We start from the raw sequence: 56,558 nt of genomic DNA on the forward strand, positions 1-56,558 counted from the left end.
GGTACCGGCCGTCCTGACCCGACGCGCCCGGCGGGTACTGGAGGTCGCGGCGGCGCACGGGCATCGGACGGTGGTGTTGGGCGCGTGGGGGTGCGGAGTGTTCCGCAACGACCCCGCGACGGTGGCCGACGCGTTCGCCGACGCGCTGCGGGTCGTCGACCGGTTCGACCACGTGCTGTTCGCCATCCGCGACGGCCTCCCGGACACCCCGGTGCACCGCGCGTTTGTGCAACGCTTCCCGGGAGCGGCCGGGGCGGCGACGAACGACCGGGTCTGAGGGGCGCCGTCACCGCCGTCGGTATCTGCCGGGGGAGGTGCCGTACCGGCGTTTGAAAGCGGCGGCGAACGCGAACTCCGACGTGTAGCCGACTCGCTCCGAGATGCCGCGCAGCGGCGTGTCGGACTGGTGGAGAAGCCGGGCGGCGGTGGTCATCCGCCACCAGGTCAGGTAGGTCATCGGCGGCTGGCCGAGCAGCGCGGTGAAACGGCGCGCGAACGGTGCTCGGGACAGCCCCGCCTCGGCGGCGAGTGCCGCGACGGTCCACGGCCGGGCGGGGGCGCTGTGGATGGCCCGTAGTGCGGCGGCGGTGGCCGGATCGTTGAGTGCGGCCGCCCAGCCCGTTGCCACGGTCGGCGAGGACGGGTTGCGGTCGAGCCAGGCACGCAGGATGTGCAGCAGCAGGGTGTCGAGCAGTGCCGGGATGATGGCGTCGGTGCCGAGGCGGGGCCGTTCCAGTTCGCTGGCGAGCAGGTCCACGGTGGCGCGTAGCTCCGGGTGTCGCCCGAGGTGCGCGGGCAGGTGAATGAGCGCGGGCAGGTCGTCGAACAGCGGATGCGTATGGACCGGATCGAGTTCGTACGCGCCGCACAGGGTAACTGTGGCAGCGGCGTCGCCGACGTCCGAGACGTAGCGCGACAGGCCAGGGTCGTTCGGGTCGCAGGCGGGCGCGGTGGGTGAGGTCGTCGGGCTGTCGGCCAGCGTGTGGCCCGGACCGTGCGGCCGGAACACGATGTCTCCGGCGGCAAGCGGCACCGGGTCGGTGTCCGGTGCGATGAGCCAGCACGGCCCCTGGAGGACGATCTGGAAACCGGCGGAGCCGGGTACGGGTGCGAACCGCTGCGCCCACGGGGCGTACCACGCGATCCGCGCGGAGCGCGGCCGGCCGGCTCGCATGACCGTGATCACGTCGCTGAGTACGTCCATCGGGGCCAGGATATCGCGGCGAGGACGATCGAGTATGAATGGGGGACTACAGAGCATGGATCGCCTTCGGGTGCCGCCATAGGTTCGAGTGGTGAGAGCCATGCGAATCCACCAGTACGGCGAGGCCTCGGTCATCCGGGAGGAGGACGTGCCGCGCCCGACGCCGGGCCGGAACGAGGTGCTGATCACGGTCGCCGCGACCTCGTTCAATCCGTCCGACATCGGGCTGCGCCGGGGACTGCTGCGTGCCGTCTTCCCGCTGGATCTGCCGTACACCCTCGGCGGGGATGTCGCCGGCACGATCGTCGAGCTCGGCGACGGTGTGGACACCCTCGCCGTGGGCGACCGGGTCGTCGGACGGCTCGACACGGGCGGTGCCGCGGCCGAGTTCGTCACCGCCGCCGCCGACACCGTCGTGGCGGCGCCCACCACCGTTCCCCTCCCGCACGCCGCCGCCATCCCCATTGCCGGTGTCACGGCCTGGCAGGCGGTGTTCGCGCACGCGGGCATCACTCCAGGGCAACGGGTACTGGTCAACGGAGCGGGCGGTGGCGTCGGCGGGTTCGTGGTCCAGCTCGCCAAGCACGTCGGTGCCCACGTCATCGCCACGGCCAGCCCGCGCAGTACCGCAGTGGTCCGTCACCTCGGAGCCGACGAGATCGTCGACTACACGAACACGCCCCTCGGCGACGCGCTCGATGCCCCGGTCGACGTGATCGTCAACGTCGTCGTGGTCGGTGCCGGGCACGCCGCGGCACTGATGTCGCTGGTGCGCCCAGGAGGCGTCGTCGGGTCCGCCGCCGGCGCGCTGACGGCACCCGCCGGGTCGGCGGTGAGGGCAGTACGCTTCGTGGCCCGCAACGACACCCGTCACCTCGCCGCCCTCGTCGCCCTGGTCGACGCCGGGGCCGTCCGTCTCGACATCGCTGCGTCGCGTCCTCTCGCCGACCTGGCCTCGGTGCACCGCGACGCCGAGGCCGGACGCATCCGGGGCAAGACGATCCTTGTTCCGTGAGGTGGGCCGGGTAGCTCAGCTGGCGCCCAGCATCTCGGTGACCCGCGTGTAGAACGGGGCCGGGTCGTCGGCGAGGGACGCCTTCACCATCGCGGTCCAGTCGTCGACGATCACCTCGATCGACCCGGCGGCCAGCCCGTCGAGCGATCGACGCGGGACGTCACGGGGGTCGATCTTGGGTCCGTCGTAGTCGGCGGTGATGTCCGTGTCGGCGGCACCGAGGAGTACCCCTTGGACCAGGGTGCCCTGGGCGGCCAGTTCGAGGCGCACACCGTTCGTCATGTTCCACTCGGCGGCCTTGGCGGCGGAGTACGCGCCGGTGCCCGGGCCGGCGAACCACGACAGCGCCGAGAGCACGTTCACGATCGCGCCACCGCCGTTCGCGGCGAGTACGGGGGTGAACTCGCGGATCACGTCGAGGGTGCCCCAGAAGTGCGTGTCCATCTCGCGGCGGACCTCGGCGATCTCACCGGTGACGAGCGGGGCGCCGGTGGCGATGCCGGCGTTGTTGACGAGAAGCGTGACGTCACGCGCGGCCGCTGCGGCGGCGACGACGGACTCGTGGTCGAGCAGGTCGAGTCGCAGCGGCACCACGCGGCTGTCGGCGAAGCCGAGGCTCTCGGGGCGACGGGCCGTCGCGTACACCCTGCGCGCTCCGCGTTCGAGCAGCTCCAGTACGAACTGGCGGCCGATGCCGCGGTTGGCACCGGTGACGAGGGCGATCTGGTCGGTGATGTTCATGGGGTGGTGCTCCCTGCCTGGGTCGTCTCGGAATGGGGTGGGACCGGATCCGGCCCGACGTCGACTACGGTAAAAGCTGACGTTGACGTCAAGGGCAAGTCGGATTGCGAAACCGATGGAGGACGTGGATGCGGATCGGTGACGTCGCCCGACGGGCGGGTGTGAGCACGAGAGCGCTGCGGTACTACGAGGAGCAGGGTCTACTCACGTCGGAGCGGAGCCCCAGGGGCCAGCGCACCTATCCCGAATCAGCCGTCGAACGGGTCCGGTTGATCCAACAGTTCTTCGCCGCCGGTGTGCCCAGCCGGACCATCCTGCAACTGATGCCCTACGTCGACGCCGGACACGGTTCCCGCGAGGCGTTCGCGCTCCTGACCGCCGAACGCGACCGGATCACCGCCGCCATGGCCGACCTCGCCGCCGCCCGTGACGCCCTCGACCGCATGATCGACATCGCGAACCATCCGACCGCCGAACACTGTCCCGCCCTGCGTGAGCCGCCCTGGACGCCGTACCGCCCTGCCGACCCCGCCGCATCGGCCACTTCTGACCGTGATGCGTCAGGCCGTTCCATGGTCGCCGGTCAGATGACCGCCTCCGCAGGCTGAGCGGTGGGCCCGTCACCGTCACGTCTTTTCGTTACGGCTGGCGCAACCCGGCAACAGAAGCCTAAAGCAACCGCAACCATCGATGGCTCATCCTTTCCTAGTCTGGGGTCGCACCGAACCCGGTGCACCACAAGGGTTCCCGCGCCACACCGTCCACCATGGACGCAGGCGCGGCACGCGCCGGCCGCTGCCACGGCCGGCCCAGGAAGGAGCAGCCACGTGAGGCTCACCCACCTCGTCACCCGCCGCCGGCTCGGCACTCTGGGCGCCGCCACGCTCGCGGGCGCACTACTCGCCACGGCCGGGTTCAACCCGGCGGCGGCCACGCCGGTCACCGGCACCGTCCTCGGTGCCGACCTGCCGACCGCCGTCCCGGGCAGCTACATCGTCGTACTCAAGGACGGGCAGCAGCTCACCCGTGCCGGCGCCGAGCGTGTCACCACCCGGCACGGCGGTGGCCGGGTCGACCGGCTCTACGGACGGACGGTCAACGGCTACTCCGCGACCCTCACCGAGCGGGCCGCCCGCCGCCTGGCCGCCGACCCGGCCGTCGCCTACGTCGAGCAGGACCAGCGGGTACAGGCGCTGGCCACCCAGCCGAACCCGCCGTCCTGGGGTCTCGACCGCATCGACCAGCGGAACCTGCCGCTGAACCAGTCGTTCACCTACGGTCCGAGCAACGGGGTGCGGATCTACGTGGTCGACACCGGAGTCCGGATCACCCATCAGGACTTCGGCGGCCGGGCGGTGCACGGCTACGACGCAGTCGACAACGACTACAACACCGACGACGGTAACGGGCACGGCACCTTCGTCGCCTCGGTCGCCGCCGGGACCGCCTACGGGGTGGCCAAGAACGCCACCGTCGTCGGGGTGCGGGTACTCAACAACAGCGGCTCCGGCACCACGGCCGGTGTCATCGCCGGTGTCGACTGGGTCACCGCGAATGCCACCCGACCGGCGGTGGCCAACCTGAGCCTCGGCGGCGGGGCCAGCACCACCCTCGACGCCGCGGTCCGGCGATCCATCAACGCGGGCATCACCTACGCCATCGCCGCAGGCAACTCCGGCGTACCGGCCACCGGCACCTCACCGGCCCGGGTCACCGAGGCGCTGACCGTCGGCGCCACCGACGCCACCGACACCCGTCCCACCTGGTCCAACTACGGCACCGCGCTGGACCTGTTCGCCCCGGGTGTGTCGATCACCGCCGCCTGGCGGACCAGCAACACCGCCACGTACACCGGCAGTGGCACCTCGTTCGCCGCCCCGCACGTGGCCGGCGCCGCCGCGATCTACCTGCGGAACAACCCGTCGGCGTCGCCCGCGACGGTGAACGCGGCGATCGTCGCCGCCGCTACCCCGAACGTCGTCGTCAACCCCGGAGCCGGCTCACCCAACCGCCTGCTCTACATCGGCACCTTCGGGAGCTGATCGCGAGGCGACCGTCCGCACCGTGACCCGGTGCGGACGGTCGTCCTGTCGCCAGAACCGCCCGCCGTCGACCGACGCGTGTGGGCCAGGAACCTGCACCTGCTGTGCCAACGGGGTGCGGTGGGCTCGGACGGGCGGGACATCCCGTCACCGCCTGGTGTCGGACGGCAGGGAGGCGCGGTCAGCGGCCTGCCGACCGGACTCCCAACCGTCGCGGCTGTCCACCCGGATGGCCCGGGACCGGACCGTGTCCGGGAAGACCCGTCGCATGGTCTCGCGGATCTGCTCGTCCCGCGCGGCGAGCACCGGAAGCAGGTCGCTCGCGTCGCTCGCACCGTTCCCGTCCCGCCGATCGGTGGCCTGCGCCAACGCGACCTGCGCCGCGGCGGTCAGCCGTTCGTCGATCCGGTCGGCGAAGGCCACCAGGAACGACTGACGGTACGCCTTCAGCCGGCTCCGACCGGCCTTACCACCCGGCGGCTCGGTCCGGGCCATCGCCTGGTGCGCCTGCACCAGCAGCGAGGTGTAGAGCAGGTCCACCGCGTCGATGTCGGTGTCGAACCCGAAGACGGTGCTGAACGCCAGCTCCGGTGACCAGACCGTGTGGCAGCGGTTCGCCTTGGCGACGGCGGCCAGCAGGGACGCCTTCTCCCCGTCGTGGGGGTGGTCCACGCCGATCCGGCGCGCGTACGGCACCACCGGTGACGCGTCACCGCTCCGCGCTGCCAGCAGCGCCTCGTCCAGGCTGTGTCGGGTGACCAGTTCCTGCGCCTTGGCGGTGTACGCCTGCGCCTCGGCCGGAAAGGTCGTCGACTCCGCCTTGGCGAGCAGGGCGCGTACCCGATCCAACAGCCGGGCGTCGGTCCGCGACGACCCCGACCCGCCGACCTTCGCGGCGGCGGACCCGGGCGGCGGGACGAGCACCTCGATCGGCGGGAGCGCGACGACGATGGCGAGCAGGCCCAACACCAGATCGAGTACGGCCACCCGGTCGAGTCGCCAACGGGCCGCGAGAGCGTCGACGTACCTGGCGTCGTCCGCCCACCAGACCTGCGCCCCGAGGGCGTCCGCCTGCGCCAGCCACCGCCGGTCGACCGTGGTCCGGGGAAACCCTCGCAGGTACGCGGCGACCGCGTCGGTCACCAGGTCGGCCTGGCGCGGCAGGCCCCGCCGCGCGACCACCCGGTGCAGCTCGGTCGGCTGCCACCCGCCCCGCCACAGCCGCGCGAACGCCTCGTCCCTCGCCGCCACCAGCGCCGGGTCGACGTCGACCGACGGTGTGACGGTGAGCGCGTCCAGCCCCGCCTCGTAGTCGACCGCCCCGGCGAGAACCGCCCTGATCCGTTCCCGCACAGATGTCACCAGCCCAAGCCTACGGAGCCCGGGGTCGGGGCTGTGCAGCGGCGGGCGGGCCCGACATGACGTCGAGCCCGCCCGCTTCATCTGGCGCTCAGCGGTGTGGGACCTGGCTGCGCAGCTTGGAGAGCTGCGTACCGGCCAGGTCGGTCACGATCATCTGGCCGCGAGGCGGAACTGCTGGTTGGTCTGTCCGTGGCAGTCGTAGAGCTGGATCTGGGCACCGTTGGTGGTGTTCCAGGCGTCGAGGCAGCGGCCGGATTGGACGCCGCTGATGGTGCCGTTGGTGTTGATGTTCCATTGCTGGTTGGTCTGGTTGTGGCAGGAGTAGATCTGGACGGCGGCGCTGTTGCCGGTGCCGGCGGCGTCGAGGCACATGTCGCCGTAGACGCGGAGTTGTCTGGTGGAGCTGTTGTACGTCCAGGTTTGGTTGGTCTGCCTGTTGCAGTCGTAGAGCTGGACACGGGTGCCGTTGGTGCGGGACGAGTTGGGGACGTCGACGCACCGGCCGGACTGCGCGCCGACGATCTCGCTGGCGGAGCCGGGCGGCGGCGTGGTGGGCGGTGGCGTCGTCGGCCCGGGCGTGGTGGGGGTCGGGGTCGGCGTACCGGTCGGTGGCGGCAGCAACGGGCACGTGTTGCGGTAGGTGACCACCCCGCTGTTGTCCACCAGCGGGCAGAGGAACTGGGTGTACCGGGCGTCGTTGTCGACGAACGTCTTCAGGAACGGCAGCATGGTCCGGATCAGCACCGGGTTCGACCGGCCGACCATGAATCCGTGGTCGCCACCGGCGACCTCCAGGTAGACGCTCTCCGTCGTGGCCGGAATGCTGTTGTACAGACCGAGCGCGTACGACGGGGTGACCACCGTGTCCGCCTGTCCGGAGATGATCATCGTGGGCACCCGGTCGTTGGCCAGGTTCGACGACGGCGAGTACGGCGTGATGCCGGCCACCGCCTTCAACGACGGGCGTCGCATCGCGGCGCTCAGCGCCCCGCCGCCGCCCATCGAGTGACCCGCGACGGCCAACCGGTTCGGGTCGATCCGGTTGCGCACCGTGCTCTGCTGCGTCAGGTAGTCCAGAGCGGCGAGCAACTGGGTGCCGCGAGCGGTGTCGAAGTCGTTGCGGCTGTTGGTCTCGATGCCGATCACCACGAAACCATGCGAGGCCAGCCACGGTCCCATCCAGGCCAGTTCGGCCGAGAACAGGGCGGTGTAGCCGGGTGAGATCGCGATGGCCCCGAAGGTGCCCTGGCTGGTGTCGGTCGGGTAGTAGATCCGGCCGCCGTTGAAGCCGTTCCCGCTGGGGACGCTGACCGACGTGTTGGCGAACGGGCCGTTCTCCGCCGCGACGCTGTTCCGGGTCGGGTCCGGGCCCCGCTGGTACGGGTTGTCGGCGGCCGACGCCGACCCTGTCGCCAACGTCACGGTGAGCAACCCGACGGCGGTGGCGAGTCCGGCGGCGGCGAGCTTGAGCAGCCGTCCCCGAAAGCCGGGCGACGCGCGGTGCGCGTCAGTGATCCCCGAGGGCAGGGGAGGGGGCGCATGTCCTCGCACTGTCGATACCTCCTGGTGGTGGGGGTGGGTGTGGGATGGGCGGGTCCGGCATGCGCCGAACCCGCCCGCGCCGGCTGTGCCCGAGCCGGACCTGCACGCGGTCAGCGTTGCAGGGTGAGTAGTGCGGGGCGGTAGGGCAGGAGGCCGTAGTCGCCGCCGGAGTTGGGGGAGCGTCCTTGGTAGAGGAGTTGGAGGTTGCAGGCGTTGACGGTCATGGTCTGGTCGGGGTTGGTGCGGATGAGTTCGCCGTGGCTGATGTCGTTGGTCCAGGTGGCGCTGCTGTTGGCTTTGCCGGCGAAGGGGTTGTTCTCGGTGGCGGCCTGGGGGGTCCAGGTGCCGTTGAGGCTGGTGGCGGTGAAGGAGCGGAAGTAGCGTCCTTGGGAGCCGATGGCTTCGACGAGCATGAGGTAGCGGTTTTCGCCTTCGAGTTTGTAGACCTGGACGCCTTCGAAGAGGTTGTTGGTGGTGTCGGTCATGATCGTGGTGTAGTTGGCGCCGAAGTTGCCGGGGAAGTTGCCGATGGGCATGCTGGCGCGGTAGATGCGGCCGTTGTCGCCGGCGAAGAAGAGGTACATGTTCTGGCTGTCGCCGATGAGGGCCTGGTCGATGGGGCCGGTGCCGGAGTTGGTGATGGATCCGGTGAACAGGGTTTGTGCCGGTCCCCAGCTGTTGACGTCTGCTGGGTTGGTGGAGGTGCGGTAGGAGAAGGCGGGGCCGCCCCACTGGTAGGCGAGGACCCAGATGTTGCGGGGGGCGAAGTAGAACAGGGAGGGGGCGACGGCGGAGAAGGGCATCGGGTTCTGGCTGGCGGAGCCCATCTGGTTCCAGTTGGAGAAGAGGCCGAAGTTCATCGAGCCCCAGCTGGTGCCGGTGTCGTGGGTGGTGGCGTAGACGAGTTGCTGGCCGTTGTAGGGGGCGTGGGTGAAGTCCTTCAACGACACCCAGCCCGAGCGGGGCTGCGCCAACGCGCCGGTCGAGGACCACCGGTACGACGACGGCAGCGAGCAGGTACCCGACGGCGGCGGCGTGGTCGGCGGCGGAGTGGTCGGCGGCGGCGAGGTGGGACCGCCGAGGGACACCAGCCGGAACTGCTGGTTGGTTTGTCCGTGGCAGTCGTAGAGCTGGATCTGGGCGCCGTTGGTGGTGTTCCAGGCGTCGAGGCAGCGGCCGGACTGGACGCCGCTGATGGTGCCGTTGGTGTTGATGGTCCACTGTTGGTTGGTCTGGTTGTGGCAGGAGTAGATCTGGACGGCGGCGCTGTTGCCGGTGCCGGCGGCGTCGAGGCACATGTCGCCGTAGACGCGGAGTTGTCTGGTGGTGGCGTCGTAGGTCCAGGCCTGGTTGGTCTGCTTGTTGCAGTCGTAGAGCTGGACACGGGTGCCGTTGTCCCGTGAGGAGTTCGGCACGTCCACGCACCGGCCGGACTGCGAACCCACGATCTCACTGGCGGAGCCGGACGGAGGGTTGGTGGGCCCCGGCGTGGTGGGCGTGGGGGTGGTCCCGGGACCGGCGCTGTTCAGCGCGTCCAGGGTGGCCGTGTAGGCGGCCTTCTTGTTGCCGCTGCCGTCGAAGAGCAGCGGGGTGCCGCTGGAACGCCACGAGTCGGTGTCCCGGATGCCCCACACCGTGATGCCGGTGCAGCGCGGAACGGCGAGACAGTCGTTGACCACGTTGCGGTACGTGTTGGCCTGCGAGGTGCCCGAGCCCTCGATGTCCAGCTCAGTGATCTGCACGTCGACGCCGAGCGCCGCGAAGCTGGACAGCGTGGTCCGGTAGTTGCTGTTGTACGCCGACTGGGCGTTGAAGTGCGACTGGAACCCGACGCAGTCGATCGGTACGCCCCGCTGCTTGAAGTCCTGGACCATCCGGTAGACGGCCTGGGTCTTGGCCCAGTTCCAGTTGTCGGTGTTGTAGTCGTTGTAGCAGAGCTTCGCACCCGGGTCCGCCGTCCGGGCCGCCCGGAACGCCGCCTCGATCCAGTCGTTGCCGGTGCGCTGGAGGTTCGAGTCGCGCCGGGCGCCGCTGTCACCGTCGGCGAACGCCTCGTTCACCACGTCCCAAGAATGGATCTTGCCCCGGTAGTAGGTGGCGACCCGCGTGACGTGGTTCAGCATCGCGTTACGCAACTGGGTGCCGGACATGTTCTGCATCCAGCCGGGCTGCTGCGAGTGCCAGGCCAACGTGTGGCCACGCACCTGCCAACCCCGACTGAGAGCGTGGTTGACGATCCGATCCGCGTTGGTGAACGTGAAGTTGCCCTGCTGCGGCTCGGTCGCGTCGATCTTCATCTCGTTCTCGGGCGTGACGCTGTTGAACTCGCGGTTCAGGATCGTCGTGTACGCGCCGTCGCCGAGCTTGTTCGCCGCCACCGCCGCACCGAAGTACCGGCCGGACTGGTTCGCCGCCGCCGCGAGAGTTGTCTCGGCGGCGTGGGCGAGCGTGGGCAGCAACGATGCGACGAAGACGGCGACCAGCGCGGCGGCTCCGGGAACATAGAGCGCGCGGAGTCGACGTCTGGGGGGACGGGTTCGGGAGATCATGTCGATCCTCCACTGATGGGACGGATGGGATATGTCTGTCGCTGATCGGGTGCGCGCAGACGGCGACCCGCAATGCCGATTCCGCCGACCTGGTCAGGGCTCATGTCCGGCACGCATGCGGAGGTGAGTCGCCGCTGGCCGTCTGGTCGGCGGGTGAAGGGTGGCGGTGGTCGAGTCCGTCGCCCGCCGGGACGTGGTCGCGGGCGGTGGACTCCGGTGTGGACGTGTCACCCGGATGCTCGGGCCTGGTGACGGTGCGGACACCTCCAGGGTCGGGAAGATCAATGTTAGCGATCTCATCGATCGGTGCCTATCAGGCTGGCAGAATGTTCCAGGGTTTTCAACCGGTAGTTTCGGAAACATGCCGGAAGTGTTTCGGCGGCTGCTCGGGCTGCGTCGCTTAGGACGTCACGACACCTCGCCACGCACCACCGTCGTCGCACACCACGTGCGAGACCCGCCCCCGTACCTAGATGCCAGAAGACCGGGGGCCAGTGCCCGCGCGAGCGGTGTCATCCCGTCACCCCTGGCCACCGACCGTCTACAGGCGTCGGAGACTGCCGTCCGGCGGGCGCGGGTCACCGGTGCCGGAAGGAACGGTCACCGGGGTCGACTACCCTCGCCGCCGTGGACACTGCGGAGATCGATGCCCCCGTCGTCGGCGTCACCGTCTACCCCGACCGGGCCCGGGTCACCCGCCGCGGCGGCACCCGGCTGGCAGCCGGTCAGCACCGCGTACGCGTCGCGCCGCTGCCACTGGGCCTTCGGCGGGACTCGGTCCGGGTCGGCGGCCGGGGCGCGGCCACCGTGCTCGGTGTGGACGTGACGACCTGGCGGCAGGCCCGCAGCACCGACGCGCAGGTCGTCGCCCTGGAGCAGCGTCGGCGCGAGCTGACCGACGAGTTGGCCGAGGTCGACGACGCGGACGGCATCGAGGAGCAGCGCGGGCAGTTCCTCACCAGGCTGGCCGAGCGGGCCGGTGGCACGTATGCCCGCGCGCTGGCCACCGGCGACGCCGCGCCCGCCGACGTGGCCGCCTTCACCGACTCGGTGGCCGCCCAGCTCGCCGACTCGCGTGCCCGACGGCGCGGACTGACCCGTCGGCGTACCGAGCTGGGGGAGGAACTGGCCGCCGTCGGGCGCGATCTCGACGCCGCACGCGGCAAGCAACAGCCGGACCGGCTGGCCGCCGAGGTGATCGTGGCGGTCGAGGCCGACGACACCGACGTCGAGCTGGAGCTGACCTACCTGGTGGAGGGTGCCCGGTGGCAACCCTCCTACGATCTGCGGCTGGTCGACGAGACCATGACCGTCACCTGGTTCGCGATGGTCAGCCAGAGCACCGGGGAGGACTGGCCCGAGTGCGACCTCCGCCTCTCCACCGCCCGACCTGCGGCGACGACCGGCGTACCCGAACTGTCGCCCTGGTATCTCGACCGGCTCCGGCCACCGCCCACCCGTGCGGCGCCGGACATGGTGGCCGGGATGCCGGCGTTCGGCGCGGCGCCGGCCGCCGGTGCGGCCCGTGCCGCGCCGCCGGCCCCGCAGATGCTGCGGGAGAGCGTTGCCGAGGTCGAGCAGGGGACCACGGCGGCCACCTACCGGCCGGCCCGGCCGGTGGCGGTGCCCGCCGACGGCAGCGCCCACCGCGCCACCATCGCCGTGCTGGACCTACCGGCCCGGCTGGACCACGTCGCCGCCCCGGTCCGCGCCGCCGAGGCTCACCTGCGTGCCACGGTCCGCAACACCTCGGAGCACGCACTGCTGCCCGGCCCGGCCGCGGTGTTCCACGACGCGGACTTCGTCGCCTCCACCCGGCTGCCGATGTGGGCGCCGGGAGAGGAGACCGAGCTGGCGCTCGGGGTGGACGACCGGATCCGGGTGGAGCGCAAGCTGCACCGACGCGCCGAGTCCAAGGCCACGCTCGGGTCGACCCGGCGGCGCGAGGTGGAGTACCGGATCACCGTCGACAACCACACGCCCCGCCCGGCCACCGTCGAGGTCCGCGACCAGCTCCCGGTCTCGCGGGACGAGGCGGTGGCGGTACGCGAGACGACCGTCGTGCCGCCACCGGTCGAGCGGACGGAACTGGGTGAGATGACCTGGCGGCTGTCACTCGCCCCGGGCGAGAGCGGCGAGATCGCGCTGGGCTTCCGGGTGGACCTGGCCAAGGGGGTCGAGCTGACCGGCTGGCGGGAGTAGGAGCCGCTCCGATCGCTCCGCTACGGCCGGCGGCGTACGACGACCTCGCCGGAATGCACCGCAGGACACCGTCGGCTCGCCGAGGACGGCTCAGGCGAGGAGTGCGACCGTGAGCTGGCTGCTGAGGGCGAGCGCGGCCAGCCCGGCCAGGACGCTACCGACGGCGTTGGCGATCGCGCGCAGCGGTGCGCCGGCCTCCGTCAGGCGGATCGTCTCGACGGAGAAGGTCGAGTAGGTGCTCAACGTCGCACAGAACCCGGGACCGATCAGGTGCTGCAGGGCCGGAGTCACGGCGGTCACGGTGCCGACGCCGGCCAGGACGCCGAGGCCGACGCAGGCGACGAGGTTGACGGTGAGGGTCCCCCACGGGAAGGCGGTGCCGAGCCGGGCCTGGACGGCGCGGTCGATCAGGAAACGCAGCGGCGCGCCGACGAGGGCACCGAGGATGACCATGAGCCAGTTCATCCGGCGGCTCCGTCGCCGGTGGCAACGAGCAGCCGGGTGAGCGTCGCCGCGCCCCACCCGGCGGCCAGCGCCGCGACCAGGGTGCCGCCGAGGTAGAGCAGCGCCGTGCCCGCCCGGCCGCCGCCGATCAGGTGCTGGCCGTCGAGGGCGTAGGTGGAGAACGTGGTGTAGCCGCCGAGTACGCCCGTGCCGAGGAAGGGCCGGACCAGCGGATGAGCGGCGCGCCGTTCGGTGATCAGGACCAGGAGCGCACCCATCACGGCGCAGCCGGTGATGTTGATCCAGAACGTCGTCCACGGGAACGTCCCGGGCGCGGTCGGAAACAGGACGCCTGCGCCGTAGCGGGCGCAGGCGCCGAGTACGCCGCCGGCCGCGATCGCGGCGAGGACCTCGATCTGTCGCGGCACCCGACCGGGCGGCCCCGGTGGGACGACGATGTCGGGATCGACCGGTTCGCGCAGCGGGCTGCGGGCTGGGTCGCGGTGTTCGTCATGCGGCACGGGCACGGGCTCCTACCTGGGCGGTCTCCACGCCCGGGTGTGGGCGTGCGCGAGGATCATCAGGTAGGGACCGTCGGTGACCGGGTGCGGCACGGTTCGGGTACGGCGGGCCCCACCGCCGTGCCGCCACCTCGAAGGGTGGCTGCCCGTCCAGGCTACCGCTCGGCACTGCCGGAACGGCTACCCGTCCGCGCCGCTCAGGCGCGCGGACGTCGCCTCGTGGTCATCCGTGCAGGTCCAGCGTGCCCCGGTCGAGGACCGGACGGCCTCGGCCGTCGACGGCCTGGAAGAGTGCGCCCACCGGGCGGCGCCACACCAGCACGGTGAGGGTGTCGCCGGGGAACAGCGGTGCGGTGAACCGGGCGCTGATCCGGCGTACCCGGTCGGGGTCGTTGTCGGCGGCGGTGCGCAGCAGGGTCCGGGCGGCGAAACCGAAGGTGCACAGCCCGTGCAGGACGGGGCCGCGAAGGCCGGCGGCGACGGCTACCGCCGGGTCGGAGTGCAGTGGGTTGCGGTCGCCGTTGAGGCGGTAGAGCAGCGCCTGGTCGGGGCGGGTGTGGTGGTCGGTGGTGTGGTCGGGGCGTTCCGCCGGTCGCTGCCAGGGGGTGCGCGGCGCGCGTGGGCCGTCGAAACCGCCGGCCCCGATGACGAACATGGTGCGCTCGACGGTGGCCAGGTGGACGCCGTCGGTGTCGTGGATCTCGGATCGGTGGTGGAACAGAGCGCCGCTGGTCTGGTCGTGGACGCCGGTGACGGTGGCGGTGACGCGGGCCCGGCCGGCGGGTGGCAAAGGCCGGTGCAGGGTCAGGGTCTCCCCGGCGTGCCGGACGACGGCCGGCTCGCCGAGGTACGGCGGATCGGCGGCGAGCAGGGTGGCGAAGCTCGGGAGTACGGCGTGTGGCTGCCCGGCGGTGTTCTCCGTGGTGTACCGGAGTTCGTCGGTGGGATCGGGCGTACCGGCGCCGACGCTGAGGGCGTAGTGGAGCGTGTCGGTCACGCTCCAGGTCCGCTCGGTCGTCGTCGGCGCGTGCCCGTGGGGGGAGACGAGTCCGTCCACGGCCGAATGTTCGCCACGTTGCGTGACGTTCTTTCCCTGGAGTGCTCTCGCCTGAGATTTCGGATTCGCCGCATCAAGTGGGTTGTTCAGGTACTTCATGGTCGCTATCTCCTCGGTACGCCGGCGAGCACGACGGGGCGTACGACGGCCTCTGGCTACTGTCTGTGGTTAGAGGCTCTCGCTTACGCCTCTTGACGTTGTAAAGCGCCTCACAGTAGCGTCCCATATTAAGAAACCAAGACCACAATATGAGCCGCTTAAGTCTGGGGAAGCCATGAGAATGCGCGTAACGGCTGCGGCCGCCGCCCTGCTGATGACCGTCGCCATGGCGGCGTGTTCCGAGAACCAGTCCTCTGGCGACTCCGGCGGCGACAGCGGCCCCACCCCCGCCGTCAACTTCGGCGTCGGCGTCGACCCGGCGTACTCCCCGATCTACCTCGCCGACCAGGAGAACCTCTTCGACCAGGCCGGGCTCGACGTGACCGTCACCCAGTACCAGGAGGGGACCGGCGGGCTCGACGCGATCCTGGCCAAGCAGGGCCAGGTCACCGCCAGCACCGAATCCAGCCTGCTCAACCGGGCGACCCGGGGCGACATCAAGGGGCTCGCGGTCTTCTCGCAGTCGCCCAGCTTCATCAAGCTCGTCGCCCGCTCCGGCATCACCGACGTCGCCGGCATCAAGAAGTACGGCGTCGTCCCCGGCACCGTGAACGAGTACGCCACCAACAAGGTCCTCGACAGCCGCAACATCGCCCGCGACACGGTCGAGTTCGTCAACGCCTCACCCGCCGAGATGCCGGCACTGCTGCAACGCGGCGACGTCGACGGCTACATCATGTGGGAGCCGTGGCCCTCGCGGGGCGTCGCCAACGGCGGCACCGTACTGCTGACCAGCGGCGAGATCGGGTACGTCTACAACCTCGTGATCGGCGTCGACGGCGCCTGGTACGAGGGCAACAAGGAGACGGCCAAGAAGGTCGTCGACACCATCGCCCAGGCCTGCGAGCAGCTCACCGCCGACCCCGCCAAGGCCGGCACCGTCACCGAGACCGCGATCAAGGTGCCCGCCGCCGAGGCACAGACCCTCCTCGAAGGCGTGCAGTGCCAGGTCCGTGACTTCACCGACGAGGACATCCAGCGCTACCACGAGATCGCCCAGTTCCAGCAGGACAGCAACATCGTCGGCCAGAAGGCCGACCCGGCGACCGTCATGATCAGGGGAGTGGCGTGAACCGTACCGGCTCCCCGGTGTCCGTGAGCGACGTCGACATCCGGTTCGGCGACTTCGTAGCGGTCCGCCAGGCGAACCTGGACATCGCCGCAGGGGAGTTCGTCTGCCTGCTCGGCCCCAGCGGCTGCGGCAAGTCGACACTGCTCAACGCGATCGCCGGATTCGTCACACCCGTCGGTGGGGAGGTGACCTGCGCGGGCGCGCGGGTCACCGGCCCCGACGTCTCCCGCGGCGTGGTGTTCCAGAGCGCCGAAGCGCTCTTCCCGTGGCTGACGGTCCAACAGAACGTGGACTTCGGCCCGCGCATGCGCGGCGTCGCCAAGGCCCAGCGGGCCACCGACGTCGACCGCTACCTGGCCATGGTCGGCCTCAGCCACAGCGCCGACCGGTTTCCCGGCCAACTCTCCGGCGGCATGCGCCAGCGCGCACAACTGGCCCGGGTGCTGGCCAACGAACCGTCGGTCGTGCTGATGGACGAACCCTTCGGCGCCCTGGACGCCCAGACCCGACTGGTCATGCAGGTCGAACTCGACCGGATCTGGCGGGAGACCGGCGCGACCATCGTGTTCGTCACGCACGATATCGGCGAGGCGATCCTGCTCGGCGACCGGATCGTCACCATGACCGCCGGCCCCTCGGCGGCCATCAAGAACGTGTACCCGTGCGACCTGCCCCGACCCCGCGACCTGACCGACCCGGCCAGCGCCGCACTCTTCCGCGAACTCCGCGAGGACATCGGCGCCGAGGTGGCCCGCACCCTGCGCGCCCAGGGCCTCGACGACGGACACGACGGTCGGCAGCGCCCGACACCCGACGGCGCCGACAGGAAGGCACGACGATGAGCGTGGACCTGCGCACGGTGCCGGAGAAGACCAGCCGCGACACGACCGGCCCGGCCCGCCGCCGCGCCAGCCGACCCCGGCTGACCCGGATCGGCTTGTCGGCCCTGTCGGTGCTGCTCGGCGTCGTCATCTGGGACCTGGTCAGCCGCAACTACACCGCCTTCTTCCTGCCCTCACCGCTGCTCACCTGGCGCGGCGCGGTCGAACTCATCCAGGACGGCACGCTGGCCAGTTCGATCAGCGCCTCGTCGACCCGGATCCTCACCGGCTGGGCGCTCGGCGTCGTCATCGGCGTACCGGTCGGGCTGCTGATGGGCTGCGTACCGTGGCTGCGGCTGATGCTGGACCCGTACATCCAGTTCTTCCGGTTCGTCCCGCCGATCGCCTTCGTCACCCTGGCGATCATCTGGCTCGGACCAGGCGAGGCGTCGAAGATCGCGCTGATCTTCTACACCACCGTCTTCATCGTCGCGCTCAACACCCTGGCCGGCGTCCTGTCCGTCGACGAACTCCGCCTGCGCGCCGCCCGCGCGCTCGGCGCCAACGCGGTACGCACCCTGGCCTCGGTGGTCCTGCCGTCGACCGTGCCACACGTGGTGACCGGCGCCCGGCTGGCCATGGGCAACTCCTTCCTGACGATCGTCTCCGCCGAGATCGTCGCGGCACAGAGCGGCCTCGGATCGCTCATCTGGACCGCCCGCAACTACGCCAAGACCGAGTGGGTCTTCGTCGGCATCATCACCCTCGGCCTGCTCGGCTACGTCTTCGACTGGATCCTTCGGTCCGTCACCAGCAGGACCCTGCGCCGGTACGGCGTCACGTTCTGACCCGCCCGCCCCTGACGGCGCGCCGCTGCCGGCCGCCGGAGCCCGCGCGCCCACCACTATCGAAAGGCTCGCCATGCTGTGCATCGGCGTCGACATCGGTGGCACCTTCACCGACGTCATCGTGTACGAGCCGGCCACCGCCCGGCTCGCCGAGGCCAAGACCCTGTCCACGCCCGACGACCCGGCCGCGGCCATCTTCGAGGGACTGGCCAAGCTCGGCGTACGCCTCGACGAGGTCGACCGCTTCGTCCACGGCACCACCCGGGTCACCAACGCGCTGCTGGAAGGCTCCGGCGAGCCGGTCAGCGTGGTCGCCACCGAGGGCTTCCGCGACGTCCTGGAGATGGGTCTCGGCCACCGGCCGCAGCTCTACAGCGTCAAGGAGGCGGGACGCCCCCCGCTGACCCCCCGTCGCCTGCGGCACGTCCTGCCCGAGCGCATCGGCGCCGACGGCAGCGTCGTGCGGCCACTGGACACCGCCGCCCTCGACAGCGTGCTGGACCGGGTGGCCGCTGCCGGACCGAAGGCCGTGGCCGTCTGTCTGCTGCACTCCTACCGCAACCCGGCCCACGAGCGGGCCGCCGCCGCCCGCCTCGCCGAACGCTATCCCGACCTGGTCTGCACCATCTCCTCCGACGTGGTGCCGGAACAGGGCGAGTACGAGCGCTTCGCCACCACCGTGCTCAACGCCAGCGTCCGCTCCACCGTCTCCGACTACCTGCGCGGGCTCGGCGACACCCTCGCCACCGGCGGCTACGCCCACCCGCTGTCGATCATGACCAGCAGCGGCGGCGTCGTGTCCACCGAGGAGGCCGGCCGGCTGCCGATCAACCTGGCCCTGTCCGGCCCGGCCGGCGGCGTCGCCGCCAGCGTCCACGTCGCCGGCCTGGCCGGCTACCCGAACGTGATCACCTGCGACATCGGCGGCACCAGCACCGACGTCTGCCTGATCAAGAACGGCACCCCGTTGATGACCAACGACGGGACGATCGCCGGCTACCCGAACCGCACCTTCCAGGTGGAGATCAACACGATCGGTGCCGGTGGCGGCTCGATCGCCTGGCGCGACCTCGGCGGCGAACTCCGCATCGGCCCCCGCAGCGCCGGCTCCACCCCCGGCCCCGCCGCCTACGGCCGGGGCGGCACCGAGCCGACGACCACCGACGCCCACCTGCTCGTCGGCCACCTCGACCCCGAGGAGAGCCTCGGTGGCGAGGTACGCCTCGACGTCGCCGCCGCCCGCACGGCCATGCACCGCCTGGCCACCGAGTTCGGCCTCGACGACCTGGAACTGGCACACGGCATCCTCACCATCGCCACCGCCAAGATGACCAGCGCGATCAAGGAGATCTCGGTCGCCTGCGGCCACGACCCCCGCGACTTCGTGCTGATGCCCTTCGGCGGCGCCGGCCCCATGCACGCCACCGTGCTCGCCGACGACCTGGGCATCCGCCGGGTCCTCGTGCCACCGGTACCGGGCAACTTCTCCGCCCTCGGCTTCGTCACCGCCCAGGCCCGGCACGACTACGTCCGCACCGTGCTGGTGCCGGCCGACGAGAGCGGACTCGGCGCGGTCCGCGCCGTGGTGGCCGAACTGCGCGACACCGCGCGGGCCCAACTCAAGGCCGAGGACGGCGTCGAACCCGACCAGGTCACCTTCGGCCTGTCGGTGGGCATGCGGTTCCGGGGTCAGTCCTTCGACCTCGCCGTCCCCGTCGAGGAGCTACCGGCCACGGCCGAGGACCTGGTCGCGGCCTTCCACGCCGCCTACGCCGACCGGTACGCCTACGCCCGCTCCGGACACCCGGCCGAGATCGTCAACTGCCGGCTGACCGCCTACGGCCCCCGACCCGCCGTACGGTTCGCACCCCCGGCCGGCACCACCCCGCAGCCCGCACCGACCCGCGTCTACGGCGCGCACGGCTGGGTCGACGCCACCGTCCACCGCCGCACCGACCTGGCTCCCGGCCGCACGGTGCCCGGTCCGGCCGTCATCCGGGAGAGCGGCAGCACGACCGTGGTCGGCGCCGGGTGGACCGCGACCGTCGACGACCACGGAAACCTGCTGCTCGTCAAGGAGTGATCCGGTGATCAACGCCCTCGACGCCACCGTCCTGGACCACGCCGCCCAGCACCCGGACCGCCCCCTGTACGCCTTCGACCAGGACCGGCCGGTGTCGGCGGGGGAGTTCGCCGACCTCGCCGGGCGGCGGGCGGCCACGCTGGCCGCGCTCGACGTCGGCCGGGGCGACCGGATCGCGGTGTGGGCCGAGAACAGCCTCGACTGGCTGGTCCTGCTGGCCGCCGCGGCATGGCGGGGCGCCGCCCTGGTGGCCCTGCATCCGGGGCTGAGCACCCCGGAGCTGACCACGGCTCTGGCCCGCAGCCGTCCCCGCCGACTCTTCGTCGCCCGTCGCCTCCGCGACCGCGACGGCGCCGCCACCGCCGCGCAGGCGCTCGCCGCGCTGCCCGGCTCGGCCCGCCCCTACGGCTGGCACGTCCTCGGCGACAACCTGGCCGGGATCGGCGACGGCGCCGTGCCCGCCCCCGCCGGACACCCGGACGCCACCCTGAACATCCAGTTCACCTCCGGCTCGACCGGCCCGCCGAAGATGGTCGCGCTCAGCGCCCGCAACCTGATCGCCAACGCGCGGTGGACGGCCGACGCCGCCGGACTCGGCGCCACCGACCGGATCGCCTCACCGTTGCCCCTGGCCCACGCGGCCGGGCTCAGCAGCGGTGCCGTGCTGGCCCTGGTCACCGGGGCGCTGTGGGTGTCGGTGAGCCGCTTCCGCACCGAACCGGTGCTCACCCAGATCGCCCGGCACCGGTGCACCGTGCTCCAGGCCGTCCCGACGATGGCCACGATGCTCGCCGACACCGTGGAGGCCGCGCCGGACCGCTTCGACCTGTCGTCGCTGCGGGTCGGCTTCCTCGGCGGCGCGCCGTGCGCGCCGGCGCTGCTCGCCCGCACCCGGCGGGTACTCGGCCTGGACCGCATCGCCGTGATCTACGGGCAGACCGAGGCTGGCCCGACGATCAGCGTCGACCCCGGCGACGGGAGCTGCGGCAGTCCCGGCGACACCGTCGGACGGATCGTCGCGGACCTGGACGCCGTCGTCGTCACCCCCGGCACCCGCACCGAACTGCCCGCCGGCCGCCCCGGTGAGCTGCTGGTCCGGGGCGAGTCGGTGACCGTCGGGTACGTCGACGACCCGGCCGCCACCGAGGCCGCGATCACCACCGACGGCTGGCTGCGCACCGGCGACCTGGGCGCGCTGGACAGCGACCGGGTCCTCACCCTCACCGGCCGGGTCAAGGAGCTGATCATCCGGGGCGGCGAGAACATCAGCCCGGCTGAGGTGGAGGCCGCCCTGCTCGACGACCCGACCGTCGCCCAGGTGTGCGTACTCGGCCTGCCGTCACCGCGCTGGGGCGAAGAGGTCGCCGCCCTCGTCGTCGCCGCCCCGGACACCACCCCCGACCCCGACCGGCTCACCGGGGCGGCCGCCGCCCGACTCGCCCGACACAAGGTGCCGACGCTGATCCGTACGGTCCCCGACCTGCCGTTGCTGCCGTCCGGCAAGGTCGACCGACGCGCCGCGCTCGCCCTGCTCACCGGTGAGGAGCAACGCTGATGCAGCTCGGCTCGTGCTTCCTGGACTCGTTGACCGTCACCAGCTTCTTCGGCAACGCCGAGATGCGTGGCGTCTTCAACGACCGCCAACTCATGCAGTCCTGGCTCGACGTCGAAGCGGCCCTGGCCCGCGCACAGGCCGGCCTCGGCGTCATCCCCTCGTCCGCAGCCCAGGCGATCACCGACGCGGCCCGGCTCGACCGGCTGGACACCGCGGTGCTCGCCGCCGACGCCGCCGACACCGTGCACCCGCTCGTGCCGCTGGTCCGGGCGCTGACCGCCGCCTGCCAGGGCGACGCCGGCCGTTACGTCCACCTCGGCGCCACCACCCAGGACGTGATGGACACCGGATTCGTGCTGCGCGCCCGGGCCGGCCTGGCCATCGTCTCCCGCCAGGTCGACGAACTGGTCCGCATCCTGCGCCGGCTGGCGCTGCGACACCGCACCACCCCGATGGCCGCCCGCACCCACGGCCAGCAGGCGCTGCCGACCACGTTCGGCCTGCGCTGCGCGGTGTGGCAGAGCGAGCTGCAACGACACCGCACCCGCCTGGCCCAGATGCGCGAACGACTGCTGGTGACCAGCATGGGCGGCGCCGCCGGCACCATGGCCGGCTACGGTCCGCAGGCGTTCGCCCTGGAACGGGCCGTGGCCGACGAACTCGGTCTCGGCGTCGCCGACACCCCGTGGCACGCCACCTCGGACCGGTTCGCCGAGTGCCTGATGGTCCTCGGACTAGTCGCCTCCAGCGCCGAGAAACTGGCCCGGGAGATCTATTTCCTCGGGCGTACCGAAGTCGGCGAGGCCCACGAACCGCAGCGCGCCACCCAGGTCGGCAGCAGCACCATGCCGCACAAACGCAACCCGATCCGCTGCGAGGCGGTGATCGCCGCCGCCGGCACGCTGCGCGCCCAGGTGCCGCTGGCGATGCAGACCATGGTGGCGCAGGACGACCGCGACATGGGCGTCGGCATGACTCTGTGGAAACTGCTGCCGGAGTGCTTCATCCTCATCGGCGGTGCCCTGGAACGGCTGGTCGAGGTCTTCGGCGACCTCGGCGTCGATCCGGACCGGATGCGCGCCAACCTCGACCTCACCGGTGGGCTGGTGCTCTCCGAGGCGATCATGCTCCGCCTCGCCGACCCGCTGGGCCGGGAGCAGGCCCACCACCTGGTGATGCGGATCGTCCGCGACAGCCTGGAGCAGAACCGGCCGTTCGTCGAGGTGCTGCGCGCCGACCCGCAGGTGGCCGCCGCCCTGCCCGGCCCGGAACTGGCCGGGCTGCTCGACCCGCTGTCGTACGTCGGCCACGCCGCCGTGCTCGTCGACCGAGCCCTCCTGACCTCGGAGTCACCATGACCACTGATCAGTCCGTCCTGCTGCACCGCTCCGGCCGGTTGGCCCGGGTGACCCTGCACCGACCGCTGCGGCGCAACAGCTTCGACCTCGACATGCTCGGCCGCTTCGAGGACGTGCTGCACGAACTCGGCCGCGACCGCACGGTGGAGGTGGTGGTGCTCACCGGCGAGGGCACGGCGTTCTGCGCCGGCACCGACCTGCGCGAGCTGGCCGACCTCGACCCCGAGACCACCATGCACGTCCAGCGGCGCACCGCCGACCTGGTCGAACGCTGGTACCGACTGGACCAGACCACGGTCGCCGCCTTCAACGGCCCGGCCATCGGCTCGGGCGCCATCATCGGGCTCGCCAGCGACCTGCGGGTGGCCGCCGACAGCGCCTTCTTCACCTTCCCCGAGGTGACCTACGGCATCCCGCTGACCTGGAGCGGCATGGCGATCCTCGCCGACCTCGTCGGCGCCGACCTGGCCAAGCGTTGGCTGCTGCTCGGCGAGCGGGTCGAACCCGCTGAACTGCTCGACCTGCGCCTGGTCACCCGGGTGGTCGCCGCCGACGACCTGCCCGCCGCCGTGGACGCGATCACCGACCGGCTGCTGGCCACCTCGGTGGTCGGCCGCACGATGACCAAACGTGCCGCCCGGCTGGCCGGTCCCCGCTTCGACGCGGCGGCCAACGACTCCTTCCTCGGCGCGCTGAGCGTGGCGTTGCGCCCGCCCGGCGGCTACCTCGACGGGGACGCGCGGTGAGGGTGTTCGAGGCGATCGCCGACGCCGTCGTGGCGCACGGCGTCGACACCGTCTTCGGTCTGCTCGGCGACGCCAACATGTACCTGGTCGCCGACCTGGTCGAGCGGCACGGCGTCCGGTTCGTCGCGGCCCGCAACGAGAACGCCGCCGTGATGATGGCCGACGGGTACGCCCGCACCACCGGCCGCTGCGGCGTCGCCACCGTCACCCAGGGGCCGGGACTGGCGGTCGCCGGGGCGGCGCTGACCATCGCCCGGCAGGCCCGCACCCCGCTGGTCCTGCTCGCCGGCGACACTCCGCCCGGCGACCCGCTGCACGTGCAGCACTTCGACCAGCAGCCGTACGCGCTGGCCACGGCGGGCACGTTCGTCCCGGTGCACACCGCCGGCACCGCGATGCGCGACGTCGGGCTGGCGTTCCGGGCCGCCCGCGAGCTGACCGGCCCGGTGGTGCTGAACATGCCGATCGACCTGGCCGACGCGCAGGTCCCGCAGCACCCGCCCGCCCCGGCGCCGATGGTGTTCCGCGCACCCCGACCACTCGCGCCGGACCCCGCCGACGTCGACGCGCTGGCCCACCGGATCCGCACGGCGCACCGCCCGGTGCTGCTCGCCGGCCGGGGCGCCGAACCGGCGGCGGCCGCGATCCGGGACCTCGCCGACCGTGGCGGAGCCCTGCTCGCCACCACGCTGATGGCCGCCGGTCTGTTCCGTGGGCACCCGTACGACCTCGGGGTGGCCGGTGGGCTGTCCCGGCCGCTGACCCGGCGGACCCTGGCCGAGGCGGACCTGGTGGTCACGTTCGGGGCCGGACTCAACCGGTGGACCGCCGACCACGGTGCGCTCTTCCCGGACGCGGTGCTGGTCGCGGTGGACGTCGACCCGGCCGCGATCGGGGCCCGCTGGCCGGTGTCGGCCGGGGTGCTGGGCGACGTGGGGGAGACGGCGCAGGCGGTGTCGGCGGTGCTGACGCCGGTACGCCGACCGGACTGGCGCAGCACGGACCTGGCTGCCGAACTGGCGGGTGCCGACCCGTTCGCCGGCCTGGACATCGAGTCCCGGCCCGGCCGCATCGACCCTCGGGCCTTCATCCGGATCTGTGCCGAACGCCTGCCCCGCGAGCGGACCACGGTGGTCGGCGTCGGTCACTTCGGCGGCTGGCCCAACCTGCTGCTGGACTCGGCCGCCACCGACCGGTCCTTCCTCGCCCCGTGGGAGTTCGGCAGCATCGGCGTCGGACTGCCGTTCGCGGTGGGCGCCGCCGTGGGCCGCCCCGACCGGCCGGTGGTCGCGTTCGAGGGCGACGGCAGCCTGCTCACCGGTCTGGGGGAGCTGGACACCCTGGCCCGGGTCGGCGCACCGGTGCTGCTGGTGCTCCTCGACGACGCCGCGTACGGCGCGGAGGTCCGCAAACTCGCCCCGCGTGGGGTCGACCCCGAGCTGGCCCGTTTCCCCGAGCGGGACCTCGCAGCCGTGGCCCGCGCACTCGGGGTGCCGGCGTGGACGGTCACCGACGAGGCGGGTGCGCGGGCGGCCTTCGACGAGGTGCTGCCGTTGGCCGGGCCGGCCCTGCTCCACGTACGGATCCGCCCGGACGTCGTGCAGGAGAAGTTTTGACCGGGTCAGTCGCCCCAGACGTCGCCGAAGCCGTACCCGAGTTGCCGGGACAGCTCGTCGGCGGTGCGGCGGGCCGCTTCGGCCAGCTGCGTCACCCGGGCCTCGTCGAGGCGGAAGATCGGGCCGGAGACGCTGATGGCGCCGGTGACCCGGCCGTGGCGGTCGCGCACCGGCGCGGCCACGACCCGCAGTCCCTCCTCGCTCTCCTGGTCGTTGAGCGCCCAGCCCTGCTCCCGGACGGTCGCCATCCGGGACACGAACGTGTCCAGGTCGGTGATCGTGTGGGCGGTCAGCGCGGTGAACGGTGCGTCGGCCAGGGTGGCGCGCAGCGTGGCGTCGTCCCGGTCGATCAGCAGGGCCTTGCCGGCGGCGCTGCACCACAGCGGGATGCGTCGGCCGAGCCGGGAGACGAGCTGCAGGTTGCGGGTGCCCTGCACGACGTGGATGGAGATCGCGTCGAGGTCCTCCAGGACCGACAGGTTGACGCTCTCGCCCTCCTCCTCGGCCAGCCGGTGCACCAGGGGACGGGCGAGGGTGTGCAGGTCCAGGCCGGCGAGGTAGCGCGCGCCGAGCTCGAAGACGGTGACCCCGAGCCGGTAGTTGCCGTTGTCCTCGTTGCGGTGCAGGAAGCCGGCGTCGGCCAGGGCGCGGAACAGTCGGCTGGCGGTCGACTTGTGTAGGCCGAGTTCGCGGCTGACGTCGCTGACCTTGCGTTCGGCCTCGGTGCCACGGAAGGCGAGCAGCACGCTCAGGGCGCGGTCGAGCGCCTGGGTGCCGGACTCCCGGGGCGTCGGCCCGTCGTCCGGGCTGGTGTCAGTGGCGTACGACATCTTGCTTCCCACCTTCTCGGTTGCTAGGTTTCATAATATAACCCTAGGACCACATTATGGTCCAGTGCGTTATGGTCCACCCCAGATGGCCCACCCACGGTGGCCCACCCCAGATGGTCCGTTCTCCCACCATCGGGATCGAGCCGGAACCAGTGAGGCATCCGCATGACTGTGAACCCGATCGACCTGGAAGTCGTCACCGAAGGTCTCATCTCGATCGTCCGGGAGATGCGACAAACGATCTTCCGCACCGCGCACTCGCCGGTGATCGCCGACGCACAGGACTTCTCCTGCGCCCTGTTCGACCCCCAGGGACAGATGGTCGCCCAGGGCCGGGACATGCCCGGCCACGTCATCGCCATGCCGGCCTCGGTCGCCGAGATCTTCGCCGACTTCGCCGACGAGATGCGCCCCGGTGACCTCTACATCGTCAACGACCCCTACCGAGGCGGCAGCCACCTCAACGACGTCACCCTGATCAGCCCGGTCTTCGTCGACGGAGAACTCTTCCTCTTCCCCTGCGTCCGCATGCACTGGGCCGACATCGGCGGCATGACCCCGGGCAGCGTCTCCGGCCAGGCCACCGAGATCCTCCAGGAAGGGCTGCGGATCCCCCCGATCAGGCTCATCGAGCAGGGGCGACCCAACCGGGCCGCGTTCGACATCGTCTTCGCCAACGTCCGGATGGCCGAGGAACGCCGGGGCGACCTCGAATCCAGCATCGCCGCCTGCCACACCGCCGAACGGCGCCTGCGTGAACTCGTCGCCCGGCACGGCACCGACCTGATCCTGGAATCCGTCGCCGCCAACATGGACCGCACCGAGCACCGCCTGCGCACCATGATCCAGGCCCTGCCCGACGGCACCTACCGCTACGAGGACTACCTCGACCTCTACACCGACGGACAGTACGACGCGGCCATCGTCCGCTGCGCGCTCACCGTCGACGGCGACGAGATCGAGGCCGACTTCCGCGGCTCGTCGACCCAGGTCGCCGCCGTGGTCAACTCCTCGCGGGCGATGACCGTCGCCGGCGTCTTCATCGCCGTCAAATCGGCCCTGGACCCCGGCGGCCTGGTCAACCACGGTGCCTTCCGGCCGCTGCGGGTGCACACCGAGCCGGGCACCGTCGTGCACGTCAGCTACCCGGCCCCGGCCAACGCCCACAGCGAGGTCCGCAAACGCGTCATCTCGGCCGTGATGGCCGCACTCAGCCAGGTGGCACCCGACCTCATCGCCGCCGACCAGTTCGGCACCACCTTCCAGAACCTCATCGGTGGCGTCGACGAACACACCGGCCGGCCATACCTCTACTACGACTACCCGGCCGGCGGCAACGGCGGGTTCCTCGAATCCGACGGTCCCAGCGCCATGAACCCCGTCGACCTCGGCGACATCTCCACCATCCAGTCCGTCGAACGGCTGGAGACCGAGATCCCGATCCTCGTCGAGTCCTGCGAGCTGCGCACCGGCTCCAGCGGCGACGGCGCACGCCGAGGCGGACTCGGCAGCCGCCGCGAGACCCGTCTGCTGGCCAGCGGGGGCGCGTACTCGGTGCAGACCGACCGGACCACCGTCCCGCCGTACGGTCTGCGACACGGCGGCCCCGGCGCGCCCACCGTGACCCACATCCGACGGTCCGACGGCGAACGCGTCGACTTCGCCACCCCCGGCAAGGTCGCCGGCTTCCCAATGCGCACCGGAGACCTGCTGGTGATGGAGTCCGCCGGCGGCGGCGGCTGGGGCGACCCGCTGGACCGGCTGCCCGAGCACGTCGCCGACGACATCACCCAGGAGTACCTGACCGCCGCCGAGGCACGACAGCGCTACGGCGTCGAACTCGACGCCGACGGCCGGGTCGACCCCACCGCGACCGCCGCCACCCGGCAACGGCTCCGCGACCAGCGACGCTGGCTGCGGACCACCGTCACCACCCAGCCGGCCTACACCGGCCAGCGCGGCCAGCGACGCCTGGCCTACGTCGCCCCCGACAGCGGCCTGGCCGAGGACACCCTCGTCGAGGTCCACGGCGGACATCCCGCCCCGCTGCGGGCCTGGATCCGACACGACACCGCACTGGCCGCCGACGAACTCGCCCTCGACGACGACGGGCTGCAGATCCTCGGCACCGCCCCACACGACCGCTCCCACGTGCGGGTACTGCGCGGGGAAGGACGCTCATGAGCAAGGTCTTCCGAGTGCCGGTCGCACCGGCCCGGGGCGGTGCCACCACCGCCCCACGCACCCCGCCACCGACCACCGCGACGCGGCGGTGCGGCATCGTCGCCGGCTGCCTCAGCCCGCACCCACCCCACCTGATCTACGCCGAGAACCCACCACAGAACGAACCACGCTCCACCGGCGGCTGGGAGACGCTGCGCTGGGCGTACGAGCGCCTGCGCACACGCATCCGCGAGGTCCACAAGCCCGACGTGCTCATCGTGCACGCCCCGCACTGGATCACGATGGTCGGTCACCACGTCAACTGTGTACCGAACCCGCGCGGCACCTCCGTCGAACCGATCTTCCCGCACCTGTTCCGTTACCACTACGACTTCCGCACCGACGTCGAACTCGGCGAGGCCATCGCCGAGGAGGCCAACGGACTCGGCCTGGTCACCCGCACCCTGCACGACCCGCGCGTCCGCGTCGACTACGCCACCATCGGCGCCCTGCACCTGGCCAACCCGGCCTGGGACATCCCCGTGGTCTCCCTCTCGGCCAACAACAACCCGTACTTCTACTCCGACGCCTCCCTGGAGGAGATGGAGGTCCTCGGCGAAGCCACCCGACGGGCCGTCGAAGCCACCGGCCGCCGCGCCGTCCTGCTCGCCTCCAACTCGCTGTCGCACCTGCACTGGCACGAGGAACCGGAGCTGCCCGAGGACATGGAACGGGAGCACCCCTACAACAACCACCAGTACCGCTGGGACATGAAGCTGCTCGAAGCGATCCGACGCGGACCGACCGCACCGCTGCGCGAACTCATCCCCGAACACATCGAGGCCACCGCCAGCGAGACCAAGGCCGGCAGCCTCACCTGGATGCTCGCCGCGATGGGCTGGCCCAAGGTGGCGGGCGACGTCCTCGGCTACGGCACGATCATCGGCACCGGCAACGCGGTCGTCGAATGGGTACCCGAGGGGGACCACCATGGCTGACCGGACCGGAGTCGTCGCCGGCGCGCTGCTGCCCGGCATGCCGCACCTGCTCGCCGAACACGCCGCACCGAGCTGGTCGGCACTGGCCGACGCCGCCCGCGACGTGGGCGCCCGGCTGCGCCGACTCGAACCCGACGTGGTGCTGCTGCTGTCCACCCAGTGGTTCACCGTGCTGGGCCACCAGTTCCAGTGCAACCCCAACCCGCGCGGCCGGCACGTCGACGAGAACTGGTACGCCTACGACTACGGCCTGCTCGACTACGACCTCCGCTTCGACGTCGACTTCACCGAACGCTGGGCCGCCCGGGTCCAGTCCGACGGACTCCAGGCCCGACGGACCCGCTACGACGGATTCCCGATCGACACCGGCACCATCGTCACCTCCGCACTGCTCGACCCGGAGCGGAAGCTGCGCTGGGCACAGGTCTCCTGCAACCTCTACGCCGACGCCGACACCCTCGCCACCGTCGGACGCGCCGGTGCCACCGCCGCCCGCGACGCCGGACTGCGCGCCGCCGTCGTCGTGGTGACCGGGATGTCCTCCGGGCTCATCCAACAGTGGATCGAGCCCGCCCAGGACCACATCGGCGCACCCGCCCACGAGCAGTGGAACACCCGGATCCTCGACCTGCTCACCGCCGGCAAGATCGACGAAGCCCTCAGCGTGCGCGAGGAGTTCGCCCGGCAGGCCCAGGCCGACAGCCAGTTCCGGGCCTTGGCCTTCGCCGCCGGCGCCAGGGCGAGCACCGGCCCGGCACACCTGCACGCCTACGGCCCCATCTGGGGCACCGGCGGCGCCGTCCTGTCCTGGAACATGCCAGACCACCACTAGAGGAGAGAGCATGCGGAACACAGCCGTGGGCTTCGTCGAAGCCGAAGGCTTCACCCCCATCTTCGACGCCGTCGACGCGATGGTGAAGGCCACCGAGGTCGAGGTGACCAAGGTCGTCCGGCTCGGCGGCGGCATCATCGCCGTCGCCGTCCGCGGTGACCTCGCCACCGTGGAGGAGGCCGTCGACATCGGCGAGGAGACCGCCCGGGCCAAGAGCCGCTCGGTGCGCTCGATCGTTTTCGCCAGCCCCTGCGACGCCGTCAGCGCGCTGGCGGCCGACCCCCAACTCGTCGGCAACTGACAGCCGGTAAGGAGATCCAGACATGTCCTCCGACATCGCCATCGGCATCGTCGAGACCCGCGGCGTCGTCGCCCTCTCCGCGGGCATCGAAGCCATGATCAAGACCGCCGACGTACGCTGCGTCGGCGTCGAACGAGTCACCAGCGGCTACCTCGCCGTCGCCGTACGCGGCACCCTCGCCGCCGTACGTCAGGCGGTCGCCGCCGGCGAGGCCGCCATCCGCGCCCACGGCGACCTGCGCAGCTCGCAGGTCTACCCGAAACCGCACCCGACCACCGCCGCCCTGCTCGACAACCCCGAGACGGCCCGGATCCGCGAGGTCATGGCCGGCCTGCGCGGGGAAGCCTGATGGTGCTCGGCGAGGTCGTCGGCAAGGTGTGGGCGGACCGCATCCTGCCCTCGTTGCAGGGCCGACGCCTCGTCCGGGTCCGGGTCCGGCCCGACGGCGCCGAACTGGTCGCCGTCGACCCGCTCAACGTCGGCGTCGGCACCACCGTGCTGGTCGTCACCGACGAGGCAGCCGCCTCGGTCACCGGTGAGTCCACCGTCGACGCCGCCGTGGTCGCCCTGGTCGCCGATCCCGGCACCGCCGAAACCCCCGACCCCGCGCCCACCACGCCCTGACCGAAAGGCACGCCTGTGATGACCGACGGGCTCTGGTCCCCGAGTCTGCTCGCCGGCCGACCGGCCGGCGAGCCGACCGTCCTGCCGAACTTCGTCGACGGCGTGTTCGACACGTCCGGCCGGCACATCGCCAAGGTCTCCCCGGTCACCGGCGAGACCATCCGCCACGTCGCCGAGGCCGACCGATCCACGGTGGACGCCGCGGTGGCCGCCGCACGCTCGGCGCTGCGCGGACCCTGGGGACGCATGGGGGAGCGGGAGCGGGCCGCGGTGCTCTACCGGGTCGCCGACGAACTGGAACGCCGCTTCGACGACCTGGTGGCGGCGGAGGTCGGCGACACCGGCAAGTCCATTTCACAGGCCCGCACCCTGGACATCCCCCGTGGCGCGGCGAACTTCCGCGCGTTCGCCGAGATCGTGTCGACCACCCCGACGGAGTCCTTCACGACCCCGACCCCCACCGGCGGCCGAGCCCTGAACTACGCCGTACGCAAACCGGTCGGCGTGGTCGCCGTGATCGTGCCCTGGAACCTGCCCCTGCTGCTGCTGACCTGGAAGGTCGCACCGGCCCTCGCCTGCGGCAACACCGTGGTGGTCAAACCCTCCGAGGAGACACCGTCGTCGGCGACACTGCTGGCCGAGGTGATGGCGGCGGCCGGAGTGCCCGACGGCGTCTTCAACGTCGTACACGGCTTCGGACCGAACTCGGCAGGGGAGTTCCTGACCCAGCACCCGGACGTCGACGCGATCACCTTCACCGGCGAGTCGGCCACCGGACAGACGATCATGCGGGCGGCGGCCGACGGCGTGAAGGCGGTCTCCTTCGAACTGGGCGGCAAGAACGCCGGCCTGGTCTTCGCCGACGCCGACCTCGACGCCGCGATCGAGGGCTCGGTGCGTTCCTCGTTCACCAACGGCGGCCAGGTGTGCCTCTGCACCGAACGACTGCTCGTGCAGCGACCGGTCTTCGACGAGTTCGTGACCCGGCTGGCCGCCCGCGCCGACGAGCTGACCTTCGGCTGGCCCGCCGACGAGGCGACGGCGAACATGCCGCTGATCTCCCACGCCCACCAGGACAAGGTGCTGGGCTACTACGACCTGGCCCGCACCGAGGGCGCCACCGTGCTCGCCGGCGGCGACATACCGACCTTCGCCGACGCCCGCGACGGCGGCGCCTACGTCCGGCCGACCGTCCTGACCGGCCTGGGGCCCGACGCCCGCGTCAACCGGGAGGAGGTCTTCGGCCCGGTCTGCCACGTGGCGCCGTTCGACGACGAGGACGAGGCGTTCGACCTGGCCAACGACAGCGACTACGGCCTGGCCGCCACCGTCTGGACCCGGGACGTGGGCCGCGCCCACCGGGCCGGCACGCGCCTGGAGACCGGCATCGTGTGGGTCAACACGTGGTTCCTGCGGGACCTGCGCACCCCGTTCGGCGGAGCCAAGGCCTCCGGCGTCGGCCGGGAGGGCGGCGTCCACTCCCTGAACTTCTACTCCGAGCTGACCAACGTCTGTGTGGACCTGTCATGAGTGATGTCGCCCGGGCCGCCCGAGTGCTGCGGACCGCCTACGAGACACGTACCCCCGTCGCGCCGCTGCGCGGCGACCTTCTCCCGGTCGGCGACGTCGACGCCGCGTACCAGGTGCAACAGGCACAGGTCGCGCAGTGGGAGGCGGCGGGCCGCCGCCGGGTCGGCGCGAAGATCGGCCTGACGTCGGCCGCCGTCCAGCAGGCCTTCGGGGTCTACCAGCCCGACTTCGGGATGCTCTTCGCCGACATGGCGGTCCCGGACGGCACCGAGATCGACGTCGGTCGGCTGCTGCAACCCCGGGTGGAGGCCGAGGTCGCGTTCGTGCTCGGTGCCGACCTGCCGTTCCCGCAGGTGACACCCGCCGACGTGATCCGGGCCACCGACCACGTCCTGCCCGCCATCGAGATCGTCGACTCCCGGATCACCGGCTGGGACATCTCCATCGTGGACACCGTCGCCGACAACGCCTCCTCCGGACTGTTCGTGCTCGGCAACCAGCCCCGCTCGCTGGCGGACGTCGACCTCCGACTGGCCGGGATGGTGCTCGAACACGCCGGTGAACCGGTGTCGGTCGGGGCGGGCGCCGCCTGCCTCGGCAACCCCGTCCACGCGGTCGCCTGGCTCGCGCAGACCCTGGCCGGCACGGGTACGCCGCTGGCCGCCGGGGACATCGTGCTGTCCGGCGCACTCGGACCGATGGTGCCGGTCACCCCCGGCGCGACGTACGAGGCGCGGATCTCCGGCCTGGGCTCGGTCCGGGCCTGCTTCAGCCCGGGGAAGTCGGCATGAGCACCGGAGTGGCCGTGATCGGGCCGGGGAACATCGGCACCGACCTGATGATCAAAGTGTTGCGCCTGTCGGAGTCGCTGCGGATGACGGCGATGGTCGGCGTCGACCCGGACTCCGACGGCCTCGCCAGAGCCCGCCGGCTCGGCGTGGCCACCACCGCCGACGGGATCGACGGGCTGCTGACGATGCCGGAGTTCGCCGACGTCGGGGTCGTCTTCGACGCCACGTCGGCCGGATCGCACCGCCGCCACGCCGCGCTGCTGCGCGAGCACGGCCGCCTGGTGGTGGACCTGACCCCGGCCGCCGTCGGCCCGTACGTGGTGCCGCCGGTCAACCTCGACGAGCACCTCGACGAGCCGAACGTCAACATGGTGACCTGCGGCGGGCAGGCGACCGTCCCGATCGTCGCCGCCGTCGGCCAGGTGACACCCGTGCACTACGCGGAGATCGTCGCCTCGATCGCCTCCCGGTCGGCGGGCCCGGGCACCCGGGCCAACATCGACGAGTTCACCGAGACCACGGCACGGGCGATCGAGGTCGTCGGCGGCGCCCGTCGCGGCAAGGCGATCATCGTGCTGAACCCGGCGGAACCACCGATGATGATGCGCGACACCGTCTACTGCCTCTGCCCCGACCGGGACGTCGACCGGGCCGCCGTCGCGGCGTCGATCGAGACCATGGTCGCCACCGTCGCCGGATACGTGCCCGGCTACCGGCTGAAACAACGCGTGCAGTTCGACCACGTCGACACGTACGTGCCCGCGCTGGGCACCCGGTTCACCGGCGTCCAGGTGTCGGTGTTCCTGGAGGTCTCCGGCGCCGGGCACTACCTGCCCGCGTACGCCGGCAACCTCGACATCATGACCTCTGCCGCACTCCGCACGGCGGAACGGATGGTCGCACCCCGCGCCGACCGGAAGGTGCCGGCATGACCAGGCTCTATCTCCAGGACGTGACACTGCGCGACGGCATGCACGCCGTACGGCACCAGTTCACCGTCGACCAGGTCCGCGCGATCGCCGCCGCCCTCGACGCGGCCGGGGTCGCGGCGATCGAGGTCGCCCACGGCGACGGACTGGCCGGTTCGAGCGTCAACTACGGGCACGGCGCCGCGTCCGACGCGGACTGGATCGCCGCGGCGGCCGAGGCGGTCACCACCGCGAGACTGACCACCCTCCTGCTGCCCGGCATCGGCACCATCGCCGACCTCAAGGCCGCCCGCGACCTGGGCGTGACCAGCGTACGGATCGCCACGCACTGCACCGAGGCGGACATCTCCGCCCAACACATCGGATGGGCCCGCGACAACGGCATGGACGTGTCCGGGTTCCTGATGATGGCGCACATGAACGACCCGGCGGCACTGGCGGCGCAGGCGAAACTGATGGAGTCCTACGGCGCGCACTGCGTCTACGTCACCGACTCCGGCGGTCGGCTGCTGACCCGGGACGTCGCCGAACGCGTCGACGCGTACCGCCAGGTCCTCGACCCGGCCACGCAGGTCGGCATCCACGCGCACCACAACCTGTCCCTCGGCGTGGCCAACAGCGTCGCCGCCGTGGAGCACGGCACCACCCGGGTCGACGCCTCCCTGGCCGGGCACGGCGCCGGCGCCGGCAACGCACCCCTGGAGGTGTTCGCGGCCGTCGCCGAACTCCACGGCTGGGACCACGGCTGCGACGTGTTCGCGCTGATGGACGCTGCCGACGACCTGGTCCGGCCGTTGCAGGACCGGCCGGTCCGGGTCGACCGGGAAACGCTGAGCCTGGGCTACGCGGGGGTCTACTCCAGCTTCCTGCGTCATGCCGAGCGGGCCTCGCAGCGCTACGGGATCGACGTCCGCTCGATCCTCGTCGAACTGGGTCGCCGCCGCATGGTCGGCGGACAGGAGGACATGATCGTCGACGTCGCCCTCGACCTGGTCGCCGCCACCGACCGGACCACCGCGACCGGAGGAAGCCGATGAGCACCACCGACCACCTCGCCCGACGCCTCGACGCCGCGGCGACCAGCCGTACCGCCATCCCGCAGCTCGGCACCGACACCGCGCTGGACGTACCCACCGCCTACCGGGTGCAGCAGGCCGTGGTCGATCACCGGCTCTCGCGCGGTGAACGTCCCGTCGGACTGAAGCTCGGGCTGACCAGCCGGGCCAAGATGGCGCAGATGGGCGTCGACGAGGTCATCTGGGGTCGGCTCACCGACGCCATGCACATTCCCGACGGCGGCACGCTCCGACTGGCCGCCCACATCCACCCCAAGGTCGAACCGGAGGTCGCCTTCCTCGTCCACGGTGGTGCGATCACGGCGGTCGCGCCGGCCCTCGAGGTGATCGACTCGCGGTACGTCGACTTCCGCTTCACCCTGCCCGAGGTCATCGCCGACAACACCTCCGCGAGCGGCTTCGTCCTCGGCGCCTGGCAACCGCTGCCGGACGGGATCGACAACCTCGGCGTACTGCTGGAGGTGGACGGGCGACCCGTGCAGATCGGATCCACGGCCGCGATCCTCGGCGACCCCCGCCGGGCGCTCGCCGAAGCGGTCCGGCTCGCCGCCGCCAGCGGTGTGGACCTGGCCAACGGCGTGATCCTGCTCGCCGGTGCGGCCACCGCCGCCGTGCCGCTGCGGGCCGGATCCCACGTCCGGGTCACCGTCGACACGCTCGGCACCGCGTCCCTGCGGGTCGCGTCGTGACCCCACACAACGAGAACGGCGCCCGACGCGACCGTCGGCCCGACGGTGTGGTGCCCGGCATGGCCACGCCGCGCGGCCGCTTCCCGCACGTCAAGGTCGTCGGCGACCTGATCTTCGTCTCGGGTACGTCGAGCCGTCGGCCGGACAACACGATCGTCGGCGCCGCAGCGGACCCGATGGGCGTCACCGACCTCGACATCCGCGCGCAGACCCGCGCCGTCATCGACAACATCCGCGACATCCTGCACTCCGTCGGGGCCGACCTCGACGACCTCGTCCAGCTCACCACCTACCTGGTCAACATGAACGACTTCGGCGGCTACAACGAGGTCTACGCCGAGTACTTCGACGAGACCGGGCCCACCCGCACCACCGTGGCCGTGCACCAGCTGCCCCATCCGCACCTGCTCATCGAGATCCAGGCGGTGGCCCGACGGCCGTCCTGACCTCGACCCGGGTGGGTGACCTCGTCGGGCTTGCCGGGCCGGCCGTCCGCAGCCGGCCCGGCACCCGAGCGGTCAGGTGAGGGCGCGGCGGGCCCAGGTGCGGAAGTCCGTGGTGGGCAGGCCGAGTGCCTGGGCGATCTCCGGTCGAGCGGGGGTGCCGTTCTCGTTGATCTGCTCGACGACCTTGACCATGAACGGCGGCAGGCCGCGCGTGACCGCTTCCTGCGGGGTGAGGACCGGCGCGGTGACGGTCCGGCCGGTGACCTCGCTGAGGATCGCGGCGACCTCGGTCATGGTCCGCATGTCACCGGCGAGTTCCACCTCCTTACCGTCCAGCGTGCCCGATCCGGTGAAGGCGGTCGCCGCAGCCGCACCGATGTCGTCGACGGCGATCCAGGCGATGCGGGTGTCCGCGGCGAAGCCGGTGACGATGGTGCCGCTGGACCAGTCGCCGAACAGGAAGGACTTCTCCAGCAGGTTCTCCATGAAGGTCGCGGGCTTGAGGACGGTCCAGCGGGCGAATCCGCTGCTGCGGACCGCTTCGTCGATTGCTGCCTTGCTCTCCCAGTAGTGCCGGTCCCAGCGGCCCTCGGCCCAGCCCGGCTGGTTGCGGTGGAAGTCACCGGCACCGGCGACGCTGCTGTGGACGAACTGCGGCACCCCGGCCCTGCGGGCGGCCTCGACGAGGTGCCGCCCTCGGCGCAGCTCGGCATCGCCCTGCAGATCGGTGAGATCCGGGAAGGGGATGGAGAAGACGCCGTCCGCTCCGCGCGCTGCGGCGAGGAGCGAGGCGGGATCGTCCAGGTCGCCCCGGACCAGTTCGGCTCCTCGGTCGCGGAGGGCGAGTGCGGCCGCGCTGGTGGTGTCGCGGACCAGGGCGCGTACCGCGACGCCCCGGTCGAGCAGTGCCCGGGCGGTGGATCCGCCCTGCTTGCCGGTGGCGCCGATGACAAGGACGGCCATGTCTCCTCCTCGGAACAAGTGGGGTGGCACCCCACTTCCTGTCGGTTACGATATGGGGGGGTAACCCCACTTATTCAAACGGCAGGCGATGAGAGTTGACGCACAACGCAACCGCGCGCTGATCGTCACGGCGGCCAGCGAGGCGGTCGCCCGGGACGGCGCGTACGCGTCGCTGGAGGAGATCGCCCGAGCCGCCGGCGTGGGCTCGGCGACCCTGCACCGGCACTTCCCGTCCCGCTGGGCGTTGCTGGAGGCGGTCTTCCACGACCGGGTCGAAGCGCTCTGTGCCCGCGCCGGTGAGCTGTCGACCGGGCCGGACGCCCGCCAGGCGCTGACGACCTGGCTGTGCGAGCTGGCGGTCTACAGCACGACCACCCGCGGCCTGGTCACCTCCCTGCTCAGGGCGCCCCAGGAGAGCGAGTCCTGCTCCGCGATGCTCGTGACGGCCGGCGAACCGCTGCGGCGCCGAGCCGCCGAGGAAGGGACCGTACGCGCGGACGTCGAGATGATCGACCTGGTGACCCTCGTCAAGGCGATCGCGCTGGCGGCGGAATCGACGAGTGCGGCCGAGGCGGAGCGGCTGGTGCGACTCGCCCTGGAAGGAATGAGCCCGTCCCGGCGGTGAACCCACGCAGAGGACGACGACGCCGCCCGGTGTTTCGTCAGCCGGGCGGCCCGGCCTCGACAGGGCCGCCCGGCTCACCTGCTGCGCGTCGGCCGGACCGAGCCGCCCGATGCTGGTCGCGCCGTCGACGAGGTGACCGAAAGTGCTTCGCGAAGTTGACAGGCGATCCACTGGTTCGTCCATCATGGAGTGTGCTGTTCACCGTGGTGGAGTCGATCGGCGGCGCGTGACCGTGACCGGTGCGGCGAGGGGCGACTCAAGGGGGCTGTCGCGTGTCGTACGAACAGGGACATGCTGGGCGCGCCACGGGCCCTAGCGGGCGGGCTCGCCGGTGTGGCAACATCGGCAGCGGTCATGAGTGTCAGCGTCAAGGCCCCGGCCTGCTGACCGGCAACCCTCGTATATCCGCGGTGGGGTGCCTCCGGGTGAGGACCAGGCCGCCGGCGACCGCCGCAGCGGCAAGCGCGGACCCCCACGGGTCCACTGTCACCTGAGGACCACTGTGCCCACGATCGTTCCCACCGTGCTCGGCGACGACCTGCCGGTCCGCCTCGCCGACGGCACCACCGCCGCGTACGCCAACCTCGACTACGCCGCCACCGCACCCTGTCTCGCCGAGGTCGCCGAGGCGGTGACCGAGCTGCTGCCCTGGTACGCCAGCGTGCACCGGGGTGCCGGTGCTGCGTCGCGCCGATGCACGCTGGCCTACGAGCAGTCCCGTCAGACCGTCGCGGACTTCCTCGACATCCGGCCGGACGACCACGTGATCTTCACCCGGAACACCACCGATGCGATGAACCTGCTCGCCCGGGCCCTGCCACCGCACACCACCGTGGTGACCTGGGCCGGCGAGCACCACGCGAACCTTCTGGCCTGGCCGCGCGTGCACCGCCTGCCGGTGCCCACCGACCTGCCCGAGGTGACGTCCGGGCTGACCCGTGCACTGGCCGCCCTGGACAGCGCGGGGCCGGTGCTGGTGGCGGTCACCGGCGCCTCCAACGTCACCGGAGAGGTCTGGCCGATAGCCGACATCGCGGAGATCGCGCATCGGCACGGCGCGCGGATCGCCGTCGACGCCGCACAGTTGGCCCCGCACCGCGCGGTCTCCATGGCCGGCGCCGACATCGACTACCTGGCGCTGTCCGGGCACAAGCTGTACGCGCCGTTCGGCACGGGAGTCCTGGCCGGCCGAGCCGACTGGCTCGACGCCGCCGACCCGTACCTGTCCGGTGGCGGGGCCACCCGGCACGTCGGTGACGAGCCCGCCGACGTGCAGTGGCAGACCGGTCCGGCGCGACACGAGGCCGGCACGCCGAACCTGCTGGGCGCGGTCGCGCTCGCCGCCGCCTGCGCCACGATCTCCGCCGCCGCGCCGGACGTTCTCGCCCGCCACGAGCAGGAGCTGCTGACCCGGCTGCGCGACGGCCTCGCCGCCCTGCCGCAGGTGGCGGAACTGCGCACGTTCGACGCCGATCACGACCGGGTCGGCATCGTCAGCTTCACCGTCGCCGACCGGCGGGCAGCCGACGTCACCCACCGCCTCTCCACCGAGTACGGGATCGGCGTACGCGACGGCTTGTTCTGCGCCCACCCGCTCAGCCGGAGGTTGCTGGCCGGCGCCGCCGCGCGGCTCGGCCGCCCGACCGACGGGTACGCGATCCGGGCCAGCATCGGCATCGGCACGACCGCCGAGCACGTCGACCGACTCCTGCACGGGCTACGCGAGATCGTGACCTCGCCTGCGGAGCAGTAAGCCGTCCTCGGGGTGTGCCGTCAGGTGCTGAGGTGTGCGGCGAGGCGCAGCGCCAGCGCCGCAAGCGTCAGCGTCGGGTTGGCCGCCGGTGAGTTGGGGAAGACGGAGAGGTCGCAGACGTAGAGGTTGCGGTGGCCCCGGACACGCAGGTTCTCGTCGACCACTCCCGGACGCTGCCGACCGGGTGTGACGCGCCCCATCCGCATCGTGCCGACCTCGTGCGACACCCCGCCGAGCGGAGCCCAGAGCTGCTCGTACACGTCGCCGCCGAAGGCGCGGACGACATCGGCGGCGATCTTGTCGAGAGCGGCCTGGACCTGGTCGGCTCGCGGGCTGGGATGGATGCGGATGGTGGGCAGCGCGGTCGGCTTCGCACCCTCCGGCCGGGACTCGGTCCGGGTCACGGCGTTCTGCTCGACCAGCGGCGCCTCGACCATGAACACCAGCTCGCCCGGCATCTTCCCGTCGATCGTCGCCAGGTCCGCGCCGGTGAACTCCAGGGCGTTGACGAACCGGAACTGGTTGAGGTTCGCACCCAGGTCCAGTGTGACGCTGTACGGGTGGGCGGGGTCGACGTCGGCGGCGTCGGTGAGTTGCCGGGAGACGGTCTTGCTGGAGTCGAACCGGCTGTGCCAGTCGCCGCCCTGCCGCACCCAGAACTTCACCACGTAGATCGGGTGGTCGGTGATGCCGCGCCCGATCAGCGGATCGTCATCGGCGAGGCCGGACGCCTGGGCGACCACTGCGGTGCCGACCGTGCCGGCGGCCAGCACCACCACGCCGTCGTCGGCCAGCCGGTAGGTGCGGTCCCGACCTGCCAGGTGGTCGTACGCGACCACGCCGGTGACCTCGCCCGCCGCCCTCTCGACCCCGACCACCTCGTGGTTCAGGTGGACCCGCAGGTTCCCGAAGCGGTCGTCCTGCATCGCGCGGCTGAGCAGCAGTTCGGCCGCCGACCAGATCCCGGCCGGCACCGCCCCGGGGACCGGTCCGCGGTACTCGATCGCCATCGGCGGATCGAAGTGCCGGAAGTCGGCCAACGCGGGCAACTCCCGCAGCCTGGCCTTGACCATCGTCTGGTACGCCGACGGGACCAGGGGAGTGACGCGGGTCAACTGCTCCGCGCGGTCGTACCAGACGTCGCACAGCTCGTCGCGGACCGTCTCCGGCCAGTCGCGGAACTCCCAGCGGTGCATCCGGGGTGCCGACGCTCCCCAGAAGAGGGTCCGGCCGCCGAGGTTGAGGCCCTGGGCGATCCGCGCCCTGGCGCTCTCGGCGTCGGCGGCCCGCCAGCGCCGCCGACCGAAGGCACCCCAGTGGTGGAAGATGTTCGGGTACACGTCGGGGCCGACCGGTTGGTACCGGGCCAGGTTGCCGGTGTGCGTTCCGAACAGGTAACTGCCCGCCTCCAACAGCAGGACGCGCGGTGGCCGGCCACCCCGCCACGGCGTCTCGGCGAGTCGGTACGCCAGGGTGCCGCCGCCGGCACCGGAGCCGACGACGATCACGTCGTAGCGGTGCGCGGTGTCCGGGTCGCCGGGGAAGAAGTGCCGCGCGACATGTGACTCGCCGACGAGGACGTCGTGGTGCCGCGCGAAGTGGACCCGCCCGTCGAGACAGCAGGTCGGGGCGGCCAGTTCGGCGGAGGTCAGGTGTAGCGGCCCGTCGAGCTGGGGGTCGCCGTCGAGGAGGACGACGACGTCGACACCCTCGGGGTGTGCCGCCGGATCGAGCGGGACCGTCCACTCGTCGGCCTGCCGGTCGTACCGGAGGTCCCGCGTCTCACCGCCGCCGAGCCGCACCTGAAGGTGGTCGTCGGGCCGCAGCGCCGGCATCCGCAGGACCACCGTGCACACCGCCTCCACGCTCACCGTCCGCCACCGCCTTTCGCGGCTGTCGGCAGGCCCTCACGGCCGTGCCACTGATCCGTCTCCGGCTCCTGCGTCCGATGACGCCGGATCTCCTCGACGGCCTGCCGCAACACCCGCACCTCGGTGTCGAAGACCCGCTCCAGGCGGGGCATGGCCTCCACGTCGAACCGGGAGGACCGTCCCTTCTGCTCGTGCCACAGCATCCCGTTGCGCAACGCCACCGCGTCGGTCTGCATCGCACGGCAGTCGTCCACCAGCGGTGCCAGTGCCGGGGCGAGTTCGGCCAGCCGGACGAACCGCTCCGTCATCAGCCGCTTGTGCTCCCACAACACGTGCAGGTACCGGATGTCGTACGCCGCATCGCCGGTGAGGTAGTCGCGCAGATATCCACGGATCGGCGCGTAGGAGTCGACACCGTACGCCCGGTCCCACTCCTCCTGGAGCATGTCGACCCGGCTGCTCGGGTTGGCCCCGGACAGGTACTCCTCGAACGCGCCGCCCACCACGTGCAGCCGCATCCGGTAGCTGGCGTCCGGTCGTACCCGGTAGAAGTAGACCTGGAAGCAGTCGTTCTCCACCTCGTCCAGGCTCGCGTACGCGCGGGCGAAGTCGTCCTGCCCGACCGTGGTGGTCCGCAGCGACCCGTTGGCCGTGTAGCCGTAGACGGTGAACGTGCCCTCGTCGTCGTCCACGCCGCAGACCAGCACGTCGTGGGTCTGGTGCCACTGCTGGTAGGGCGCCCGGCCGGGCAGGTGGTGCTCGTCCAGGTTGAGGTACGGGTAGTAGCCGGCACCGACGGAGTCGCGGCAGAGCGCGACGATGTCCCCGCCGACACAGGCGACCCACTCGCGGCTGGCCCGGACGACCTCCAGCCACGGGCTGATCGCGTAGTCGTAGAGATAGAAGCCGAACGGCACCGGCGAGTCCGGCGCCTTGGGGTCGAAGGCGACGTGGATGTAGTTGCTCAGGATCCAGTCCCGGGCCCGAGCCTCGGTGGCCAGGATCGCCAACGGGAAGGCGTAGAACTGGTAACCCCGGGCCAGCGGCTCACCGAGCGGCAACTGTCTTCTCATACCGATGCCTCTCCTCTCAGCTCCCGGTCATCTCGTACCGGCGGATGCCCATGTTCCAGATGCCGTAGCCGACGCCCAGCATGCCCGCCGCCACCAGCGGCGTGAGCCAGACCAACCGACCGTCCCCGCCGAGCAGGAAGTCCACCGGGATGTACGCGGTGAACGCGAACGGCAGCACCCAGGTCAGCACGGACCGCAACACGCCCGGGTAGATCTCCAGGGGGAACGCGGCGAACTCGGAGAGCTGGTTGGCGGCGTGCATCGCGGGTTGGCTGGTGACCGTCCAGAAGGCGATCGAGGCGAAGATCAGCTTGATCCCGGTGTAGATCAGCGTGCCGCAGACGACCAGACCGGCACCGACCAGGACCAGCTCGGCGTCCACGGTCAGCCCGAGCCGCCGGCCCGCGTACCCGAGCAGCGCGAACCCGACCAGCAGCTCACCGAGCGCGTCGGGCCAGAAGAACCGCTCCGACAGGACGCTGAACAGCGGATTCACCGGCCGGATCAGGTGCCGGTAGAAGTCGCCGCTGCGGATCAACTGCCAGGCGACCACCCACAGGTAGTCGGTGAAGAGCCGGTCCAGCCCACGGGGCAGCAACGCGAAGCCCAGCAGGAACAACACCTGGTCCACCGACCAGCCGCCGACCGTGGGCACCAACTGGAAGATGCTGCCGATCAGCAGGACCTGGACGCCGACCCGGAGCAGGAAACCGACGCCGCCGAGCAGGAAGTCGGTGCGGTAGGCCACGAGCCGCCGGAGGCTGACCCCACCGAGGAACCAGGTCAGCCGCGCGTAACGCAGCGGGGCCCGCCGCGACGCGCGACCGGGGCCGCTCATCCGCCGAGCACCTGTACGCGTCGGACGAACACCCGCCACAGCACCGCGCACGCACCGGCGAGCAGCACCGCCCAGCCCACCTGCCCGGCCAGGATGACCACCGCGTCGGACGCGCCGTCGTACCGGCCGGTCAGCAGGCGGACCGGCGCGTACACCATGGACTGGAAGGGCAGGACCGAGGCGGCGGCGGCCAGCGGCGCCGGCATCAGGTCCAGCGGTACGAGCTGACCGGCGAAGAACACCACGACGCTCTCCTTGACGATGCGGATGCCCCAGATGTTGGTGGTGGCGATGCCGCAGAGCCCGACCAGCATGTTGAGGCTGAACGCGATCACCGCCGAGGACGGCACCGCCGCCAGGAACAGCAGCAGGTCCACCGGGGCCGGGGACTGTAGGGGGAAGAGCACCGAAAAGATCAACAAGGTGGGCAGGCCCACCATCAGCAGATTCGTGATCAACACCGGCAGGGCGGTGAAGATCCGCATCACCGGATAGCTGACCGGACGGATCAGCGCGACGGCGATGTCGCCGCGCAGGATGTCCTGCCCGATCTCGCTGTCGACCTGGTTGGCGTGCAGCACCCCGAGCACCTGGGCGGCGATCAGGTAGGTGGTGATGCCCTCGACGCCGAAGCCGCCGGGTCCCGCGTCGGGACTGGCCGCGTAGACCGCACGCCACAGGAAGACCACCACGGCGGTGCTGGTCGCCGTGGTGGCCAGGCTGACGAAGAAGCTCGCCCGGTACTGCAGCGTCGCCTGTAGACCGCTGACCGCGAACGGCAGGTAACGACGCAGGCGGGGAGAGCGGACCGCGACCGTCATTCAGCCGTGCTCCGCCGGCTGGCGAGCACCGTAGATCTCCCGCAGCACCGTCTGCAGGTCCGGCTCCGGCGCGAAACAGTCGGTCACGTCGAAGTGGTGCAGGACCCAGGTGAGCACCTCCCGGGCGGTGAGCCGGTCGACGGGGAAGCCGATCGTCACCCGCTGTTGGTCGTCGACGGAGACGGTGGTGCCGGTCAGCGCCTCCTCGATCCGGCCCGCCACCTGCTCGGGCGACTCGTCTCCCCGGTGGTCGAAGTGCACCGCCCGGTGGCGGGCCGTGCGCAGCAGCGCCGCGAGCGTGCCCTGGTGCACGATCCGGCCCTGGTCGACCACCAGCACCTGGTCGCAGATGGCGGAGATGTCACTGATGTCGTGACTGGTCAGGAAGATCGTCGTGCCGTGTTCCCGGTTGATCTGGTTGGCCAGCTCCCGCACGGCCTCCTTGAGCACCAGGTCGAGCCCGATCGTGGGTTCGTCCCAGAAGACCACGGCCGGGGTGTGCAGCAGGCTCGCGGCGATCTCCGCGCGCATCCGCTGCCCGAGGCTGAGTTCCCGGATCGGGGTGTTGCCCAGCGCGTCGATGTCGAGCAGTTCCCGGAACAACGACAGGTTGCGCCGGTAGACCGCCTCGTCGATGTCGTAGATGTGTTTGAGGATCCGGAAGGAGTCCGGCACCGACAGGTCCCACCACAGTTGGCTGCGATGGCCGAACACGACACCGATGTTGCCGCTGTTGCGGACGCGGTCGCGGTGCGGCTCGATCCCGTCGACCGTGCACCGCCCGCGGGTCGGGGTCGTCACCCCGGTCAGCAGCTTGACCGTGGTGGACTTGCCGGCGCCGTTCGCCCCCAGGTACGCCACCCGGGTCCCGGCCGACACCTCGAAGGACACCTCGTCCACCGCGGTCACCGTGGTGTGCCGCCGGCTGAACAGGGTCCGGAGGCTGCCCAGGACGCCCGGCTCGCGTTCGTACCGCCGGAACGTCTTGGTGAGCCCCTCCGCCCTGATCACCGTGTGTCGGCCCGGCCGCGAACACCTGTCGTGGCGGCGGATCGGCCCGGTCGAGTGAGCATTGCCAGACGATATGGGGTGGCCGTCGAGCGGGCAATACCCATTGATCGTCGTCCCCGGACCCGGGTGACCGGCGTGAATCGGTTGATCAGGCCCTCTGTTATCGTGACTCGATGCAGGCGGACGCGATGATCGCGGTCGACGAGGCGGAACGGATCGCCCACGCGACCGGGCAACGGGTGGTGCACGCGGTCCGCGTCCGGCGTGGATATTCCAACAACCGGCGCTGGCTCGCCCGCCTCGACGACGGCCGCACCGTCTTCGTCAAGCACGCCGACGACGAGCCGGGCGCGATCTGGCTACGCCGCGAGCACGCCGTCTACCGGCAGCTCCACGCACCGTTCATGCCGGAGCTGCTCGGCTGGTACGACGACGGTGAGCTGCCGGTACTCGTGCTGGAGGATCTCTCCGCCTCGACCTGGCCGCCACCGTGGTCAGCCGAGCAGCTCCGGGCGGTCCGGGACACGCTGGGCGACCTGGCGGCCCGCCCGGCCGTCGACGGCCTGATCCCCGCCTCGCACACCCAGTACGGCCAGGGCGGCTGGCCCGAGATCGCCCGCGACCCGACCCAGTTCCTGGCGTTGCGCGTCTGTTCGCCGCAGTGGCTGGACAAATGCCTGCCCGCCATTCTCGACGCCGCCGACTTCGCCGGAATGGACGGCGACTCGGTCACCCACCTCGACGTCCGCAGCGACAACCTCTGCTTCCGCGGCACCCAGGCGGTGCTGTTCGACTGGAATCACGCCGCCCTCGGCAATCCGCAGTTCGACCTCGCGTTCTGGCTGCCCAGCCTCACCCTGGAAGGCGGGCCGCAGCCCGCCGAGATGCTCACCGACCCCGACCCGACGGTGGTCACCCTGGTCACCGGCTTCTTCGCCAGCCGGGCCGGTCTGCCCTTCCTGCCGAAGCTGCCGCTGGTCCGTGAGTTCCAGCTCCGTCAACTCCAGGTCGCGCTGCCGTGGATGACCACGGTGTTGGGGCTGCCCCCGGCGGAGTCACTCGACTGAGCTGCCGGCCCGGTGCGCCAGGATCTCCTCGGCCCGGACCCGGCCGCGTAGCACCGCGTCGTCCGAGTTGATATAGAGCCACTCGCCGAACCGGCCCGCACAGTGGATCCGACGCCGCTGGAACTCCGCCAGCAGATGTGTACGCGCCTCGACGGTCGCCGACGTCTGCACCGGGTACGCCCGAGGCAGGGTGACCACACTCGCGGCGCTGACCCGGTCGTCGGCCTCGGCGATGCCGATCCGGCGCAGCGCGGCCAGCACCCGGTCCGTCAGGCCCTCCGGGTCGACGCGCTTGTGCGCGGAGAAGCTCACCTCGGCCTGGATGCCGAAGCACGGTCGCGCGCGCAGCTCGGGGTTGGAGTTCGAGTTCAACACCAGCTTGTGGAACGGGATCTCCGGATCGGCGCAGTACACCCGCTGCATCTCGGTCATGGCCGGCCGGTCGAAGACCAGGTTCACCAGATGGAGGCTGTTGTGGCGCAGCTCGCCCGCGGCGTCGCGGCAGCAGTCGTCGAGACCGTCGGTACGCCGCACCAACTCGTCCAGCGGCATGGTGGAGACGAGATGGTCGTAACCGATCGTGGCACCACCCTCGACCCGGACCACCGACTCGCCGGGACGGACCTCGACGACGTCCTGCCGCCGGATCCGGTCGCCGACCGTACGCAGGAAGCCCTGGTAGAGGTTGGCGAAGCCGCCGGTGGCCGGATAGCGCACGACGGCGTTCGGGAAGTCGGAGAAACGGTCCGGGCGCAACGCGCCGCCGACGATCGCCGCGACGTCCGGGGTGACCACCCGGTTGCTGGTCCAACCCGGCGCGATCTCGGTCAGCGGGAAGGCCCACAGCTTCTCGTTGTAGGGCAGCAGGAAGCGGGTCGCGATGCCGGGCCCGAAGGTCAGCTCGATCCACTCCCGCAGGTTCGCCGGTGGCTCGGCGAGCGGCTGCCGACGGGCGGCCTCGTAGAGGCCCACCAGGCACTCCTCCACCACCTCCGACGGCAGCCCGTGCAGGTGACTCTGGAAGGGGTACCGGACGAAGGTGTCGTGACTGTGCACCCACGCCTCGCGGGGCTGTGCGAACACGCCGGGCTCGCAGAGCCGCTCGACCAGGTCCCGGACGTAGTCGTGCTTGGTGAAGAAGGCGTGCCCACCGAGGTCGAAGGTGGCGCCCCCGAGGTCGAAGGAGCGGCAGAGCCCACCCGGCTCCGCCTCCGACTCCAGGACGGTGTACTCCTCGTCGCCGAGGTGGTAGGCCGCCGACAGCCCGGCCGGACCTGCTCCGATGATGACGATCACGAGTCTCGTCCCTCCTGCCCGGCCGGTGCCGGTCGACGTCTCGTCATGGCTGCCACCGTGGCCGGCGCAGGTAGCCGTCGGGCGAGGCGATGGCGTGCTGGAACCAGCCGGAGACCAGGGTCGGGTCGAGCCGGCAGTCCAGCACGTACGGCCCTTCCGGGCGGGCGATCCAGTCGCGGATCGCCACCAGGTCGGAGACGTCGCGGACCACCGTCCCGGCCGCCCCCAACGCCCGGCCGACGGCGGCGAAGTCGGTGGTCGGGAACAGCGCGTCGGTGATCGGCAGGCCGCGCATCTCCAGTTCCCGTGCCTCCGCGCCGTAGGCGCTGTCGTTGAGCACCAGCAGCAGGATCGGCAACCGGTGGCGGACCGCCGTCTCCAGTTCGCCGAGGGCCATCAGCGCGCCGCCGTCGCCGACGGCGGCGACCGTCGGGGCGTCCGGACGGCCCACGGCGGTGCCGACGGCGCTCGCCAGGCCCAGCCCGATCGACTCGAAGTCGAACGTGCTGACCCGCGCCCGCGGCGCGGCCACCCGCAGGTGCCCCACCGCGTTCCCGGCCGCGTGGCTGCTCTCCTGCACCACCGACCGGTGCGCCGGCAGCCAGGCGTCCAGCGTGGACAGTAACTCGGTGAGGTCGACGAAGCCGGGTGCCGGTGCGCCGGTCGCGGGCTGCGGGGAGGGCGGCGGCGGATCCCACGGGCCGGTCCGGAAACCGGTGGCCCGGTGTCCGCCCCGCCGCAACTCGGCGGCGAGCGAACGGGCGGTCGCCGTGGTGTCCCCGGTCAGTCGGACGGTGACCGGAGCCGAGGCGGTCCGCCGGGGATCCACCTCGCAGTGCACGATCTCCCGCACCTGTGGGAACAGGTGCCCGCCCCGGGTGGTGTAGCGGTCCAGCCCGGTGCCGAAGGCGATGATCGTGTCCGCCGTGGCCACCAACTCGGCGGCGTACGTGGTGCAGTGCGCGCCGAGCAACCCGACGTTCCACGGCACACCGGCGAACAGCCCGTCGGCGTGCAGGGTCGTACCGAGCACGGCGCCGGCCCGTTCGGCCAGCTCGATCAGGGCCGCCCGGGCCTGCGGCGCGAGCGCGCCACGGCCCGCGAGCAGCACCGGGCGTCGGCTCCGCCGGATCACCTCCACGGCGGCGTCCAGGCCGGCGGCGTCCGGAAGCGGGTGCGGTGCCGGTTCGGGTGGACCGACCGGCTCGACCAACACCTCGACCGGCTTGCCTTGCACGTCCAGCGGCACCGTCAGCACCACCGGCCGGCGGTCGTGCACGGCGCGGCGGGCCGCCTCGGCGATCTCCGGGCCGACCCGGTGCGGCTCGTCGAGCCGACGGTGGGCGACCCCGACCGCGTCGAGCAGCGGCGCCTGGTCCAGGAACTGGCCGTAGTCGCCGTGCGTCGTGGCGGTGTCCCCGGCGAACAGCAACAGCGGCGTCTGGCCGCGCGCGCTCTCCAGGATCCCGGTGAGCGCGTTGCTGAACGCGGGACCGACACTGACCGTCGCCACACCGAGCCGACCGGTGCTGCGCGCGTACGCGTCGGCCATGGTGACGGCGTTCGTCTCGTGCCGCGCACCGATGTAGCCGATCCCGTGCCGGTGCACCATGTCGAGCAGGAAGCCCATGTTGCCCCGGCCCATCAGGCCGAAGACGTGGCGGACCCCGAGCCGGTGGACCGAGGCCGCGATCGCTTCCTGCACCCGCATTCAGGACTCCCTGACATCGAGGCGGACCGGCCGCAGGGCCCTCCAGGGGGCGGCTCGCACCGGGTTCGGAGGTCTTCGCGAAAGACAGTTCTCGATATGATTGACCTTATGATCCATTCCGAGAAGCTGTCAACGACGGCCCCGACGATCCGCATCGGCGACCGGATCAGGGAGCTGGCCGCCCGGCATCCCGAGCGACCAGCGGTCATTCTGCCGGACGCCGTCGGGACCCGCTCGCTGACCTGGGGCGAACTGGACCGGACCAGTGACGCGGCGGCCGGTCGACTGGCAGCCGCCGGGGTGGGCCCGGGCGTGCTCGTCGCGGTACGCCTGCCGATGGGACTGGACCATGTGGTGGCCACCCTGGCCGCCTGGAAGTTGAGCGCCACGGTGTTGCCCCTGGACCCCGAGTCGACCGAACGGGAGTTCGCCGTCCTGCTCGACACGGCCCACCCGGCCGTCGTCGTGGCCACCGCACCGCACGACGCGGTGACCACCGTGCCGGCGGCGGAGCTGTGGACGGCACCGCCGGTCGACTGCGCGGCGTTCCCCGCCGGCACACCCCGCTCCGCGCACGCCACCGGCGGCAGCACCGGACGCCCCCGGATCATCCTGCGCCGGCCCGACTGGGTGTACGCCGCCGAGGACTTCCCGTCGGCCGGTGACCGGGCGGTGGGTCTGGACGTCGGGCAGGTCCAGCTCGCCATGATCCCGCTGCACCACGCGGGGTTCACCAAGCTCTACCACGGCCTGGCGCTCGGCCACACCGTGGTGCTGGTGCCGCAGGTGGTGCCGGCCCGGATCCCCGAGCTGATCGAGCGGTACCGGGTCAACTACTTCATCATCGTGCCCAGTCTGATGCGTCGGCTGCTGGCCGTACCGGCCCTGCGCGAGGTCGACGTCTCCTCGGTGACCTGCGTGCACCAGAGTTCGGCGGGTGCCCCGCCGGAGCTCAAGCGCGCCTGGATGGAGGTGTTCGCTCCGGAGACCCTCTATGAGGGGTACTCCAGCCAGGAGCGCATCGGCGCGTTGTGGATCCGGGGTGACGAGTGGCTGCGGCACCCGGGCAGCGTCGGGCGACCGGTGGACTGCGAGGTACGGGTGTACCGCGAGGACGGTGGCGTCGCGGCGGCGGGCGAGGTGGGGGAGGTGTACCTGCGCTCCCGCTTCACCCGGCAGCCCAGCTATCTCGGCGACGGGCCGGCCCTGCCCGAGCGCGACGGCTTCATGAGCCTCGGCGACGCCGGCTTCCTCGACGAGGAGGGCTACCTGCACATCGTCGGTCGGCGCGCCGAGATGATCAACGTCGGCGGGGTGAAGGTCTACCCGGCCGAGGTGGAGGAGGTGCTGCGCCAACACCCCGGGGTCGCGGACGTGGCCGTCGCCGCCCGCCCGCACGCCGTCCTCGGGCAGGCGGTGCACGCCGTGGTGGTCCCGGCGGTCGCGGACGCGCCACCGGCCAAGGCGGACCTGCGGCGGCACTGCCAGCTTCTGCTCTCCACCGCGAAGATGCCGTTGACCTACGAGTTCCGGGACGCGATCCCGCACACCGACACCGGCAAGCTACGCCGCTCCACCCTGGTCGCGTCGACCGTCGACACCAGCGGCTGACCCCGGCGTCCGGATCGGGTCGTCCGGCCGGACGACCCGATCCGCCAGCCGCTCCAGGTAACGCGGGTCCAACGGCACCGGAGGCGGCTGGTACCGCGGGTAGCCGTGGTGGTCGCGCCCGGTGCAGGCGGGGATGCCGGTCTCGGCGCAGAGCGCCGCCCACTCGGCGGTGGCGCGTTCGTCGTGCCGGGGCGTGTGCACCTCGATCGCGTCGAGCAGCGGCAGCACCGCCCGCATCCGCTCCGGGCTGCGGGAGCGCCCCGGGTGCGCCCACACCAGCAGCCCACCCGCGTGGTGCACCACCTCGGCGATCTCCACCGGCTCCGGCATCCCCGCGTACGTCTCGGGTGGTTGTCGGGCCAACGCGTCGTTGATGACCTGCCAGACCTGCGGGTGGGTCGCCCGACCGGTCCGGATCACGTCGCGCGCCACACTGTGCGGCATGACGAGGGCGTCGGTGTCGTCGTACGCGGCGCTGTCCGGCACCGTCAACCCGGCCTCGCGCAACGCCGCGCGGGCGGCCAGCGCGTCCCGTCGCCAGATCCGCCGGTTGGTCGCCAGCAGCGCGGCCAGGTCGGCGTCGTCGGCGCGTACGCCGTGCGCCAGCAGGTGGTTGTCGTGCCGTACCGGGGCTGCCGTGATCTCCACACCGACCACGTAGGACACGCCGAGTTCGGCGGCCCGGGCCGCTGCGGCGACGGTGCCGGTCAGCGTGTCGTGATCGGTCAGCGACACCAGTGCCACACCGGCGCGGGCCTGCACGGTGACCAGCTCGGCGGGACGGTTCCAGCCGTCCGAGAGCCGGGAGTGCCCGTGCAGGTCGGCGATGACGCCGACCGGCTCAGTCGGCACGCAGGTGCCATTCCGCCTGGGCCCGCACCCCGTCGCGCAGCCCGACCCGGGGCGTCCAGCCCAACAACTCCCGTGCCCGGTCGATGCACCCGCCGGTGCGGGACACGTCACCCGGGGGCGCCCCGCCGTCGCGTACCGGCACGGAGCGGCCGGTCACCTCCTCGACGAGCGCGATCAGGTCGGTCAGGGACCGCGCCGACCCACCGGCCACGTTCAGCACGCTGCCGGGCGGCACCGGACGCGTTCCGGCGGCCAGCGTCGCGGACACCACGTCGTCCACGTAGGTGAAGTCGCGCAGTTGCCCGCCGCTGCCGTAGACCGGGAACGCCCGGCCCGTGGCCAGGGCGGCGAACATCCGGTGCAACGCCATGTCCGGGCGCTGCCGGGGCCCGTACACGGTGAAGTAGCGCAGCACCACGGTGGGCACCCGGCGCAGGTCGGCGTAGACCCGGCACAGGTGCTCTGCGGCGAGCTTGGTGACGCCGTACGGGCTGACCGGTCGTGCCGGTGCGTCCTCCGGGGTGGGCCATCGGTGCCCCTCGCCGTACACGGAGGAACTGGAGGCCATCACGACCCGTGGAGCCGGGTCGGTCGCGGCGGCGGCCTCCAGCACGCGCTGGGTGACGAGCACGTTGTGCGTCACGTAGTCGCCGAACCCGTCGCCCCAGGAGGTCCGCACACCGGGTTGACCGGCCAGGTGGAAGACCACGTCCACCCCGTCCAGCAGGGGAGCGGTCGGTGTGCCGGAGAGGTCGACGGTCTCCAGGTCGAACCGGGGATGGTGCCGGACCGCGGCCAGGTTGGCCAGCTTCGTCGCGGGTGGGTAGCCGGAGGTGAGGCAGTCGACGCCGCGTACCTCGTCGCCACGGGCGAGCAGGCGTTCCACCAGATGGCTGCCGATGAAACCGGCCGCTCCGGTCACCAGGACGCGCATCGGGGTCCTCGACACCGGTGTCGCCGACCGTTGTAGATCGAGATCATCGGGATCATAATAGTGGAATCGATCGATGCCGTCGACCAGTCCCGGCACGCCGGACCGAAGGATCGGAGCACCGTGGGCGAGCAGCCGTACGACCACATCGTCTTCGTCTCAATCGACACGCTGCGCGGCGACGCGATCGCCGCCAACCCGTTGAACCTCTGGCGTCGGCGCTTCCCGGAACTGTCGGCACCACCCACCGCCGTCCTCGACGACCTCGTCGGTCGCGGCGCGTTCTTCCCGAACACGATCACTGCGGCCCCCTACACCGCCGCCGCACACGGCGCGCTGCTCACCGGGCGCTACCCCCTGCACAACGGCCTGCACGAGTTCTACAACGGTCGGCTGCGGGCACCGTCGATCTTCACCCACGGCAAGCGGGCGGGCAGACAGACCATCATGAAGGTCGACTTCCCGATCATCCTCGGCCCCGAACTCGGCTTCACCCGGGACGTCGACGTCTATCTCGACGAGGACGACGACGCCTTCGTCGACGCCGTCGCCGCCTCCGACGGCTGCGTCGCGCTGGCCCACTTCGGCGGTGTGCACATCCCCTACGGCTTCCACAACCTCCGCTACGGCGGCCAGGCATTCCGCGACAAGGTCGACGAACTGGAGGCGATGCTGCCCGCGGAGAAGCCGGCGTTCGTCGACCGGCTCGTGGAGAGCCATCGCGACCCGGAGGACGCCGAACTGCTGTTCCGCTACAAGCGGGCCGCCGGCCACCTCTACGAGACCGGCGCGTACGACCTGCTGATGCGGCTGTACCTGGAAGGTGTCGCGCACTTCCTGACCACCCGGCTGGAGCCCTTCCTCGACCGGCTCACCCGTCGCGTCGCCGCCACCGGCCGGCGCATGCTGCTGGTCGTCTTCAGCGACCACGGCGAGGAGTTCGACGAGCACACCAACGGGCACTTCAACTCGATGGCCGAGGCGGTGCTGCGGGTGCCCGTCGTCATGGTCGGTGACGGTGTCGCCGCCGGCCTGCACCGGGACCGCATCCGCACGGTCGACATCGTGCCCACCGTGCTCGACCTCGCCGGTCTGTCCCCGGCCGCAGACGACGCCCTGGACGGTCGTAGCCTGGCCGATGCGGCACGGGGGACCGGTGGGCCACCGCCCGACGCGGAGGCCCTCGCCGAGGCGTACACCTCCGACCTCGGCGAGTTCATCGCCTTCCAGGAACGGCAGCGGGCCGGCGAAGCGCAGGGCCCGCTGCGTCACGTCCTGGTCGGGCAGGCCGCCTACCAGGGTCGGCACCGCCTCGTCCGGGTACCCCGCCGGTATCGCAAGTCCTACGCCGGCATCGACGAGGTGGAGACGGTCTGGGTGGAACGGTTCGACGACGATCTGGTGCCGCACGTCGATCCCGCCGCCGACGACCGCGACCTGCGGGCGCTGCTGGACGCCTACACGCTGGCCCGGAGCACCCCGGAGCCGGTGCCCGCCACCGTCGACATCCGCGCCCAGCTCCGGTCACTCGGGTACGCGATCTGACCGGTCCCGTGGCGGCTCACCCGGCCGTGGCCGGGTGCGCCGCCACCCCCTCCCGCGCCAGCTCGTCGAGGAGCCCCACGATCCTCGGCCGGGCCCGGCGCGGGTCCGGTTCGGCGGTGGGCAGCATGGCCAGGCGTTCCACCAGCTTCTCCAGCCGGAAGTTCGTCCGGGCGTCACGCCAGGGGATCAGCGGCGTCTCGTAGTCCTTCTGCCAGAGCAGGTGGACCGCCGTGTCGCTGTTCCACCGCACCTCCTCCAGCGTCTGCCGCCACAACCGTCGCGCCTGGTGGATGTCCATGCCGTTGTGCCGCCAGGAGTAGTCCGGAGTCTCCGGGTCGTCGACCTCGATGCCGAGTCGCTCGGCGTCCTCCCAGACCGGCATCGTCTCGTCCTGAAGGGAGAAAATGCTCAGCGTGAAGTGGCCCGCGTACTCGTCGCGCAGGAACGTGGCCGTCTCGCCGAAGTCGTCCGGCGTCTCCCCGGGGTAGCCGAGGATGAACGAGCAGCGGTAACCCAGGTCGCTGCGGGACAGCAACTGGAACGCACGGCGGTTGGCGGCGGCGGTCACCTGCTTCTTCATCAGCGTCAGCGTCCGGTCGCTCATCGACTCGAAACCGATGGACAACCACCGGCAGTGCGCGGCGAGCAGCCGGTCGACCGTCTCGGCGTCCCGGATGGCGTTGGCCCGGGCGAACGCCTCCCACCCGATGCCCACCTCCGGCAGCAGGTCGAACAGTTCCCGCAGGCGGGTCGGTGGCACCGTGAAGGTGGAGTCGGAGGCCCTGATGTGTCGGGCGCCGTTGACCTCGGCGTACCCGGCCCAGTCGGTGGCGATCTTCTTCGCCGACTTGTACCGCCACTTGGGCGAGGCGGCCGGAAACGAGCAGAACTTGCAACTGAAGGGGCAGCCGCGCATCGACTCGTACGGCACGATCGGCCGTCGCCCCCGCATGGTGGGGGAGGGGTGGGCCTCGATGTCCACGTACCGGAAGTCGGTGTGCGTGATGCGACCGTCGTCGGTGCGTACCACCAGGTTCGGCACGTCGCGCCAGTCCCCGCCGCCCGCGACGGCCCGCAGCAGCAGCGGCAACGCCTCCTCCGCGTCGCCGCGCACCACGCACATGACCTCCGGGTGGGCCGCCATGATCTTCAGGTACTTGAGGTTGCTGTACTGGCCGCCGAGCACGATCGGCACCCCGGGGTAGCGGTCCGCGGCCCACCGGATCGCCCGGGACATCGAGCGGTGGTCCCAGATGAAGGTCGTGGACAGCAGCACGACGTGCACCCGGGACGACGGTGTGACCGGCTCCCGGTCGCCCCGCCACACCCCGGACAGGTCGAATGCCTCGTAGTCCGTGGCGGTGGCGTCGAGGATGGACTCCAACGTGGCCGTGGTCAGGTGCGGAACGGGCGCGGCGGTGATCCCGTCGAGCCCGTCGATCCGCAGGGAACTGGATCCCCGCCCGTGTGCCGGCCGCAGCAACGGGTGTCGGCGGCCGTCGCGTTCGAACCCCAGGTCGGCCAGGGTCAGGTCGGGGTAATAGTCGGTGCGGAGCCGGTCCACGCTGTCCGGATCGAACAGTGTGCCGCGCAGCACTGACTCGTTCAGGAAGGCCGGGCCGAGCCCCGACAGCAGCAGTGCGGTCATCGCGTTCCTCTCGACGGTGGTGCGCCCGTCGGGTGGACGGCGGGCGTACCGGCAGCGGAGGGTCAGCGCACGAAGCGGTCGGTGGGGTCCTCGTGGTGCGGCAAGCAGTACGGCGGCTCCAGTAACGCCTGCTGACGGGGACTCAGGGACTGCCGCAGATCGGCCGCCCAATCCAGGTAGACCTTGCTCCACGCGAGATGCCCCGGCGCGTACTTGAACATCACCGACCGGCGTTCGTGGTCGGCGTGCCAGGGATGGGTGCCGTGCGCCATCGCCCCGTTGAAGATCAGCACGTCACCGGCGGCCATCGGCACGTGGTGCACCGCCTCGGCCCGGTAGTCCCAGGACTTCGGCAGCGGATGGTTGCTCTTGTGGCTGCCCGGGATGCACACGAAGCCGCCCTGACCGGTCAGCATGTCGGTGAGCGCCCAACTGACCGTGATCACGCCGTTGGCCATTTGGCCGTGGTGGAAGTGGTAGAACTCCGACTGGCCGTCGGCCTCGAGCGCTCCACCGTGCAGCGGCAGGCCGGTGGTGCCGGCCCGCATCCGGATGCCGTAGTAGCGGTCCAGCCGGGGCCGCGGCAGCAGCGTGGTCACGATCGGGAAGACCTGCTCGTGGTCGAGCAGGTCGGTGAAGGCCGGCCCCCAACTCAGGAAGCCGGAGAAGATCTGGTCGGCGAACGTGTCACCGGGCGGAGGAAGCTCCTGGTCGTCGATGATCCGATTGACCTCGCCCAGTTGCTCCGGGCCGAGTACCTCGCGGAGGACCACGAAGCCCCGCAGGTCGAACAGAA

Annotated in this window: 51 protein-coding genes and 1 riboswitch (2 of these 52 running past the window's edge); of the genes, 30 read left to right on the forward strand and 21 right to left on the reverse strand. The window is 71.5% G+C overall.

Annotated features, from left to right (window positions below; all coding sequences use genetic code 11):
* Nucleotides 1-277: the end of a TIGR02452 family protein gene (locus ACIBMZ_RS16285; RefSeq protein ID WP_396694422.1), read on the forward strand. The gene continues 554 nt to the left of window position 1, outside the view; the window shows 277 of its 831 coding nt (coding positions 555-831); its start codon lies off the left edge, out of view; it ends in the stop codon at nt 275-277.
* Nucleotides 278-286: 9 nt separating this feature from the next.
* Here the strand turns inward: ACIBMZ_RS16285 and ACIBMZ_RS16290 are convergent, their stop codons facing one another.
* Complete coding sequence (locus ACIBMZ_RS16290; RefSeq protein ID WP_396694424.1) at nt 287-1,204, reverse strand: AraC family transcriptional regulator; 918 nt, start codon at nt 1,202-1,204, stop codon at nt 287-289.
* Nucleotides 1,205-1,304: 100 nt separating this feature from the next.
* Here ACIBMZ_RS16290 and ACIBMZ_RS16295 point away from each other — a divergent pair, with 100 nt between their 5' ends.
* Nucleotides 1,305-2,219 carry an NADP-dependent oxidoreductase gene (locus tag ACIBMZ_RS16295; RefSeq protein ID WP_396694426.1) on the forward strand — a complete coding sequence of 305 codons (915 nt, stop codon included), beginning with the start codon at nt 1,305-1,307 and terminating at the stop codon, nt 2,217-2,219.
* Nucleotides 2,220-2,234: 15 nt separating this feature from the next.
* Here ACIBMZ_RS16295 and ACIBMZ_RS16300 read toward each other — a convergent pair whose 3' ends face one another.
* On the reverse strand, nt 2,235-2,960 hold the full coding sequence (locus tag ACIBMZ_RS16300) for an SDR family oxidoreductase (RefSeq protein WP_396694429.1): 726 nt from the start codon (nt 2,958-2,960) through the stop codon (nt 2,235-2,237).
* A gap of 128 nt (nt 2,961-3,088) precedes the next feature.
* Here ACIBMZ_RS16300 and ACIBMZ_RS16305 point away from each other — a divergent pair, with 128 nt between their 5' ends.
* Both ACIBMZ_RS16305 and ACIBMZ_RS16310 read left to right on the forward strand, forming a co-directional pair.
* Nucleotides 3,089-3,568, forward strand: coding sequence for a MerR family transcriptional regulator (locus tag ACIBMZ_RS16305; RefSeq protein WP_396694431.1), 480 nt, complete (start codon nt 3,089-3,091; stop codon nt 3,566-3,568).
* Nucleotides 3,569-3,787: 219 nt separating this feature from the next.
* The gene (locus tag ACIBMZ_RS16310) at nt 3,788-5,002 is read left to right on the forward strand and encodes a S8 family peptidase (protein ID WP_396694433.1); all 1,215 of its coding nucleotides are present in this window, start codon (nt 3,788-3,790) and stop codon (nt 5,000-5,002) included.
* Nucleotides 5,003-5,149: 147 nt separating this feature from the next.
* Here the strand turns inward: ACIBMZ_RS16310 and ACIBMZ_RS16315 are convergent, their stop codons facing one another.
* The 3 genes from ACIBMZ_RS16315 to ACIBMZ_RS16325 all read right to left on the reverse strand — a co-directional run bounded on the left by ACIBMZ_RS16315 (nt 5,150) and on the right by ACIBMZ_RS16325 (nt 10,455).
* Entirely contained in the window at nt 5,150-6,364 is a 1,215-nt protein-coding gene (locus ACIBMZ_RS16315; protein WP_396694435.1) for a DUF2786 domain-containing protein, read from the reverse strand.
* A 150-nt stretch (nt 6,365-6,514) separates the two neighbouring features.
* Entirely contained in the window at nt 6,515-7,915 is a 1,401-nt protein-coding gene (locus tag ACIBMZ_RS16320) for a ricin-type beta-trefoil lectin domain protein (protein ID WP_396694437.1), read from the reverse strand.
* Between the two features lie 101 nt (nt 7,916-8,016).
* Entirely contained in the window at nt 8,017-10,455 is a 2,439-nt protein-coding gene (locus ACIBMZ_RS16325; protein WP_396694439.1) for a non-reducing end alpha-L-arabinofuranosidase family hydrolase, read from the reverse strand.
* 627 nt (nt 10,456-11,082) lie between these two features.
* Here ACIBMZ_RS16325 and ACIBMZ_RS16330 point away from each other — a divergent pair.
* The gene (locus ACIBMZ_RS16330; RefSeq protein ID WP_396694441.1) at nt 11,083-12,657 is read left to right on the forward strand and encodes a DUF4139 domain-containing protein; all 1,575 of its coding nucleotides are present in this window, start codon (nt 11,083-11,085) and stop codon (nt 12,655-12,657) included.
* Between the two features lie 90 nt (nt 12,658-12,747).
* Here the strand turns inward: ACIBMZ_RS16330 and crcB are convergent, their stop codons facing one another.
* The 3 genes from crcB to ACIBMZ_RS16345 all read right to left on the reverse strand — a co-directional run bounded on the left by crcB (nt 12,748) and on the right by ACIBMZ_RS16345 (nt 14,679).
* Nucleotides 12,748-13,122: a fluoride efflux transporter CrcB gene (crcB, locus tag ACIBMZ_RS16335; RefSeq protein WP_396694443.1), complete on the reverse strand. Its 375-nt coding sequence runs from the start codon at nt 13,120-13,122 to the stop codon at nt 12,748-12,750.
* Nucleotides 13,119-13,622, reverse strand: a complete 504-nt coding sequence (locus tag ACIBMZ_RS16340; protein ID WP_396694445.1) for a fluoride efflux transporter FluC — start codon at nt 13,620-13,622, stop codon at nt 13,119-13,121. Before ACIBMZ_RS16340 ends, crcB begins: the two co-directional genes overlap by 4 nt.
* A gap of 223 nt (nt 13,623-13,845) precedes the next feature.
* The gene (locus tag ACIBMZ_RS16345) at nt 13,846-14,679 is read right to left on the reverse strand and encodes a MaoC/PaaZ C-terminal domain-containing protein (protein ID WP_396694447.1); all 834 of its coding nucleotides are present in this window, start codon (nt 14,677-14,679) and stop codon (nt 13,846-13,848) included.
* A gap of 274 nt (nt 14,680-14,953) precedes the next feature.
* On the opposite strand from ACIBMZ_RS16345, the gene ACIBMZ_RS16350 reads away from it, so the two are divergent.
* From ACIBMZ_RS16350 to ACIBMZ_RS16385, 8 genes are all read left to right on the forward strand, one after another.
* Nucleotides 14,954-15,910, forward strand: a complete 957-nt coding sequence (locus ACIBMZ_RS16350; RefSeq protein ID WP_396694449.1) for an ABC transporter substrate-binding protein — start codon at nt 14,954-14,956, stop codon at nt 15,908-15,910.
* A gap of 17 nt (nt 15,911-15,927) precedes the next feature.
* Nucleotides 15,928-16,752 (forward strand): ABC transporter ATP-binding protein, encoded by an 825-nt coding sequence (locus ACIBMZ_RS16355; RefSeq protein ID WP_396694451.1) that lies wholly within the window; start codon nt 15,928-15,930, stop codon nt 16,750-16,752.
* A complete protein-coding gene (locus tag ACIBMZ_RS16360; protein WP_396694453.1) occupies nt 16,749-17,579 on the forward strand; it encodes an ABC transporter permease in 831 nt (276 codons plus the stop codon). The genes ACIBMZ_RS16355 and ACIBMZ_RS16360 overlap by 4 nt, the downstream gene beginning before the upstream one ends.
* A gap of 73 nt (nt 17,580-17,652) precedes the next feature.
* Nucleotides 17,653-19,662, forward strand: a complete 2,010-nt coding sequence (locus ACIBMZ_RS16365) for a hydantoinase/oxoprolinase family protein (RefSeq protein ID WP_396694455.1) — start codon at nt 17,653-17,655, stop codon at nt 19,660-19,662.
* Nucleotides 19,663-19,666: 4 nt separating this feature from the next.
* Nucleotides 19,667-21,217, forward strand: coding sequence for a class I adenylate-forming enzyme family protein (locus ACIBMZ_RS16370; RefSeq protein WP_396694457.1), 1,551 nt, complete (start codon nt 19,667-19,669; stop codon nt 21,215-21,217).
* Complete coding sequence (purB, locus tag ACIBMZ_RS16375; protein ID WP_396694459.1) at nt 21,217-22,575, forward strand: adenylosuccinate lyase; 1,359 nt, start codon at nt 21,217-21,219, stop codon at nt 22,573-22,575. Before ACIBMZ_RS16370 ends, purB begins: the two co-directional genes overlap by 1 nt.
* Nucleotides 22,572-23,321 (forward strand): enoyl-CoA hydratase/isomerase family protein, encoded by a 750-nt coding sequence (locus ACIBMZ_RS16380; RefSeq protein ID WP_396694461.1) that lies wholly within the window; start codon nt 22,572-22,574, stop codon nt 23,319-23,321. Before purB ends, ACIBMZ_RS16380 begins: the two co-directional genes overlap by 4 nt.
* Entirely contained in the window at nt 23,318-24,937 is a 1,620-nt protein-coding gene (locus ACIBMZ_RS16385) for a thiamine pyrophosphate-binding protein (protein WP_396694464.1), read from the forward strand. Before ACIBMZ_RS16380 ends, ACIBMZ_RS16385 begins: the two co-directional genes overlap by 4 nt.
* A 5-nt stretch (nt 24,938-24,942) precedes the next feature.
* Here the strand turns inward: ACIBMZ_RS16385 and ACIBMZ_RS16390 are convergent, their stop codons facing one another.
* The gene (locus tag ACIBMZ_RS16390) at nt 24,943-25,767 is read right to left on the reverse strand and encodes an IclR family transcriptional regulator (protein ID WP_396694466.1); all 825 of its coding nucleotides are present in this window, start codon (nt 25,765-25,767) and stop codon (nt 24,943-24,945) included.
* 165 nt (nt 25,768-25,932) lie between these two features.
* Here ACIBMZ_RS16390 and ACIBMZ_RS16395 point away from each other — a divergent pair, with 165 nt between their 5' ends.
* Genes ACIBMZ_RS16395 through ACIBMZ_RS16450 form a run of 12 tightly spaced genes read left to right on the forward strand, consistent with a single transcriptional unit; the run spans nt 25,933 to nt 36,146 of the window.
* Complete coding sequence (locus ACIBMZ_RS16395; RefSeq protein ID WP_396694468.1) at nt 25,933-27,951, forward strand: hydantoinase B/oxoprolinase family protein; 2,019 nt, start codon at nt 25,933-25,935, stop codon at nt 27,949-27,951.
* The gene (locus ACIBMZ_RS16400) at nt 27,948-28,928 is read left to right on the forward strand and encodes a tRNA U-34 5-methylaminomethyl-2-thiouridine biosynthesis protein (RefSeq protein ID WP_396694470.1); all 981 of its coding nucleotides are present in this window, start codon (nt 27,948-27,950) and stop codon (nt 28,926-28,928) included. The genes ACIBMZ_RS16395 and ACIBMZ_RS16400 overlap by 4 nt, the downstream gene beginning before the upstream one ends.
* Nucleotides 28,921-29,760, forward strand: coding sequence for a 2-amino-5-chlorophenol 1,6-dioxygenase subunit alpha (locus ACIBMZ_RS16405; RefSeq protein WP_396694472.1), 840 nt, complete (start codon nt 28,921-28,923; stop codon nt 29,758-29,760). The genes ACIBMZ_RS16400 and ACIBMZ_RS16405 overlap by 8 nt, the downstream gene beginning before the upstream one ends.
* Nucleotides 29,761-29,770: 10 nt before the next feature.
* Entirely contained in the window at nt 29,771-30,061 is a 291-nt protein-coding gene (locus ACIBMZ_RS16410; RefSeq protein ID WP_117230022.1) for a BMC domain-containing protein, read from the forward strand.
* Nucleotides 30,062-30,083: 22 nt separating this feature from the next.
* Entirely contained in the window at nt 30,084-30,410 is a 327-nt protein-coding gene (locus ACIBMZ_RS16415; RefSeq protein ID WP_396694474.1) for a BMC domain-containing protein, read from the forward strand.
* Entirely contained in the window at nt 30,410-30,685 is a 276-nt protein-coding gene (locus tag ACIBMZ_RS16420; RefSeq protein ID WP_396694476.1) for a EutN/CcmL family microcompartment protein, read from the forward strand. Before ACIBMZ_RS16415 ends, ACIBMZ_RS16420 begins: the two co-directional genes overlap by 1 nt.
* Before the next feature lie 18 nt (nt 30,686-30,703).
* Nucleotides 30,704-32,215: a 2-hydroxymuconic semialdehyde dehydrogenase gene (locus ACIBMZ_RS16425; protein ID WP_396694478.1), complete on the forward strand. Its 1,512-nt coding sequence runs from the start codon at nt 30,704-30,706 to the stop codon at nt 32,213-32,215.
* Nucleotides 32,212-33,006 (forward strand): 2-keto-4-pentenoate hydratase, encoded by a 795-nt coding sequence (locus ACIBMZ_RS16430; RefSeq protein WP_396694480.1) that lies wholly within the window; start codon nt 32,212-32,214, stop codon nt 33,004-33,006. Before ACIBMZ_RS16425 ends, ACIBMZ_RS16430 begins: the two co-directional genes overlap by 4 nt.
* Nucleotides 33,003-33,938 carry an acetaldehyde dehydrogenase (acetylating) gene (locus tag ACIBMZ_RS16435; protein WP_396694482.1) on the forward strand — a complete coding sequence of 312 codons (936 nt, stop codon included), beginning with the start codon at nt 33,003-33,005 and terminating at the stop codon, nt 33,936-33,938. The genes ACIBMZ_RS16430 and ACIBMZ_RS16435 overlap by 4 nt, the downstream gene beginning before the upstream one ends.
* Nucleotides 33,935-34,972 carry a 4-hydroxy-2-oxovalerate aldolase gene (gene dmpG / locus ACIBMZ_RS16440; RefSeq protein ID WP_396694484.1) on the forward strand — a complete coding sequence of 346 codons (1,038 nt, stop codon included), beginning with the start codon at nt 33,935-33,937 and terminating at the stop codon, nt 34,970-34,972. The genes ACIBMZ_RS16435 and dmpG overlap by 4 nt, the downstream gene beginning before the upstream one ends.
* Nucleotides 34,969-35,700: a 2-keto-4-pentenoate hydratase gene (locus tag ACIBMZ_RS16445; RefSeq protein ID WP_396694486.1), complete on the forward strand. Its 732-nt coding sequence runs from the start codon at nt 34,969-34,971 to the stop codon at nt 35,698-35,700. The genes dmpG and ACIBMZ_RS16445 overlap by 4 nt, the downstream gene beginning before the upstream one ends.
* A 59-nt stretch (nt 35,701-35,759) precedes the next feature.
* Nucleotides 35,760-36,146 (forward strand): RidA family protein, encoded by a 387-nt coding sequence (locus tag ACIBMZ_RS16450; RefSeq protein ID WP_396694797.1) that lies wholly within the window; start codon nt 35,760-35,762, stop codon nt 36,144-36,146.
* A gap of 72 nt (nt 36,147-36,218) precedes the next feature.
* Here ACIBMZ_RS16450 and ACIBMZ_RS16455 read toward each other — a convergent pair whose 3' ends face one another.
* Complete coding sequence (locus ACIBMZ_RS16455; protein ID WP_396694488.1) at nt 36,219-37,109, reverse strand: NmrA/HSCARG family protein; 891 nt, start codon at nt 37,107-37,109, stop codon at nt 36,219-36,221.
* Nucleotides 37,110-37,197: 88 nt separating this feature from the next.
* Between ACIBMZ_RS16455 and ACIBMZ_RS16460 the strand changes: the two genes are divergently transcribed.
* Complete coding sequence (locus tag ACIBMZ_RS16460; protein ID WP_396694490.1) at nt 37,198-37,734, forward strand: TetR/AcrR family transcriptional regulator; 537 nt, start codon at nt 37,198-37,200, stop codon at nt 37,732-37,734.
* A gap of 350 nt (nt 37,735-38,084) precedes the next feature.
* Nucleotides 38,085-38,205, forward strand: a riboswitch (SAM riboswitch).
* Between the two features lie 52 nt (nt 38,206-38,257).
* Nucleotides 38,258-39,487: an aminotransferase class V-fold PLP-dependent enzyme gene (locus ACIBMZ_RS16465; RefSeq protein ID WP_396694799.1), complete on the forward strand. Its 1,230-nt coding sequence runs from the start codon at nt 38,258-38,260 to the stop codon at nt 39,485-39,487.
* 20 nt (nt 39,488-39,507) lie between these two features.
* Here the strand turns inward: ACIBMZ_RS16465 and ACIBMZ_RS16470 are convergent, their stop codons facing one another.
* From ACIBMZ_RS16470 to ACIBMZ_RS16490, 5 genes are read right to left on the reverse strand one after another with little or no spacing between them, the layout of a single operon-like run.
* Nucleotides 39,508-41,358: a GMC oxidoreductase gene (locus ACIBMZ_RS16470; protein WP_396694492.1), complete on the reverse strand. Its 1,851-nt coding sequence runs from the start codon at nt 41,356-41,358 to the stop codon at nt 39,508-39,510.
* Complete coding sequence (locus ACIBMZ_RS16475; RefSeq protein ID WP_396694494.1) at nt 41,355-42,431, reverse strand: hypothetical protein; 1,077 nt, start codon at nt 42,429-42,431, stop codon at nt 41,355-41,357. The genes ACIBMZ_RS16470 and ACIBMZ_RS16475 overlap by 4 nt, the downstream gene beginning before the upstream one ends.
* Before the next feature lie 16 nt (nt 42,432-42,447).
* Nucleotides 42,448-43,269 carry an ABC transporter permease gene (locus ACIBMZ_RS16480; protein ID WP_396694496.1) on the reverse strand — a complete coding sequence of 274 codons (822 nt, stop codon included), beginning with the start codon at nt 43,267-43,269 and terminating at the stop codon, nt 42,448-42,450.
* The gene (locus ACIBMZ_RS16485; RefSeq protein WP_396694498.1) at nt 43,266-44,090 is read right to left on the reverse strand and encodes an ABC transporter permease; all 825 of its coding nucleotides are present in this window, start codon (nt 44,088-44,090) and stop codon (nt 43,266-43,268) included. The genes ACIBMZ_RS16480 and ACIBMZ_RS16485 overlap by 4 nt, the downstream gene beginning before the upstream one ends.
* Nucleotides 44,091-45,101 (reverse strand): ATP-binding cassette domain-containing protein, encoded by a 1,011-nt coding sequence (locus tag ACIBMZ_RS16490; protein ID WP_396694500.1) that lies wholly within the window; start codon nt 45,099-45,101, stop codon nt 44,091-44,093.
* Between the two features lie 173 nt (nt 45,102-45,274).
* Here ACIBMZ_RS16490 and ACIBMZ_RS16495 point away from each other — a divergent pair, with 173 nt between their 5' ends.
* Nucleotides 45,275-46,168 (forward strand): aminoglycoside phosphotransferase family protein, encoded by an 894-nt coding sequence (locus ACIBMZ_RS16495; protein WP_396694502.1) that lies wholly within the window; start codon nt 45,275-45,277, stop codon nt 46,166-46,168.
* Here ACIBMZ_RS16495 and ACIBMZ_RS16500 read toward each other — a convergent pair.
* Both ACIBMZ_RS16500 and ACIBMZ_RS16505 read right to left on the reverse strand, forming a co-directional pair.
* Entirely contained in the window at nt 46,157-47,464 is a 1,308-nt protein-coding gene (locus ACIBMZ_RS16500; RefSeq protein WP_396694504.1) for a protoporphyrinogen/coproporphyrinogen oxidase, read from the reverse strand. The two genes, ACIBMZ_RS16495 and ACIBMZ_RS16500, sit on opposite strands and share 12 nt — an antisense overlap.
* A 43-nt stretch (nt 47,465-47,507) precedes the next feature.
* Nucleotides 47,508-49,175 carry a thiamine pyrophosphate-binding protein gene (locus ACIBMZ_RS16505; RefSeq protein ID WP_396694506.1) on the reverse strand — a complete coding sequence of 556 codons (1,668 nt, stop codon included), beginning with the start codon at nt 49,173-49,175 and terminating at the stop codon, nt 47,508-47,510.
* 108 nt (nt 49,176-49,283) lie between these two features.
* On the opposite strand from ACIBMZ_RS16505, the gene ACIBMZ_RS16510 reads away from it, so the two are divergent.
* Nucleotides 49,284-50,786 carry a class I adenylate-forming enzyme family protein gene (locus ACIBMZ_RS16510; RefSeq protein ID WP_396694508.1) on the forward strand — a complete coding sequence of 501 codons (1,503 nt, stop codon included), beginning with the start codon at nt 49,284-49,286 and terminating at the stop codon, nt 50,784-50,786.
* On the opposite strand, the gene ACIBMZ_RS16515 is transcribed toward ACIBMZ_RS16510, so the two are convergent.
* Both ACIBMZ_RS16515 and ACIBMZ_RS16520 read right to left on the reverse strand, forming a co-directional pair.
* Entirely contained in the window at nt 50,739-51,638 is a 900-nt protein-coding gene (locus ACIBMZ_RS16515; protein ID WP_396694510.1) for a PHP domain-containing protein, read from the reverse strand. The genes ACIBMZ_RS16510 and ACIBMZ_RS16515 overlap by 48 nt on opposite strands.
* Complete coding sequence (locus ACIBMZ_RS16520) at nt 51,628-52,572, reverse strand: NAD-dependent epimerase/dehydratase family protein (RefSeq protein WP_396694512.1); 945 nt, start codon at nt 52,570-52,572, stop codon at nt 51,628-51,630. The genes ACIBMZ_RS16515 and ACIBMZ_RS16520 overlap by 11 nt, the downstream gene beginning before the upstream one ends.
* Before the next feature lie 60 nt (nt 52,573-52,632).
* Between ACIBMZ_RS16520 and ACIBMZ_RS16525 the strand changes: the two genes are divergently transcribed.
* Nucleotides 52,633-54,114 carry a sulfatase-like hydrolase/transferase gene (locus ACIBMZ_RS16525; protein WP_396694514.1) on the forward strand — a complete coding sequence of 494 codons (1,482 nt, stop codon included), beginning with the start codon at nt 52,633-52,635 and terminating at the stop codon, nt 54,112-54,114.
* A 16-nt stretch (nt 54,115-54,130) separates the two neighbouring features.
* Here ACIBMZ_RS16525 and ACIBMZ_RS16530 read toward each other — a convergent pair whose 3' ends face one another.
* Together ACIBMZ_RS16530 and ACIBMZ_RS16535 are read right to left on the reverse strand one after the other, a co-directional pair.
* Nucleotides 54,131-55,762 (reverse strand): B12-binding domain-containing radical SAM protein, encoded by a 1,632-nt coding sequence (locus tag ACIBMZ_RS16530; protein ID WP_396694517.1) that lies wholly within the window; start codon nt 55,760-55,762, stop codon nt 54,131-54,133.
* 62 nt (nt 55,763-55,824) lie between these two features.
* Nucleotides 55,825-56,558, reverse strand: partial view of a phytanoyl-CoA dioxygenase family protein gene (locus ACIBMZ_RS16535; RefSeq protein WP_396694519.1) — the 3' portion only. Its footprint extends 22 nt past the window's final position; only the last 734 of its 756 coding nucleotides appear in the window; its start codon lies off the right edge, out of view; it ends in the stop codon at nt 55,825-55,827.

This window comes from Micromonospora sp. NPDC049900 (assembly GCF_044461025.1).
Lineage (GTDB): Bacteria > Actinomycetota > Actinomycetes > Mycobacteriales > Micromonosporaceae > Micromonospora.

Excerpts from the sequence above, each read along its gene's own strand:
- ACIBMZ_RS16290 (WP_396694424.1), bottom strand. The coding sequence starts at position 1,204 with ATGGACGTACTCAGCGACGTGATCACGGTCATGCGAGCCGGCCGGCCG.
- ACIBMZ_RS16295 (WP_396694426.1), top strand. The coding sequence starts at position 1,305 with ATGCGAATCCACCAGTACGGCGAGGCCTCGGTCATCCGGGAGGAGGAC.
- ACIBMZ_RS16300 (WP_396694429.1), bottom strand. The coding sequence starts at position 2,960 with ATGAACATCACCGACCAGATCGCCCTCGTCACCGGTGCCAACCGCGGC.
- ACIBMZ_RS16305 (WP_396694431.1), top strand. The coding sequence starts at position 3,089 with ATGCGGATCGGTGACGTCGCCCGACGGGCGGGTGTGAGCACGAGAGCG.
- ACIBMZ_RS16325 (WP_396694439.1), bottom strand. The coding sequence starts at position 10,455 with ATGATCTCCCGAACCCGTCCCCCCAGACGTCGACTCCGCGCGCTCTAT.
- crcB (WP_396694443.1), bottom strand. The coding sequence starts at position 13,122 with ATGAACTGGCTCATGGTCATCCTCGGTGCCCTCGTCGGCGCGCCGCTG.
- ACIBMZ_RS16350 (WP_396694449.1), top strand. The coding sequence starts at position 14,954 with ATGAGAATGCGCGTAACGGCTGCGGCCGCCGCCCTGCTGATGACCGTC.
- ACIBMZ_RS16360 (WP_396694453.1), top strand. The coding sequence starts at position 16,749 with ATGAGCGTGGACCTGCGCACGGTGCCGGAGAAGACCAGCCGCGACACG.
- ACIBMZ_RS16365 (WP_396694455.1), top strand. The coding sequence starts at position 17,653 with ATGCTGTGCATCGGCGTCGACATCGGTGGCACCTTCACCGACGTCATC.
- purB (WP_396694459.1), top strand. The coding sequence starts at position 21,217 with ATGCAGCTCGGCTCGTGCTTCCTGGACTCGTTGACCGTCACCAGCTTC.
- ACIBMZ_RS16380 (WP_396694461.1), top strand. The coding sequence starts at position 22,572 with ATGACCACTGATCAGTCCGTCCTGCTGCACCGCTCCGGCCGGTTGGCC.
- ACIBMZ_RS16390 (WP_396694466.1), bottom strand. The coding sequence starts at position 25,767 with ATGTCGTACGCCACTGACACCAGCCCGGACGACGGGCCGACGCCCCGG.
- ACIBMZ_RS16395 (WP_396694468.1), top strand. The coding sequence starts at position 25,933 with ATGACTGTGAACCCGATCGACCTGGAAGTCGTCACCGAAGGTCTCATC.
- ACIBMZ_RS16400 (WP_396694470.1), top strand. The coding sequence starts at position 27,948 with ATGAGCAAGGTCTTCCGAGTGCCGGTCGCACCGGCCCGGGGCGGTGCC.
- ACIBMZ_RS16405 (WP_396694472.1), top strand. The coding sequence starts at position 28,921 with ATGGCTGACCGGACCGGAGTCGTCGCCGGCGCGCTGCTGCCCGGCATG.
- ACIBMZ_RS16410 (WP_117230022.1), top strand. The coding sequence starts at position 29,771 with ATGCGGAACACAGCCGTGGGCTTCGTCGAAGCCGAAGGCTTCACCCCC.
- ACIBMZ_RS16415 (WP_396694474.1), top strand. The coding sequence starts at position 30,084 with ATGTCCTCCGACATCGCCATCGGCATCGTCGAGACCCGCGGCGTCGTC.
- ACIBMZ_RS16420 (WP_396694476.1), top strand. The coding sequence starts at position 30,410 with ATGGTGCTCGGCGAGGTCGTCGGCAAGGTGTGGGCGGACCGCATCCTG.
- ACIBMZ_RS16425 (WP_396694478.1), top strand. The coding sequence starts at position 30,704 with ATGACCGACGGGCTCTGGTCCCCGAGTCTGCTCGCCGGCCGACCGGCC.
- ACIBMZ_RS16430 (WP_396694480.1), top strand. The coding sequence starts at position 32,212 with ATGAGTGATGTCGCCCGGGCCGCCCGAGTGCTGCGGACCGCCTACGAG.
- ACIBMZ_RS16435 (WP_396694482.1), top strand. The coding sequence starts at position 33,003 with ATGAGCACCGGAGTGGCCGTGATCGGGCCGGGGAACATCGGCACCGAC.
- dmpG (WP_396694484.1), top strand. The coding sequence starts at position 33,935 with ATGACCAGGCTCTATCTCCAGGACGTGACACTGCGCGACGGCATGCAC.
- ACIBMZ_RS16445 (WP_396694486.1), top strand. The coding sequence starts at position 34,969 with ATGAGCACCACCGACCACCTCGCCCGACGCCTCGACGCCGCGGCGACC.
- ACIBMZ_RS16450 (WP_396694797.1), top strand. The coding sequence starts at position 35,760 with ATGGCCACGCCGCGCGGCCGCTTCCCGCACGTCAAGGTCGTCGGCGAC.
- ACIBMZ_RS16455 (WP_396694488.1), bottom strand. The coding sequence starts at position 37,109 with ATGGCCGTCCTTGTCATCGGCGCCACCGGCAAGCAGGGCGGATCCACC.
- ACIBMZ_RS16460 (WP_396694490.1), top strand. The coding sequence starts at position 37,198 with ATGAGAGTTGACGCACAACGCAACCGCGCGCTGATCGTCACGGCGGCC.
- ACIBMZ_RS16475 (WP_396694494.1), bottom strand. The coding sequence starts at position 42,431 with ATGAGAAGACAGTTGCCGCTCGGTGAGCCGCTGGCCCGGGGTTACCAG.
- ACIBMZ_RS16480 (WP_396694496.1), bottom strand. The coding sequence starts at position 43,269 with ATGAGCGGCCCCGGTCGCGCGTCGCGGCGGGCCCCGCTGCGTTACGCG.
- ACIBMZ_RS16485 (WP_396694498.1), bottom strand. The coding sequence starts at position 44,090 with ATGACGGTCGCGGTCCGCTCTCCCCGCCTGCGTCGTTACCTGCCGTTC.
- ACIBMZ_RS16495 (WP_396694502.1), top strand. The coding sequence starts at position 45,275 with ATGCAGGCGGACGCGATGATCGCGGTCGACGAGGCGGAACGGATCGCC.
- ACIBMZ_RS16505 (WP_396694506.1), bottom strand. The coding sequence starts at position 49,175 with ATGCGGGTGCAGGAAGCGATCGCGGCCTCGGTCCACCGGCTCGGGGTC.
- ACIBMZ_RS16510 (WP_396694508.1), top strand. The coding sequence starts at position 49,284 with ATGATCCATTCCGAGAAGCTGTCAACGACGGCCCCGACGATCCGCATC.
- ACIBMZ_RS16520 (WP_396694512.1), bottom strand. The coding sequence starts at position 52,572 with ATGCGCGTCCTGGTGACCGGAGCGGCCGGTTTCATCGGCAGCCATCTG.
- ACIBMZ_RS16530 (WP_396694517.1), bottom strand. The coding sequence starts at position 55,762 with ATGACCGCACTGCTGCTGTCGGGGCTCGGCCCGGCCTTCCTGAACGAG.